Origin of the sequence: Serratia microhaemolytica (assembly GCF_004011885.1) — a bacterium.
GTDB classification, from domain to species: domain Bacteria; phylum Pseudomonadota; class Gammaproteobacteria; order Enterobacterales; family Enterobacteriaceae; genus Serratia_G; species Serratia_G microhaemolytica.
In genome coordinates, this window is the sequence record NZ_SBEF01000024.1 from 1 (window position 1) to 55108 (window position 55108).

The 55108-nt window shown below is 50.3% G+C and carries 35 protein-coding genes and 1 pseudogene; 12 read left to right on the forward strand and 24 right to left on the reverse strand.

Annotated features, from left to right (window positions below):
• Window positions 1-386 precede the first annotated feature (386 nt).
• Both EOJ37_RS09215 and EOJ37_RS09220 read left to right on the forward strand, forming a co-directional pair.
• Complete coding sequence (locus EOJ37_RS09215) at window positions 387-797, forward strand: HYD1 signature containing ADP-ribosyltransferase family protein (protein WP_240651690.1); 411 nt, start codon at window positions 387-389, stop codon at window positions 795-797.
• Window positions 798-802: 5 nt separating this feature from the next.
• Window positions 803-1234 carry a hypothetical protein gene (locus EOJ37_RS09220; protein ID WP_127959633.1) on the forward strand — a complete coding sequence of 144 codons (432 nt, stop codon included), beginning with the start codon at window positions 803-805 and terminating at the stop codon, window positions 1232-1234.
• 103 nt (window positions 1235-1337) lie between these two features.
• Here EOJ37_RS09220 and EOJ37_RS09225 read toward each other — a convergent pair whose 3' ends face one another.
• The 3 genes from EOJ37_RS09225 to metF all read right to left on the reverse strand — a co-directional run bounded on the left by EOJ37_RS09225 (window position 1338) and on the right by metF (window position 2934).
• The gene (locus tag EOJ37_RS09225) at window positions 1338-1679 is read right to left on the reverse strand and encodes a SymE family type I addiction module toxin (protein WP_127959634.1); all 342 of its coding nucleotides are present in this window, start codon (window positions 1677-1679) and stop codon (window positions 1338-1340) included.
• 35 nt (window positions 1680-1714) lie between these two features.
• The gene (locus EOJ37_RS14510) at window positions 1715-1867 is read right to left on the reverse strand and encodes a hypothetical protein (RefSeq protein WP_206194041.1); all 153 of its coding nucleotides are present in this window, start codon (window positions 1865-1867) and stop codon (window positions 1715-1717) included.
• 167 nt (window positions 1868-2034) lie between these two features.
• On the reverse strand, window positions 2035-2934 hold the full coding sequence (gene metF, locus EOJ37_RS09230) for a methylenetetrahydrofolate reductase (RefSeq protein ID WP_127959635.1): 900 nt from the start codon (window positions 2932-2934) through the stop codon (window positions 2035-2037).
• A gap of 423 nt (window positions 2935-3357) precedes the next feature.
• Between metF and uxaC the strand changes: the two genes are divergently transcribed.
• Window positions 3358-4770 (forward strand): glucuronate isomerase, encoded by a 1413-nt coding sequence (uxaC, locus tag EOJ37_RS09235; RefSeq protein ID WP_127959636.1) that lies wholly within the window; start codon window positions 3358-3360, stop codon window positions 4768-4770.
• 76 nt (window positions 4771-4846) lie between these two features.
• On the opposite strand, the pseudogene EOJ37_RS09240 reads toward uxaC, so the two are convergent.
• Window positions 4847-5812 (reverse strand): annotated as a pseudogene (locus tag EOJ37_RS09240) (autotransporter outer membrane beta-barrel domain-containing protein); the annotation flags it as partial.
• A 787-nt stretch (window positions 5813-6599) separates the two neighbouring features.
• Between EOJ37_RS09240 and EOJ37_RS09245 the strand changes: the two are divergent.
• Entirely contained in the window at window positions 6600-6989 is a 390-nt protein-coding gene (locus EOJ37_RS09245) for a YgiW/YdeI family stress tolerance OB fold protein (protein WP_127959638.1), read from the forward strand.
• A 315-nt stretch (window positions 6990-7304) separates the two neighbouring features.
• On the opposite strand, the gene EOJ37_RS09250 is transcribed toward EOJ37_RS09245, so the two are convergent.
• The 8 genes from EOJ37_RS09250 to EOJ37_RS09290 all read right to left on the reverse strand — a co-directional run bounded on the left by EOJ37_RS09250 (window position 7305) and on the right by EOJ37_RS09290 (window position 34549).
• Complete coding sequence (locus EOJ37_RS09250; protein ID WP_162473679.1) at window positions 7305-13658, reverse strand: invasin domain 3-containing protein; 6354 nt, start codon at window positions 13656-13658, stop codon at window positions 7305-7307.
• 586 nt (window positions 13659-14244) lie between these two features.
• Window positions 14245-19503 carry an invasin domain 3-containing protein gene (locus EOJ37_RS09255; protein ID WP_127959640.1) on the reverse strand — a complete coding sequence of 1753 codons (5259 nt, stop codon included), beginning with the start codon at window positions 19501-19503 and terminating at the stop codon, window positions 14245-14247.
• Window positions 19504-19947: 444 nt separating this feature from the next.
• The gene (gene maeB / locus EOJ37_RS09260) at window positions 19948-22227 is read right to left on the reverse strand and encodes an NADP-dependent oxaloacetate-decarboxylating malate dehydrogenase (protein ID WP_127959641.1); all 2280 of its coding nucleotides are present in this window, start codon (window positions 22225-22227) and stop codon (window positions 19948-19950) included.
• A gap of 268 nt (window positions 22228-22495) precedes the next feature.
• Window positions 22496-23914 (reverse strand): FAD-dependent oxidoreductase, encoded by a 1419-nt coding sequence (locus EOJ37_RS09265; RefSeq protein ID WP_127959642.1) that lies wholly within the window; start codon window positions 23912-23914, stop codon window positions 22496-22498.
• An 11-nt stretch (window positions 23915-23925) separates the two neighbouring features.
• On the reverse strand, window positions 23926-28383 hold the full coding sequence (gltB, locus tag EOJ37_RS09270) for a glutamate synthase large subunit (RefSeq protein ID WP_127959643.1): 4458 nt from the start codon (window positions 28381-28383) through the stop codon (window positions 23926-23928).
• A gap of 840 nt (window positions 28384-29223) precedes the next feature.
• Window positions 29224-30567: a sigma 54-interacting transcriptional regulator gene (locus tag EOJ37_RS09275; RefSeq protein WP_127959644.1), complete on the reverse strand. Its 1344-nt coding sequence runs from the start codon at window positions 30565-30567 to the stop codon at window positions 29224-29226.
• Between the two features lie 2 nt (window positions 30568-30569).
• The gene (locus tag EOJ37_RS09280; protein WP_127959666.1) at window positions 30570-32258 is read right to left on the reverse strand and encodes an ATP-binding protein; all 1689 of its coding nucleotides are present in this window, start codon (window positions 32256-32258) and stop codon (window positions 30570-30572) included.
• 947 nt (window positions 32259-33205) lie between these two features.
• Window positions 33206-34549: an alkyl/aryl-sulfatase gene (locus tag EOJ37_RS09290; protein WP_162473680.1), complete on the reverse strand. Its 1344-nt coding sequence runs from the start codon at window positions 34547-34549 to the stop codon at window positions 33206-33208.
• Between the two features lie 221 nt (window positions 34550-34770).
• Between EOJ37_RS09290 and EOJ37_RS09295 the strand changes: the two genes are divergently transcribed.
• The 4 genes from EOJ37_RS09295 (at window position 34771) to EOJ37_RS09310 (ending at window position 40062) form a co-directional block, all read left to right on the forward strand.
• Window positions 34771-36513 (forward strand): aryl-sulfate sulfotransferase, encoded by a 1743-nt coding sequence (locus EOJ37_RS09295; RefSeq protein WP_127959646.1) that lies wholly within the window; start codon window positions 34771-34773, stop codon window positions 36511-36513.
• A gap of 473 nt (window positions 36514-36986) precedes the next feature.
• Window positions 36987-37541: a periplasmic heavy metal sensor gene (locus tag EOJ37_RS09300; protein ID WP_127959647.1), complete on the forward strand. Its 555-nt coding sequence runs from the start codon at window positions 36987-36989 to the stop codon at window positions 37539-37541.
• A 493-nt stretch (window positions 37542-38034) separates the two neighbouring features.
• Entirely contained in the window at window positions 38035-38505 is a 471-nt protein-coding gene (locus EOJ37_RS09305) for an outer membrane lipoprotein (protein ID WP_127959648.1), read from the forward strand.
• 96 nt (window positions 38506-38601) lie between these two features.
• Window positions 38602-40062 carry an alpha/beta hydrolase gene (locus EOJ37_RS09310; RefSeq protein ID WP_127959649.1) on the forward strand — a complete coding sequence of 487 codons (1461 nt, stop codon included), beginning with the start codon at window positions 38602-38604 and terminating at the stop codon, window positions 40060-40062.
• Window positions 40063-40153: 91 nt separating this feature from the next.
• Here the strand turns inward: EOJ37_RS09310 and EOJ37_RS09315 are convergent, their stop codons facing one another.
• Window positions 40154-40480 (reverse strand): cupin domain-containing protein, encoded by a 327-nt coding sequence (locus EOJ37_RS09315; protein WP_127959650.1) that lies wholly within the window; start codon window positions 40478-40480, stop codon window positions 40154-40156.
• A gap of 18 nt (window positions 40481-40498) precedes the next feature.
• On the reverse strand, window positions 40499-41122 hold the full coding sequence (locus EOJ37_RS09320; protein WP_127959651.1) for a bifunctional 4-hydroxy-2-oxoglutarate aldolase/2-dehydro-3-deoxy-phosphogluconate aldolase: 624 nt from the start codon (window positions 41120-41122) through the stop codon (window positions 40499-40501).
• 246 nt (window positions 41123-41368) lie between these two features.
• Between EOJ37_RS09320 and hemC the strand changes: the two genes are divergently transcribed.
• From hemC to hemY, 4 genes are read left to right on the forward strand one after another with little or no spacing between them, the layout of a single operon-like run.
• Window positions 41369-42322: a hydroxymethylbilane synthase gene (hemC, locus tag EOJ37_RS09325; protein WP_127959652.1), complete on the forward strand. Its 954-nt coding sequence runs from the start codon at window positions 41369-41371 to the stop codon at window positions 42320-42322.
• On the forward strand, window positions 42322-43062 hold the full coding sequence (gene hemD, locus EOJ37_RS09330; protein WP_127959653.1) for a uroporphyrinogen-III synthase: 741 nt from the start codon (window positions 42322-42324) through the stop codon (window positions 43060-43062). Before hemC ends, hemD begins: the two co-directional genes overlap by 1 nt.
• Window positions 43063-43084: 22 nt before the next feature.
• On the forward strand, window positions 43085-44266 hold the full coding sequence (gene hemX, locus EOJ37_RS09335) for a uroporphyrinogen-III C-methyltransferase (protein WP_127959654.1): 1182 nt from the start codon (window positions 43085-43087) through the stop codon (window positions 44264-44266).
• Window positions 44267-44269: 3 nt separating this feature from the next.
• Window positions 44270-45451 carry a protoheme IX biogenesis protein HemY gene (gene hemY, locus EOJ37_RS09340; RefSeq protein WP_127959655.1) on the forward strand — a complete coding sequence of 394 codons (1182 nt, stop codon included), beginning with the start codon at window positions 44270-44272 and terminating at the stop codon, window positions 45449-45451.
• A gap of 204 nt (window positions 45452-45655) precedes the next feature.
• Here the strand turns inward: hemY and ilvA are convergent, their stop codons facing one another.
• The 10 genes from ilvA to EOJ37_RS09390 all read right to left on the reverse strand — a co-directional run.
• Window positions 45656-47200: a threonine ammonia-lyase, biosynthetic gene (ilvA, locus tag EOJ37_RS09345; RefSeq protein ID WP_127959656.1), complete on the reverse strand. Its 1545-nt coding sequence runs from the start codon at window positions 47198-47200 to the stop codon at window positions 45656-45658.
• 5 nt (window positions 47201-47205) lie between these two features.
• Complete coding sequence (ilvD, locus tag EOJ37_RS09350; RefSeq protein WP_127959657.1) at window positions 47206-49056, reverse strand: dihydroxy-acid dehydratase; 1851 nt, start codon at window positions 49054-49056, stop codon at window positions 47206-47208.
• A gap of 114 nt (window positions 49057-49170) precedes the next feature.
• Entirely contained in the window at window positions 49171-50097 is a 927-nt protein-coding gene (locus EOJ37_RS09355; protein ID WP_127959658.1) for a branched-chain amino acid transaminase, read from the reverse strand.
• Between the two features lie 23 nt (window positions 50098-50120).
• Window positions 50121-50375, reverse strand: coding sequence for an acetolactate synthase 2 small subunit (gene ilvM, locus EOJ37_RS09360; protein ID WP_127959659.1), 255 nt, complete (start codon window positions 50373-50375; stop codon window positions 50121-50123).
• Window positions 50372-52018 carry an acetolactate synthase 2 catalytic subunit gene (gene ilvG, locus EOJ37_RS09365; protein ID WP_127959660.1) on the reverse strand — a complete coding sequence of 549 codons (1647 nt, stop codon included), beginning with the start codon at window positions 52016-52018 and terminating at the stop codon, window positions 50372-50374. The genes ilvM and ilvG overlap by 4 nt, the downstream gene beginning before the upstream one ends.
• A gap of 143 nt (window positions 52019-52161) precedes the next feature.
• Window positions 52162-52260, reverse strand: a complete 99-nt coding sequence (gene ilvL / locus EOJ37_RS09370) for an ilv operon leader peptide (RefSeq protein ID WP_127959661.1) — start codon at window positions 52258-52260, stop codon at window positions 52162-52164.
• A 297-nt stretch (window positions 52261-52557) separates the two neighbouring features.
• Window positions 52558-52959 carry a hypothetical protein gene (locus EOJ37_RS09375; protein WP_127959662.1) on the reverse strand — a complete coding sequence of 134 codons (402 nt, stop codon included), beginning with the start codon at window positions 52957-52959 and terminating at the stop codon, window positions 52558-52560.
• Window positions 52943-53509 carry a LemA family protein gene (locus tag EOJ37_RS09380; RefSeq protein WP_127959663.1) on the reverse strand — a complete coding sequence of 189 codons (567 nt, stop codon included), beginning with the start codon at window positions 53507-53509 and terminating at the stop codon, window positions 52943-52945. Before EOJ37_RS09380 ends, EOJ37_RS09375 begins: the two co-directional genes overlap by 17 nt.
• Before the next feature lie 26 nt (window positions 53510-53535).
• Window positions 53536-54333, reverse strand: coding sequence for a hypothetical protein (locus EOJ37_RS09385; protein WP_127959664.1), 798 nt, complete (start codon window positions 54331-54333; stop codon window positions 53536-53538).
• A gap of 351 nt (window positions 54334-54684) precedes the next feature.
• On the reverse strand, window positions 54685-55108 hold a 424-nt coding region (locus EOJ37_RS09390; protein ID WP_127959665.1), incomplete at its 5' end, for an ISAs1 family transposase.

The following is a 55108-nucleotide window of genomic DNA, read 5'->3' on the forward strand; positions in this document are numbered from 1 at the left end:
CGTGCAGCCCCCCAAGGGGGGCTTCCCTTGAGGGGGTTAAGTTCGTGGGGCTGGCCGCCCCACACCCGGCCGACCCTTCGTCGGCCACAGTAAACTGTGGCCTCCTCAGCGTCCCGAATAAACGGCGGTTAACGGTGAGGTGGCGATCTGGCTCGCAAACTGACCAGCAGCGGCAAAGAGCGAAAGTTGTGATGTGCTTCGCAAAGTCACAATAAAAAGGTGGTGAGTCGGAGCGTGAGCGGGTAAAAACGCACATCGGGAAAAGTTGCGTGTCGGTTTTTCCCAAAATGGGGAAGTGTGTTCTTTAAAAGCATTGCTGTTCAGTGAGATGCGAGCGTCGGTGAGTACGATCGCCTTGGGATCACTCCTAAGACCCGATAGGATTATTGGGCGGAATTAATTTATATCAGTATGCGCCCAATGCGTTGGGATTTATTGATCCGCTTGGGTTGACTCCTGTTACCGTATATCACTATACGGATCTAGCGGGGTACAATGCTATCTCTTCACAAAGCCCATTTAAATTTAAAGCCTCTAGTCCTATCAAAGGTCATCCCAAAGGTATATATGTAACAACTAAGTCACCAGAAATGTTGGCTAAGACCCTGAATGGATATAAAAAGCTTGGTCTGACTTCTTCAAAGTCAACGCATTTCTTTGAATTTGAAATCGATAGTTCAAAATTAAAACCAATTCGTGGTGACCGTGGGGAATTTATCAAGTACATAGAAGGTGATGTAGAGATAAATAGAAAGAGTACACCTCGACACGGCAGAACGCCTAAGTGCGTAGGGTAGATTACATGATAACTGGAGTTGATTATATTTTTTACTCAAGCAAAAAACCATTTGATATAGAGTCTGATTTTATCTCTTTGCTAAAAGAGATATGGAAATCGATTGTTATTGATGAGTTTGAGCGCTCAGATGATAAGTTAGAGCTGTTTTTTTCACGAGATAGCTTGATGAACAGTGAGTTTGATAACAATGGCTACTCTTTGGACGAAAATGGCCAAGGTTGCTTTATGTTGATCTCAAAAAAAATAAATTTCTTTGAATGTGAAATGGAAGTTAAAAATATAACACGGCCATTGGAAAAAGTTGGTACTTTAAAGTATGAATCACACTTATTAATTGAAAATGTGTGGGAGTATAGTTTAGTGTTGCCAGGGGAAATCACTGAAAGCAATTTTTGCATGGATGTATATATAAAATTACTCTCTACTATAGAATAATGTTGCGTCCCACGCTCTCATCGTATTTTGTCCCAAATGATTCATCATAAAAAAGGCCGGAGCTTATAACAGTTCTGGCCTTTTCTTTTAGCTGCAATTTACGCTACAGCCTTTCTACTATCACCTTTCCTTGTGTAACAAAAATATCTAGCAGTTGGCCTGCCAGGCCAGTTTCTATCAGCCATTCCCCGGCTAAATAGAGTTCGCCACTTTCCGTTACACTATCTAAAGCAATATCTTGGTTATGATTATTCCGGCAATGGCAGATAACAGTTTTGATATCCTGTTCATCTTCCAGCAAAGTCAACATCAGCGCGGTATCTAGCTTGTCAATCACATATACTGCATTGGAAGTAAAACCGGCTTTGGCAATATCATCACCCTCAATAGACAGTACCGGAATACCATTTCCTAATTGGCCGTGGTTATATTTTAGTGTATTCATTTTATTCCCTCAAGTCGAATAATTAATTTAATTCATTACTCAATCATCAATCCGTTAGGATATTGCTTCAACCATTCTAACGTTAATTGCTGCTGTTCCGCTTCGAACGGTTCCACGCTCAACCCTTCCAGGCACTGCCACAGCTCGTTGATATCCTGCCCAGTGATCACCAAGCACTTTGGCATCACGCGGATTTTTACCTGCTAAAAAGGTCGCCATATCAAATGAGGCTATTTTTTATTGTGTTGCGGAATGTGTGATTATGCGTTTAAAAAATGGTGCGGATTGCGCTGGAACAGGCGAGTCTGGGGGAGCATTATCATCAGCCTCGCCAATTTCGGCAATATCAGTGTGGCTATTCTGCTACACGCACGGGACGGACACCCAAGGTGTGGCAGATGGCATAACTCATTTCAGCACGGTTTAAGGTGTAAAAATGAAAATCTTTTACCCCTTCACGACTGAGAATTTTCACCATATCCATTGCGATGTTGGCACCGACCATTTTCCGTGTTTCCGCGTCATCATCCAAGCCGTCAAACATGTTGTTCATCCAATGAGGCACACGCACGTTAGTCATGCTAGCAAAGCGCTGTAGCTGTTTGAAATTCGAGACGGGCAAGATCCCTGGCACAATTTCAACTTCGATGTTGGCTGCCACACAGCGATCACGAAAACGTAGGTAGCTCTCAACATCAAAGAAAAACTGGGTGATCGCTCGGTTGGCTCCTGCATCAATTTTGCGCTTTAAGTTGATCAAATCAGCTTGGGCACTTTTCGCTTCTGGGTGTACTTCCGGGTATGCGGCAACTGAGATATCAAAATCGGCAACGCTTTTTAACAGTGCAACCAAATCTGCCGCATACATTTCTGGCTTGCCACCACTGGCCGGTAGATCACCGCGTAGTGCAACAATGTGGCGAATGCCACTCTGCCAGTAGTCGGTAGCGATATCGCGTAATTCCGCTTCACTGGCATCAATACAGGTGAGGTGTGGAGCGGCTTCCAGTCCGGTACGGTTATTAATATCTTTGATGATGCTGTGAGTGCGATCACGTTCGCCTGAGTTTGCACCGTAGGTAACCGAGACAAATTTGGGTTGCAGGCTGCTCAGACGAGTGATCGATTGCCATAAAGTCTGCTCCATTTCAGCAGTCCGTGGCGGGAAAAATTCAAAGGATACGTTGATCTGCCCAGTGAGCTCTGCCAGACTCTGATTCAGCGCTTCCCGCTGGTTTGCATGAAAAAAACTCATACTTTGCCTCTTGTTTCAACTGCCAGCCAATAAAAACCGATCCGATGAGTTCAATGACCGTTGCTATGTTGCGGCAGCGCTGTGCATATCGTCTGGCGAGCGCAATGATAGCTGTTCGGATGGGCTATAAGCATCTATACGTTTAGACGTCCAAAGAGAAAATGCCGGATATTCGCTAAAGAGTCAACCGGAAACTCTGCCTAACAACATGATCGATTTTCATTAGTGATGAAAAAGTCTCATATACACCATCCAGAGGCAAATGACATCCATCTGGATTCACATTCAGAGCAATTGCTTACTTCAGTAACACCCGCCCAACTATTCACTTTAGCCTACTGCGTTAATTGGTATAATAGGTTTGAAAAGTTAGCCGTCAAGTTACCCTGGCAGAGCCACTACACCACCAAGGAGCCTAGCAATATGGCCACATTTTTGAGCGATGATTTTCTGTTAGATAGTGAATTTTCACGCCGTCTTTACCACGATTATGCTGCCAAACAACCGATTTTTGACTATCACTGCCACCTTCCACCACAGCAAATTGCAGAAGATTATCGCTTTAACAACCTGTATGACATTTGGTTAAAGGGCGATCACTACAAGTGGCGGGCTATGCGCACCAATGGCGTTGCCGAGCGCTTCTGTACCGGTAATGCTTCCGATCGTGAAAAATTTGATGCGTGGGCGGCTACGGTGCCGCATACCATCGGTAACCCACTCTATCACTGGACACATCTGGAACTGCGCCGTCCGTTTGGTATTAGCGACAAACTGTTCTCGCCAGCGACCGCAGATGAAATTTGGCATCGCGGTAACCAGTTGCTGGCTCAACCCGAATTCAGTGCGCGCGGTATTATGCAGCAGATGCAGGTTAAGATGGTTGGCACTACCGATGATCCGCTTGATGATTTACGTCATCATCAAACCATTGCTGATGATGACTCTTTTGATATCAAAGTATTACCCAGTTGGCGTCCAGATAGAGTCTGCAACATTGAAGCGGCGACTTTTGTGCAATACCTACGGCAGTTGGAAGCGGTAGCGGATACCCGTATCAGTCGCTTTAGTGAGTTACAGCAGGCATTAACAAAACGTTTGGACTATTTTGCCGCCCATGGCTGTAAAATTTCTGATCATGGGCTGGAGAGTGTGGTATATGCTCCAGCCGATGAAGCGACGCTAGATAATATTTTGGCACAACGTCTCAACGGCCAATTACCCAGTAGCGAACAGGTCGCACAATTTAAAACTGCGCTACTGCTGTTTCTAGCCGCTGAATATCAGCGCCGTGGCTGGGTGCAGCAGTATCATATTGGCGCATTGCGCAACAATAATAGCCGTATGTTTGAACAGGTGGGCGCTGATATTGGTTTTGACTCAATCAATGATCAGTTGATTGCTGTGCCACTGTCGCGTTTATTGGATGCGCAAGCACGTTCGGGAACGCTGCCAAAAACGATCCTTTACTGTCTGAACCCGCGTGACAATGAAGTGATTGCTACTATGGCCGGTAATTTTCAGGGAGAAGGTATCGCCGGTAAAATACAGTTTGGCTCTGGCTGGTGGTTCAATGATCAGAAAGATGGAATGCAGCGCCAAATGATGCAACTGGCGCAATTAGGGTTGCTGAGTCGTTTTGTCGGCATGTTAACCGATAGCCGTAGCTTTCTCTCTTATACGCGTCATGAATATTTCCGGCGCATTCTCTGCCAGATGATTGGGCGTTGGGTGAATGATGGCGAGGCACCGGCGGATCTTGATCTGTTAGGTGAAATGGTCACCAATATCTGTTTCGATAACGCCAAAAGCTATTTTGCGATTGAGTTGGCCTGACGCGATAAACACGAAAAACCCAAAGTGCGCTTGGCACTTTGGGTTTCAACATCCAGATTGAGATTTTGGGTAATGCTTAGAAGTTTACGCGCAGACCCAGCATCGCTGAAGTATCGCTGTAACCCTTGTTACCCACTTGCTGAGCAACGTTACCCCACAGGTTAACGTGCTGAGTTGCTTGACCTTCAACCCCGATCTTCAGTTCACCAATATTTCTTGCGCCATCCTGCTCTACGCTGGTAGTACCAATGTTAGCAGCAAAATCTTTGGTGTTGTGGATCCAGTTCGCTTCAATGAACGGTTGGAATACGCGGTTTTTGCCTTTATCCATTTCACTGTAACCATTTGCAAAGAAGCGCAGGCCAACACGAACCTGATCGCCATCACCTTCGCCAGTGACTTTGGTGCCATCAGCCAGGCGATGGTCATCCGCTTTTACGCCTTTCCAGATAACCTGAGCTTTTGGTTGAATAAAGTAAGCCACGTTGTTGTCAACGTTGGCACCCAGTTTGAACACGTAGCCCAGTTCAAAAGAGGCGGTCAGGCCTTTGGATTTGTACTCTTCATCTGCAACGCCTTGCCCCGCAGAGACCGTGTTATCAAACCAGCTATATTGTGCCCAAACATCAACATACATGGTTGGTTTGTCGTTAACTTCGTTCGCATACCAGCTACCGTACAGACCCGCGCTGTAGCCATCAACTGACGCACGGCCATTGTCATCGACGCTTGGCACAGTTTTGCTCTTGCTGTTACCGTAACCCCCCATCACTCCCATGTGGAAGCGATCGAGACCGGTGCTGCTCCACTGAACCAGATCCCCGCCCAGTTGGACAACGTAACTGTTGGCATGGGTTCTCAGATCACCACAGCTATTGCGAGAACGGTTATGCGCACCTTCACCACGTAACCACATGGTGGTGACGCGCTGTTCACCGGTGAGTACATCGATATATTGAGTTTCACCCGCACGATCATGTATCGTGTTGATAAACATATTGTTAGCAGCGGCCAAGTTGGCAACATAGCCCATGCTCTCTGGCGTGCTGCCTACCATGCAGTCGGCAGCACTGACGTTTTGACTAGCAAAAACCCCCATCAAGGCCAACAATCCGGTATGGATATTTATCAGACCTTTTGCGGTTGTTTTTACCGACTTATGGCAGGGATTTTTTACAGAAAAATTTTGTTGACCTCGGATCATGACGATATTCCTAGTGGCATTGGTACATAACAAGTTCATTGGTGACAGTTCATCTTACATCAGAAGCATGGCGGCAACCGAAAACAGAACCAATTAGCTTCATTGCAGGACAAACTGTTGCAAATTACCTTCATTTCGTTACTTTACGTCGCAACTACTTACATAAAAAAGGATTCTGAACGGAACTCTACCTTAGAAAAGAAATCATGTCTAGGGTAGGAACGTGAACGCTGGCCGCACTGTAGGTGCGTCACCCCGTTGGCAGCAACCCCGCAACAGCACAGCAAAATCTTAACAATCTCTTCAGCAGGTGACTTAACTTAAAGATAGTCGCCACCGTTGAAAACTCAAGTAATAAGCGAACATATTCTTCGCATGGTATTGTCTGTATGGTAGGCAGTGTGGATTTGGCGTGGTTACTTTAGGTAACTTAAATCGACACACAATGCTATATCATCCGCTGACGTAATCTAAATGCAGTTTATTATTCTGTCAAATGTCAATTTAACTAAGTTTATAGCTTTTATCATAACTTATTAAGAATTTTATGGTTTAACACGCCCTTCTCTTGGTAAAGTTCCGCCCGCATAGACGATTATTTAACACACTGACAAGGAATATTCAGATGAAAAAAACAGCGCTGATAGCTCTTATCGCTCTCACTAGCCCAGTTGTATTGGCTGCTCAGGGTGGATTTCTATCCTCTAATACCCCTTCTTCAGTCCATACTCAAGGTGGTTTCTCTGGCCCAGCAACCAAACTGACTACCGTTAATAAAGCCAAATTGCAGCGCGATGACTCTTGGGTCATATTGCAAGGCTATATTGAGCAGCGCGTCGGAGAAGAAACTTACACGTTTCGTGACAGTACTGGCACCATTCTGGTTGACATTGATGATAAGCGCTGGAATGGTCTCGTGATCACACCAAAAGATAAAGTGCAGATAGAGGGAAAACTGGATAAAGATTGGCATGAAGTCGAAGTCGACGTGAAGAACATTCAAAAGCTGCAATAGTGGCAATATTTAAGGAGGTGCATAACACCTCCTTAATATATCAATCTAGTTTTAACTCACTCCTTTGTTTAATCATTTTCGCTGTGATTCATTTTCGCTGTGATTGTTGTTACGCGTTGCCTGTTCGCGCACTGCGGTGGTTTTAATCGCCGTCAGTCAACAACCGAGATTAACTGATAATATTCACTCGCTACTTTACTCATCAATATCATCCATTCACCCTTCGGTTTGAACAGTGTGAAGAGTGGCATATCACTCACTCCCCACACGTTATCAACGTTGTTTCTCACTGATAAACATCAGGCTGGTACGTTGTTAGAGTGGTTTTGCCTCCTCATGCCATTTGCCAGTCGCGCTACGATAGACGAGCCTTATGGTATTACCGGTTTTAAGCACCAGTGGATTAGCGCGCGTAATATCGGTACGTGTGGTGTTGAGATTGCTATCAAAAATCGCTTGCGAGGTGATAATCAACACATCGCCATCTTTCATGCCGCTGGTGGGCGGATTGAGCGGTTCAGAAGACCAGTTACCATTGCCAAAGGTAAACTCGGTTAAATCATAACCTCCCGGCAGATTCATTGTTCCCAGTTTGGTATATGAAGTTCTCAGTATTTTAGTGAGCTTAACCTTGATCGGTTCTACCGCCAATACTGTGCCGTTTACCTTCACACCAATGCTGGTTGTACCCGAAACATCACCCATCCTGAAAGTAGCATGGTACGCTCCAACGGTCCTATCGGTGGTAGCACCAAAAGTAGCATCAGCGCCTGAGTGAGTAAAAATGACCTCCTGATTATCGACCGTATTCTGATTAATATCCCTCAAAAACAAGCTTACTGTCATTGAATCGTTGGTGCCGTCAATACCCCGCTCCGTGGTCGAAGCATCAACGCGAACCAACTCCTCTGCTGGTGAAGCCAAGCGAGAGTACTTGGTACTCAAATTATCCTTATCGCCGATCAGTTCAATCTCGATCCCCAGAAGGGCGCTGTAGGTACCCACTTTCACCTGAACAAGTGCAGTTCCCCTGCTAATCCCTGATAGTTGAGCACGATAGACGCCTAGTTCGGGCTCTTCAACCGTGCTAATCGTCACATTATGCAACTTGCTCTGAGTAAACTGTACATTCTGCCCACCGATCAAATTGCCATTCTCATCACGTAACGTCAGCACAATCGTTGATACATCACGACCATTCGCTACCAGCGTGGTAACGTCTGCCACTAACTCCGATTTACTTGGAGACAGCCTGCTACGATCTCCAGTCAGGGTCAGGGTGACGCCGTTGGAGTTCCACTCTCCGACACTCGCACGCAATGTTGCACTGCCGGCACGGGTGCCCATGAGCGTCGCGCTATAGACACCATTTACTGCCCTCATGTTAAAGAATCTGACGCCCTCTAGGGAACTGGTGAACTGCACATTCTGTCCCGATACTGGATTGCCGTATCGATCCTTCAAGGTAAATCTAATCTCTATCTGATCGTTGTCGTTTGCGACCAATATGTTACGCTCCAACACCAGCATAGACTTCTCAGCATCCAGCCTAGTGCTGTCTGCCGTCAAGCTCAGGCTAATGGCAGTGGACTTCCACTCACCAACTCTTGCCTGCAGTAATGCGGTGCCAGCACGAGTACCGGTCAAGGTAGCGCTATAGATACCCCCCTCTTCGGTCACCTCACTGAAACTGATATCATCTAGGTTGCTGATAAACTGCACCTCTTGGCCAGACACCAGATTGCTGTGTCCATCCCTCAAGCTGAGTGTGATCTTCACGTTGTCGCTACCATCTGCCACCAAACTCTCGTTACTCAGTTGGATGGTCGATTTTACCGCATCCAGATTACTGCTGTCTGCGGTCAATGTCAGGCTAACTGTTTTGGACTGCCAGTCATCGACATTCGCCCGCAACGCTGCACTGCCAGCACGGGTACCTGTGACAGTCGCGCTATAGACACCGTTCGCTGCGGCCTGTACGGCACCGAAGCTGACATCTGCCAAGGAGCTAGTGAACTGTACAGTTTGTCCGGACACGGTATTGCCATGTCGATCCTTCAAGATAAGTTTGATGGTTGCCGCATCCTGTCCAGTGGCTACCAAGCTGGTTTTATCCAGTTCCAGCGTCGATTTTGTCGCATCCAGATGATTGCTGTCAGAGTTCAGCATCAGTTTGACTGTGTTCGACTTCCACTCGCCAACAGTCGCCTGTAGCGTTGTCGTGCCAGCACGGGTGCCGGTTAAGGTCGCGCTATAGATACCATTCGCTGCCTGCACCTCACTGAAACTGACATCCGCCAAGCTACTGCTGAACTGTACCGATTGACCTGCGACTGGGTTACCATGTTTATCTTTCAAGGTCAGGGTGATGGTTGCTTGGTCACTGCCGCTTGCCACCAAATTGCTGTGATCCAGCTCCAATGTTGATTTCTCAACATCCAGATTACTGCTATCCGCATTCAGCGTCACACTGACACTATCAGACGACCAAGAACCAACAGTTGCCTTCAGCGTTGCACTACCAGCACGGGTACCGGTCAAGGTAGCACTATAGACACCATCCTTCGCTGAGACCTCACTGAAACTGACATCCGCCAAACTACTGCTGAACTGTACCTGTTGATCAGGCACCAAATTGCCGTGCCTATCCTTAAGTGTCAGTTTGATCGTCGCCTCATCACTGCCCGTTGCGATCAACGTGGTGCGATCCAGCTCCAGCGTCGATTTTGTCGCATCCAGATTCTTGCTGTCTGGGATCACTGTCAGGGTAACCGTGTTTGACTGCCACTCACCGACATTGGCCCACAGTGTTGCAACCCCTGCATGGGTACTGCTAATCGTTGCAACATAGATTCCTTGCGGTGAAATGGTTACCTGACTAAAGCGGATACCTGGCAAGCTACTGCTAAACGTCACCTGCTGATCCAGCACCTGATTGCCATATTTATCCTTCAACGTAAGCATGATCCCACTATGCTCCTCGCCGTGAGCGATCAGGATCTCTTTATGCAGTGCCAGCTCTGATTTATCCGCATCCAGATTGCTGCTATCAGCAACCAGCGTCAGGTTGACGGTTTTTGACTGCCAATCACCGACTCTCGCCTGCAACGTTGTACTGCCGGTAAGTGTTCCTGTTAAGGTCGTGCTGTAGACGCCATCCTCTTCTTTCACCTCACTGAAACTAATGCCTCCCAGACTACTACTGAACTGCACGTGCTGATCCGGCACCAGATTGCCGTATTGATCCCTCAAGGTGAAAATGATGCTTGCCACGTTGATACCATTCGCCACCAGCGTGCTGCGATCCAGTTCCAGTGTTGATTTATTGGCATTCAGATTGCTGCTATCAGCTCTCAGCGTCAGGCTAACAGCGTTAGACTGCCATTGGTCAACCCTTGCCTTCAGCGTTGTAATACCCGCGTAGGTACCGGTCAAGGTGGCACGATAGACACCGAGCTCTTCCTCTACTGCACCAAAAGTGACATCCTCCAGGCTACTGATGAACTGCACCGGCTGACCGGAAACCAAATTGCCATGCTTATCCTTCAGCGTCAGTTTGATCGTCGCCTCATCGCTGCCATTGGCGAGCAAATTGGTGCGATCCAGTTCCAGTGTCGATTGCTCTACATTCAGATTGCTGCTGTCTGCAGTCAGCGTCAGGCTAATTGTTTTGGACTGCCACTCACCGACATTGGCCCACAGCGTAGCAACCCCGGCACGAGTACCTCTGACCGTCAGCACATAGTCTCCATTCTGTGTCTGCACTGGGCTGAAGCTAACATCCGGCAGGCTACTGCTGAACTCCACCTGCTGATTCAGCACCGGATTACCATGCTTATCTCTCAACTTGAGAGTGAGTCCGGCCGCTTGATTGCCACTGGCGATGATACTGGTTTTATCCAGAGAGAGCGTTGATTGTTCGAGATCTAGGTTACTGTTATCTGCGTATAGTGTCAGGTTGACGGTTTTTGATTGCCATTCACCGATACTCGCACGCAGCGTTGCAGTGCCAGCACGGGTACCGCTCAAGCTGGCGCTATAGACACCATTTGCTGCCTGCACCACGTTGAATGTGACATGTTGCAGACTGCTACTGAACTGCACATCCTGCCCCGGCACCGGATTGCCGTATCTATCTTTCAAGTGCAGGGTGACTGTGACCATATTATGGCCATTTGCCACCAACGTGCTGCGATCCAGCTCCAGTGTCGATTGTTCAACATCCAGATTGCTGCTGTCTGCATTCAGTGTCACGCTGACTGCGCTTGAATGCCAAGTACCGACATTGGCGCGCAGCTCGGTATTCCCAGCACGCGTGCCACTGAAGGTTGCACTGTAGACACCATTATCCGACTGCACCGCACTAAAGCTGACATCGGCCAGGCTACTGCTGAACTGCACCGGCTGCCCCAGCACCGGATTGCCATTCTTATCTTTCAACGTCAAGGTGATAGTTGCTTTATCACTGCCGTTCGCCACCAGGGTGTTGTGTTCGACTACCAGTGTCGATTTCTCCGTATCCAAATTGCCGGAGTCTGGCAGCAGTTGCACTACGGGTTTCTCCACGTCAAGCGGTTGATCAGCGATCTTCGGCGTGATGGTTGCGTGCCCTGCGACTGTGCCGGTTAATGTTGCACTGTAGCTACCATTACCCAGATCGGTCACCTCACTCACCACGCTATTTTCCAGTGAACTGTGGAAAGTGACATCCTGCCCCGGGATCTCATTGCCATTAATATCTTTCAATACAAAATGGAGCCGAGCGGCAGTCTGACCATCCGCTACAATGATCTCTGGTTCAGCATGCAGTTTTGAATGGGTCGGGCAAGGATTATCGGCGTCTGGCAGGAAAGTGATCCCTATCGTCTCAGTGCTGCCGTCGACCGTGGCGCTCACGCGGCTGATACCTGCGCGTGTATTGCTAACCGCAACCGATGCCTTACCGTCGCTGTTGGTTGTCAGCGTCATCTGATTATCGGCGTCGGCACTCGGCAGCGAGGCAGCCGCAGTCAAATTCTGCTGCACGAACTCGCGCAACAATGCACCGTTATCAGCGCTAAAACTGACCACTTGATCGGGCAGCGGGTTGCCATCCACGCCCGTCACCATCACCTCCACTTTGTTAATATCGCTGCCATTACTGATCGCATTATCCTGTAGCGCGATCAGATGTTCTGGATTGATTGTTGCCTTATTCGGCAGCACATTCAGTTGTGTTGATGCGCGTGCAGAGGCATTGCCGCGCACATCATAAGCTATCGCGGTCAATAGATAGCTGTTGCTTGCACCCTCTTTCTGGTACGGCGGCAATGTCACCACCGCCGTTCCACCCGCGCTAGGCGTGAAACGTCCGCCAGCACTTTCCAGTGCCAAGCTATCCCATTCAATACGTTCCAGAGGGTACTGGCTAACCACCTGCGGCACGATGGTCATCACACTACCGGTGATGGCACTGTACTGCTTCTGCAGTGATAAGCGGATCAGTTCCTGCTGTCGGTAATCAAGTACGATTTGGTTATTACGCTCAACCAAACTGTGGCGACTCCCTGCCAACGTGCGGGTACTCGCCACGGCTGCGGGATCAATTTGCCTATGCCACGGTTCGCCCAGACGGTAGTTAAGCTGTAGGTTGATATTGTTATCTGACTTGCCCCCTTTACCGATGCGGTAATCATTAGCCAGGGTCAGCAGCGGGATCGGGGTGTAGTGGATACCGGCGGTGAGCGCATAAGGGTTTTGCTGACGGTTCTCTTTACCAAACAGCGCAACCTGATCACCACGGTATTGTTCATACATCAATTTACCGCCCAATTGGGCATAGAATGGCAAATAGCCTTCGACACGCAGATCGTAACCGCTGGCAGGACGCTCATCATAGCCAACAAAGTCACGTGAGGCGTGCCAATCACTCAACGCCCAGTAGCTATTGGCCGATAACTTAACGTAGTCGCGCCACAATTCAGCACCTATACCAAAACGGCGATTTTTGCCGGTGAGATCGTTATCAAAAAAGGTGTTGATGCCATACATCCAATCCTGCTGGAAGTGGCGGAAGCCAACACCAACGTTGAAGGTATTACGGTCATCTTTATTACGAGCACCCAGTTGGGTAAACAGTAGATTCTGCTGATTATCAAACAGCGGCAACAGCGTATCAATCTCGCTGCCATCCAGACGGAACTCATTATTGATACTGAATGCCACCCGTGCGCTACCAAACTGGTGTAACCACTGCTGTACCGCGTCGTTGAACTGCGTGGTGATCTGTGCGCCAAGCAACTGCTGTGCTGATTTCATCACATTGTCGCTCGACAGCAGGCTCGCACCACTAACCAGGTATTGAGCAGCCTGTTCTTTGCTGATCAGTTCCGTTGTCGTATCGCCCTGAAATGGAGAGGGGGTATCTGGAACGTCAATTTCATCCCCAACAGAGAGGGAACTAAACGGTTTGGCAAAGCTGCGATAGCGGTTGAGCCGCTGTAGCTCAGCAAGTGAGAGACCATATTGCTGTGCAATACTCTCAACACTCTCGCCTTCACCTAAAATGTAGGGTTTTGCCGCCACTGTCACCTGCTCGCGAGCAGCAGCACTGGCCATTGCGGGGGTAAATGAAACACTGATTGGAAATAACGACTGCGCTAACACATTAGCCCAAGCAATGATTCTCACTCGCCTACTCACTTTCTTAATAGCGCGAGATCCCGACCTTCGATTGGATTTCAGCATTTTTTCTCGCATTGCATCTCTCCTTTTTCCCATAGAAAATAAATATTCCGTTCATCAACTCAAACGAAAAAAGAATGTTATTGACATTTTTGTTACAACAACTTGACATACCTTACCTAGCTATGCATGTTTCTTGTACGTTTCGAGTGTAATGATAGGTAAATAAAAGTAATGCATTGCATGTGTCGAGTGGCAGCCAAGAAAATTTCTGCTAGCAGTAATTTGATCTGATTGACGACAGCGATCACCCGTAAAACGATGAACCAAAAAATAAGGAAAAACAGATAAAAATGAGGGGAAAACAACAACAGGTCGTAAAATCTGGCGGGAGTGGTCAGCAAATGGCGACCAGAATGGCAGATAGATTAACGCCCTGGCTATTGCCAAGGCGTTGATTTTTTATATTAATTAACTACTCACAGCACATTAGCACTATCAATTTAACCGATTTCGGTTCAACCGGTGGATCACAGCGCAATCCAATGCGCTGTGATCCCAATCCGAGTAAACGGACTGGTGCTGACTCAGACTATTGCTTTATCCACTTACCACTGACTGCACTGTAGACAAAACTCACTCTGCCACCTTGGCTGACTGACAAAGTCGAGCCTGAAACATCGGTATTTGCCGTGCTGATAACCGCAGCAAATGACGAATCAACGATGATATTAATCTTATTGCCATTGGCCACACCCGCTGCAGGCAATTCCAGTGGATCACCGATCCAGTTAGCGTTAGCAAATGTGTACTCGATCAAATCATAACCGGCCGGCAGTTGCACTTTACCCAACTGGTTCGGTGACGTTTTCAGCGTTTTGGTGATCGTCACTTTCGCTGCGGTAATATTGAACGCCAAGCTGTTGACTTTCGCTGTGATGCTGGCGATACCAGAGATGTCACCCATAGTAAAGGTGGCACTATACTGTCCCGCTGTCGCGCCACTGCCCGCCGAGACCGAACCGGTTGTTCCCGATGCCCCCGTTGCCGTAAAAGTGACTGCCGCGCCAGTCACCAAGTTACCGTTAACATCTTTCAGCGTCAGCGTAATTTTTGATGTCCCGTTGGTGCCCTTCACTGTGTCGGAACTATCGGTTCTTGATATATCCGTTGGTGATGCAACCAGTGTCGACAGCGCAACACTCAGGTTATCTTTGTCACCATTCAGTGAGATAACCACCGTTTTGCTCAGCGTACTGCCCACTTTGGCGGTGATAGTGGTACTACCAGCAACGGTGCCTGCCTGTAGCGTCACTTTGTAACTGCCGTCACCGACATCGGTCACTGTACCCAGGGTTGCACTTGGCAGTGAACTGCTGAAGGTAACCGTCTGACCAGATACGGGGTTACTGTTGCCATCCTTCAACGTGAAGGTCAGCACTGAAGTGGCACTGCCATTGGCCACCATGCTGGTTGAAGAAGCGCTCAAGGTTGACAGTGTACTGCTCAGATTATTGCTGTCTGCCAGCAAGGTGACCGTGGTTTCAATGCCAGCCAACAGCGTGCTATCAGCTTTCACCGTGATCTTCGCCTGCCCAGCAGTCTTGCCCACTAACGTGGTGGTATAACTGCCATCGCCGTTATCGACGACACTGCTGAATGTGGTATTAGCGACACTGCTGACAAAAGTAATGTTCTGCCCGCTGATCGGATTACCGTTACCGTCATGCAGTGTCAGCGTCAATGTCGCTGCACTGCTGTTGTCAGCAATAATAGTGGTCACATCAGCGTCAAGGCTTGACTTGTCACTGTCCAGGTTATTGATATCGGCGATTAAGGTCACTGTTTCACTGGCAAGCACATTACCTGCAACCTTCGCGCTCACGGTGGCAGTACCGATCTGAGTGCCACTCAGTTGCGCCGTGTAAACACCGTCGGCCTGTTCAGTCACACTGCCAATGGTGACCGCCAGATCACTGCTGAATGTCACGCTCTGCCCCGTCACTGGGTTGTCGTTACCATCACGCAGCGTAAAGCTCAGCGTCGAAGTTTCACTGCCATCGGCTACGATACGTGCGTCTGATACCGCCAATTTGGAGTAGCTGGCACTCAGGTTACTGCTATCGGCAGTAAAGGTCACACTCGGCCCGGTCATCTGCCAACTGGCAACATTGGCGCTGATTGGCGCACTGCCTGCTTTGGTTCCGGTTACCTTGCTGGTATAGACCCCCTCGCCTTTTTCAACCGTCGCCTCAAAATGGGTACCGGTCAACGTGCTGCTAAAGGTTACGCTCTGACCGGTGACCGGGTTGTCGTTGGCATCTTTTAACGTTAACGTGATCTCGGCAGCCGCTTGATCGTTAGCAACCAGCGTATCTTGCGACACAGTCAGTGTAGAGCTGGTTTTGCTCAAATTGTTGCTGTCTGCAATTAAGGTGACACTCTGCTCAGCAATACCCATCACGTTACCTGCCACTCGGACAGAGAGTGTTGCAAGACCGGCTTTAATACCCGTCAAAGTCGCAGTGTAAACCCCTTCACTGCTTTCTGTTACCGTACTGATGGTGGTTTCCAGATCAGTGTCAAAACTCACAGGCAGTTCACCAAGCGGGTTGTCATTACGATCTTTCAGTTTCAGGGTGATCAACACCGAGTCGCTGCCATTCGCCACAATCGATGATTTGGACACTTCTAAGCTGGAGAGATCGGTATCCAGGTTTTCAACGTCACCAATCAACCTGATATCAAGCGATGCAAAGCGGGTACCCGCTACACTGGCACTGACGGTGGTGCTACCGGTTTTGGTCGCCGTCAGTTGTGCGGTATAGACACCATTGCCTTGGTCAGTCACTGTGGTCAATTGGCTGTCGGCAAAACTGCTGTCAAAGCTGACATTCTGTCCACTCACCGGGTTGCTATAACCATCCAGCAAAGTGAAGGTGAGGGTTGCCGTCGCCGCACCGTTAGCGATCACAAACGCTGATGAAGACGTTAAGGTTGAGTTAGTGGTGCTGAGATTGCTGCTGTCTGCGCTAAATGTCACTTTCGGCTGACTGCCTTCCAACGCCACACCAGCAATCTTGGCCGTGATGATCGCTTCACCCGCTTTGGTTCCTTTCAACATCGCGGAGTAACTACCGTCACCGTGATCAGTCACAGTACCGACGCTGCTATTCAGCAGTGAGCTTTCAAAGCTGACGCTCTGGCCAACTATCGGGTTGTTATTAGCATCTTTCAGTTGAATGGTGAGGGTCGCCTCATCGCTACCATTTGCGATGAGCTGCGCGGGTTCGGCTGTGAGCACCGAATTTGCCGCGCTGGGGTTGTCACTGTCAGCAGTGAATGTGATGGTCAAGCCAGATAACTCAAAAGAACCACCGGCTACTTTAGCAACAATCTCTGCGCTACCCGCACGGGTGCCAGTTAGCGGTGCGCTATAGACACCAACACCCGTTTCAACCACTGCACCAAATTGCCCTAAGCTGCTGCTAAAGGTGATCGGCAACCCTGTAACCGCATTACCATTGGCATCTTTCAGCGTCAGGGTCACTGTCGCAGTACTCTTGCCATCAGCAACCAGCGTGTTGGTTGAGGTGGTCAATTCAGAATTGGTGCTGCTCAAATTAGCACTATCACCGGTGATGGTGATACTCAATGGCGCCACAGCAAACGCAGCCCCGCCAACCTGTACCGCAATCGGTGCTGAACCCGCTAATGTGCCGGTTAATTTTGCCGTGTAGCTACCATCGCCCTGATCAACCACTTCGCTCAATGTGGTTTGAGCCAATGTGGTGCTGAACACCACTTCCTGACCACTCACTGGGTTACGGTTAGCATCCATCAGGGTAAAGCTGATTGTTGCTGCCGCGTTACCGTCAGCAACAATCAGTGCGGGTTCGGCTTTCAGCGTTGAGTGCTCAGCACTCAGATTCTCGCTATCTGGCAGGAAGTTCACATCCACTGTCTGGCTAGAGCTGTTGACACTGGCGGTCACCTGGCTGATCCCGGCGGTGGTACTTCTAATTTCTACCCGTGCCTTACCTTCAGCATCACTGATCATCGTCAGTTGATTGTCATTAGCTGCCGCAGTGACAACACTAAAAGCACTGGCACTTGCCATCGCCGCCTGACCATCGCTGATTCGTGCGTTGTTGCTGGCGCTAAAGGTCACCTGCTCACCCGCCATCGGTAAACCTTCGCTATCAGTTACCGTGACTTCAACGATATTGGCATCAATGCCATTACTGATCGCATTGTCATGCATCATCACCATGTTATCAGCGGTGATTTCAGCCCGGCTTGGCAGGACATTTAACGCCAGTGCCGCACGCGGAGAGGCATTGCCTTGGCTGTCATAGGCAACCGCACTCAGTGTATAGCTGTTCGTGCCGCCCTCTTTCTGGTATGGCGGTAGTTTAATGCTGGCGCTGGTGAGGGTCAGTGGGGTGAAAACCGCTCCGGCTGCTTCCAGTTGTAGGCTGTCCCACTCAATGCGTTCTAGCGCATGTTGGCTGCTCACCTTGGCTTCAACGATCACCGTCTCACCGGCAGTTGCAGTCTGTTGTGCCGATTGCAGTGATAAACGGATAAATTCGCGGCGCTGGTAATCCAGCACAATGTTGTTGTTACGCTCAACCAGGCTATGGCGAGCACCCATGAGGGTTCGCCCTGCAGCAACTGCCGCAGGATCGAGCTGCGATTGCCAGCTTTGCCCAAGGCGATAATTAAATTGCAGATTGATACTGGTATCTGATTTACCGCCTTTACCAACCCGATAGTCAGTCCCCAAGGTAAGCAGTGGAATTGGCGTGTAGTTGATACCGGCGGTGAGCGCATATGGGTTCTGCTGGCGGCTCTCTTTACCAAATAGTGCAACCTGCTCACCACGGTACTGCTCATACATCAACTTGCCACCCAACTGGGCATAAAACGGCAGGTAACCCTCTAAGCGCAGATCGTAACCGTTAGCAGGCCGCTCATTGTAATCGATAAAATCACGCGACTGGTGCCAATCGGTCAAGGCAAAATAGCCATTCGCTGACAACTTGAGATAGTCAGTCCACAGCTCTGCACCCACGCCAAGACGACGGTTTTTACCTGTAATATCATTATCAAAAAAGCTGTTGATGCCATACATCCAATCCTGCTGGAAGTGGCGGAAGCCAACACCAACGTTGAAGGTATTACGGTCATCTTTATTACGAGCACCCAGTTGGGTAAACAGTAGATTCTGCTGATTATCAAACAGCGGCAACAGCAGATCGATCGCGCTGCCATCAACGTTGAAGTCATCATTAAGGTTCAGTTGAACACGCGCAGAACCAAACTGGTTCAACCACTGCTGCGCCTCATCATTAAATTTTTGTGTTGCGCTGGAGCGTGCCAGTTGTGCTGCCGACTGACCGGCATTGTCACCGGATAAAGCGGTTGCCGTACTGACAAGATAACCTGCCAGTTGCTTAGCACGCTGCTCATCAGATTGATTATCGGCGGAAAAAGGCGAACGCGATCTGGGAATGTCGATTTCATCACCAGCAGACAGCGATGTAAAGGGTTTAGAGAAAGTACGGTAGCTGTTCAGTTTACGCAGCGCTTCAACACTGATGCCGAATCTGCTGGCCACCTCATCAACACTCTCTCCAATATCAAGAATATAGTTCTGAGTAGCTAGCTGGCTAATGTGTTGCTCAGTAGCAGAAAGTGCGGCAATCGCCGGTGTGAACGAAACGCTCAGCGGAAACAGTGCTTGTGCCAAAATGTTAGCCCAAGCAACAACTTTGATCCGCCTCTGCTCCTTGCTGTTGGTGATAACACCACTATATCTTTTTGTTTTTAAAGTTTCTTTTTGCATTTTAGCTTAAATTCCCCGGAAACATAATATTTCACTTGGAAATTTAACTTAATTTTTGAGCAATGTCGACACACTTTTTAACTATTAAGTCCAGCTTTAGTAGTTAAAAATATCAAACAAATACCAAACAAATGCCAAAAAAGAATAAAAAATATTAACGTTATTTTGTATCGCTATACTTAAATTTACTTTATTTTCAATGGAAATAATGATTGCAGTGCATCATGATTGATTAGCAACCTTCATTATCCGTTGTTCGAAATGAACGTAATTGCATCAGGAAAAAAACTTAACAGATTGATACATTGGGAGTGGATTCTGAAAACCGAACTGTATGCCGCGATTGAACCGTGCTGATTGATAGCGATTGTTAACTAAATCGCGGGTAAAGAATGGTCAAGGCAAGCTCTCCACTTGCCCTGACCATGATAGATGAGTGAGTGATCACAATGGTGTGGTTTGTGCCTCGACCACCGCCAATGCCACCATGTTGACGATGCGCCGCACTGAAGCGATCGGCGTTAAGATATGTACCGGTTTGGCTACGCCCATCAGTACCGGCCCTACGGTCACCCCTTCTGAGGAGGAGACGCGCAGCAGGTTGTAACTGATTCGAGCAGACTCCATGTTCGGCATAATCAATATATTGGCTGCGCCCTTCAGCGGACTGTCTGGCATTAAGTCCTGACGAATACCCTCTACCAGTGCCGCATCTCCATGCATCTCACCATCAATTTCCAGTTCCGGTGCGATCTGCTTCACCAGTTGCAGTGTTTTACGCATCTTCTCTGCACTGGGCGAATCTGATGAACCAAAACTGGAGTGTGACAACAGTGCGACTTTCGGTTCAATACCAAACCGACGCACGGTTTGGGCCGCCATCAACGTGATCTCCGCCAACTGTTCCGGTGTTGGATCATCATTGACATAGGTATCGGCAATAAAGGTGTTGCCAGTCGGCAGCAGCAGTGCATTCATCGCGCCTGCAACATTGCTGCCTTCACGGAAGCCAAATACATTTTCAACCACTTGATAATGCTCGTGGTAACTGCCAATCGTGCCGCAAATCATCGCATCAGCTTCACCACGATGCAGCATGATGGCCGCAATCAGTGTGGGGTTACCAATCACTGCTCGACGTGCCTGCTCTTGCGACACGCCACGCCGTTTCATGATCTGGTAATACTCGCGCCAATATTCGTTAAAACGCGGGTCAGACTGGTTATTCACCACCTCAAAGTCTTTACCGGCAACCAGTTGCAGCCCCAATTTTTTCAGGCGCATTTCAATCACTTGTGGCCGACCGATCAACACTGGGTACGCCAGTTTTTGTGATACCAGTTCCTGAGTAGCATGTAATACCCGCTCCTCTTCGCCTTCAGCCAGCACCACTCGTTTAAGTTCTTTCTTCGCCTGGGAGAAGATCGGCTTCATGAATAGGTTGGTTTTGTAGACAAACTCGGTCAACTTCTCAATGTAGACGTCAAAATCTTTAATCGGTCGTTTGGCAACACCTGACTCCATAGCCGCTTTGGCAACGGCTGGTGCGATTTTGACAATCAGTCGTGGATCAAACGGTTTGGGGATAATGTAGTCAGGACCAAATGAGAGATCTTGATCGCCATAGGCAGAAGCAACCACATCACTCTGTTCTGCCAGCGCCAGATCCGCGATCGCATGGACACAGGCCAGTTTCATCTCTTCATTGATCGTGGTGGCACCAACATCAAGCGCACCTCGGAAAATGAATGGGAAGCAGAGCACGTTGTTAACCTGGTTAGGGTAGTCAGAACGCCCGGTACAGATAATTGCATCAGGCCGCACCGCTTTCGCCAGTGGTGGCAAGATCTCCGGCTCTGGGTTAGCCAGTGCCATAATCAGCGGATCCTTCGCCATCGTCTTCACCATCTGTTGCGTTAACACGCCAGGCCCTGAGCAGCCCAAGAAAATATCGGCATTAGGGATCACATCTGCCAATGTGCGTGCGCCGTTATCTTCAATGGCGTAAGCCGCTTTGGTGGCATCCATGTTGCTGTCACGGCCTTGGTAAATCACGCCTTTGGAATCACACACCACAATGTTCTGTTTATTCAGCCCCAAGGCAACCAGCAGATTTAAGCAAGCAATAGAAGCAGCACCGGCACCAGAAACCACCAGTTTCACACCACCAATATCTTTGTTAACGACACGCAGTCCATTCAGAACGGCGGCGGTGGTGATAATCGCGGTGCCATGTTGATCATCATGAAACACAGGGATCTTCATGCGCTCGCGCAGCTTCTGCTCAATATAAAAACACTCGGGCGCTTTGATATCCTCAAGGTTGATGCCACCAAAGGTTGGCTCCAGTGCGGCAATCACATCAATCAACTTGTCTGGGTTCAATTCATCAACTTCGATGTCGAACACATCAATGCCAGAAAATTTCTTAAACAACACACCTTTGCCTTCCATCACCGGCTTGCCGGCAAGCGCACCAATATTGCCCAATCCCAACACGGCTGTCCCGTTGGAGATCACTGCAACAAGGTTACCCTTTGCGGTGTATTTATAAGCAGCGAGCGGATCTTCAGCAATTTCTAAACAAGGTGCAGCCACACCTGGTGAATAAGCTAATGCCAAATCACGTTGTGTTGCTAGTGGCTTAGTCGGTGAAACCTGGATCTTTCCTGGCACAGGAAACTGATGGAAATTGAGAGCATTCTGTTTTAACTGTTCGTCCATTATGGCTTCCTTCACGGTTATGATCGTTGCTATGAGTTTTACGCTTGGCGCAGATAATACCTGCTATCCGTCGGCCAAATGATGATATCGGGCTAGTATAGTGATCTACTTCACATAAACTTTGAAGCACACCATAACTTGATTAAAAACTGTCGGAAAGGGGAAAATAAGCATAACGACTCACCGAACCCACTCTGCATCGCCACTTTTTTAGCTGAATTGACGCCATCCCCCTCTTTAATTGCCAAGAGGGGGCGACGCTAACAGGTTACAAGGCTAAATAGTGCAACATTCCCTCGGCGGCTTTGCGTCCTTCGGCAATCGCAGTCACCACCAGATCCGAACCACGCACCGCATCACCACCAGCAAAAATTTTCGGATTGCTGGTCTGGAAAGCGTAGTCACCGGTTGCTGACGCCAGAATGCGCCCCTGGCTATCCAGATCGACTTGATGTTCGCTCAACCAACTCATGGCATGTGGACGAAAACCAAATGCCATTACCACCGCATCTGCCGCTAATAACTGCTCTGAACCGGCAACCGGCTCCGCTACCTGACGCCCCTGTGGATCAGCCGCACCCAGTCTGGTGGTCACCATGTTCACACCCACTACCTGGCCTGCGCTGTTGACTTCAATGCTTACAGGTTGCAGGTTAAACTGAAACTCAGCGCCCTCTTCACGCGCATTCTTCACTTCACGCCGAGAACCCGGCATATTCGCTTCATCACGCCGATAGGCACAGGTTACTTGGCGCGCTCCCTGGCGCAATGCCGTGCGCACGCAGTCCATTGCGGTATCACCGCCGCCTAGCACCACCACCCGTTTGCCATTCAGATCGATGTAAGGCGAGTCAGCCTGCTCTGGATACCCCATCAACTGGCGTGTGTTGGCGATTAAAAATGGCAGCGCATCATATACGCCTTGTGCCTGCTCATTCTGTAGGCCGGCGCGCATCGATTGATAAGTACCTACCGCCAAAAATAGCGCGTCGTACTGCGCCACTAGCTCAGCGACCGCAATATCTTTGCCCACTTCACAGTTCAGTTGAAACTGAATGCCCATTTCGCTGAACAGTTCTCGCCGTTTCACCATCACTGACTTTTCCAGTTTGAAGGCGGGAATACCAAAGGTGAGCAAGCCGCCAATTTCTGGATGGCGATCGTAAACCACTGCGGCGACGCCATGACGTGCTAGCACGTCGGCACAGGCCAATCCGGCCGGCCCAGCACCGATGATCGCGACCCGTTTGCCGCTTGGCTGAACCTGAGACATATCTGGCCGCCAGCCCATTTCCAGCGCTTTGTCGGTGATATAACGTTCAATATTACCGATGGTGACGGCACCAAACTCTTCGTTTAAGGTACATGCCCCTTCACACAGCCGATCTTGCGGGCAGACGCGACCACACACTTCTGGCAGGCTGTTGGTCTGGTGCGCCAGATCGGCGGCTTCCATAATCCGCCCCTCGTTGGCCAGTTTCAGCCAGTTTGGGATGTAGTTGTGCACTGGGCATTTCCATTCACAGTAGGGATTGCCACAGGAGAGGCAGCGATCCGCCTGTGCTTTTGCCTGGGTGTCAGAAAACGGTTCGTAAATTTCAACAAACTCAACCTGGCGGATTTTTAGCGGCTTTTTCGGTGGATCAACGCGCTGTAGGTCAATAAATTGATAAACATTCTCACTCATACACTGTCCCCTTACTGCGCCTGAACCCGTAGTTCGGCGGCACTGCGGCTGCGGTGCCCCAACAACGCTTTAACATCACTCGACTTTGGCTTCACCAGCACAAATTTCGCCGACCATTGTGGCCACGTTGCCAACATCTCCTCTGCACGTGCCGAGCCGGTTGACTGCACATGTTCAGTGATCAAACCACGCAGGTGCTCTTGATGGATCGGCAGTTGGTCAAGTGCAAGCACTTCAACCAGTTCAGGATTAACCCGTTTACGGAACTCGCCATCTTCATCCAGTACGTAAGCAAAGCCACCGGTCATTCCGGCACCAAAGTTGATGCCGGTTTTACCCAGTACGCAGACAATACCGCCGGTCATGTATTCACAGCCGTTGTCGCCGATCCCTTCCACTACGCTAATCGCCCCAGAATTGCGCACCGCAAAACGTTCACCGGCACGGCCAGCGGCAAACAGTTTGCCGCCAGTCGCGCCATACAGGCAGGTGTTGCCAATAATGCTGGCTTCAAAACTGCGGAAAGCAGAGCCGACTGGCGGACGCACCACGATCAAGCCGCCAGCCATCCCTTTGCCGACATAGTCGTTGGCATCGCCGGTTAAGTTCAGTTCGACCCCACCGGCGTTCCATACGCCAAAACTCTGCCCGGCTGTACCTGAAAAATGCACTTTGATCGGATCAGCCGCCATGCCTTGCTCACCGTGCTGGCTGGCGATTGCACCAGAGAGGCTGGCTCCCACAGAACGGTCAGTGTTACGGATATCGAAATAGAAGGTTTTACTCTGTTTGCTCGCCAGGTAGGGTTCCGCCTGTGCCAACAGCGTTCGGTTCAGTTGCCCATGGTCAAACGGCGGGTTGCTGCTTTCTGTGCAGTAGAGCGCTTTACCTGGGTGCGGTGTTGCGGTGGCCAGTAACGGTTCCAGATCAAGCTGTCGCTGCTTCGCTGAGTTGCCATCAAGCGCGACGAGCAGATCAGTGCGGCCAATTAAATCAACCAGATTTTTTACCCCAAGCTGTGCCATCAGTTCCCGTGTTTCACGAGCGATAAACTGGAAGTAGTTCATTACGCGCTCAGGCAGACCACGATAGTGATCACGCCGCAATTTTTCATCCTGGGTCGCTACGCCGGTTGCGCAGTTGTTCAAGTGGCAGATCCGCAGATATTTGCAGCCCAGTGCCACCATTGGGCCGGTGCCGAAGCCGAAGCTTTCAGCTCCGAGGATCGCTGCTTTGACAATATCGAGTCCAGTTTTTAGCCCGCCATCCACCTGTAGCCGGACTTTATGACGCAGCCCATTCGCTACCAGTGCTTGCTGGGTTTCAGCCAACCCCAGTTCCCACGGACAACCGGCATATTTGACCGATGAGAGTGGGCTAGCGCCGGTTCCGCCGTCGTAGCCTGCAATGGTGATCATGTCGGCGTAGGCTTTGGCCACACCGGTGGCAATGGTGCCAACACCCGGTTCAGAAACCAGTTTCACTGAGATCAGTGCCCGTGGATTGACCTGCTTCAGGTCAAAAATCAGTTGCGCTAAATCCTCGATTGAGTAGATATCATGGTGCGGCGGCGGTGAAATCAGTGTCACGCCCGGTACCGAGTAACGCAGCCGAGCAATATAAGGGGTGACTTTATCACCTGGCAGTTGCCCACCCTCTCCCGGTTTAGCGCCTTGTGCGACTTTTATTTGGATCACATCCGCGTTGACCAGATAACCCGGGGTGACACCAAAACGGCCTGATGCAACCTGTTTGATACGCGATACTTTATTGGTGCCGTAGCGGGCGGGATCTTCCCCCCCTTCACCAGAGTTGGAACAGCCTCCCAGGGTGTTCATGGCAATCGCCAACGATTCGTGTGCTTCTGGGCTTAACGCGCCGATCGACATCGCCGCGCTGTCAAAGCGTTTGAACAGCGCGCTCGCTGGTTCCACTTGATCCAGTGGGATCGGTGTGCTGGCATTAATCGCCAACAGATCACGCAAGGTTGCTGCCGGGCGCTGGTTGACCAGCTCGGCGTAACGCTGGTAGTGCTGATAGTCGCCGCTGTGTACCGCGTGTTGTAACGCCTGTACCACATCGGGGTTGTAGGCGTGATATTCGCTGTCGTGTACATATTTCAGTAACCCGCCCTGCTCAAGTGGCAGGCGGCGTGACCAGGCGCGCTGTGCCAGATTTTGCAGATCCTGCTGGAAGTCGCTAAAGCTGGCCCCCCCAATCCGGCTGACTACCCCCTGAAAGCAGAGCGCTGACAGTTCGCGCCCCAGGCCAACCGCTTCAAACAGTTTTGAGCAGCGGTAGGAGGCGATGGTTGAGATGCCCATTTTGGACATGATTTTGTACAACCCTTTATTGATGCCGTTGCGGTAGTTCAGCAGCACATCCCGATAGGTTTTGTTGATCGCTTGGCTTGCTACCAGTTTTGCCAGGCTCTCATATGCCAGGTAGGGGTAAATGGCGGTCGCACCAAAACCGAGCAGCACGGCAAAATGGTGCGGATCACGCGCGCTGGCGGTTTCAACGATGATGTTGGCATCGCAGCGCAAGCTTTTATCCACCAGCCGACTCTGGATCGCTCCTACCGCCATCACTGCGGGTACCGGTAACCGCTGTGGGCTGATCGCTCGGTCGGATAACACTAACAACACCGCGCCATCACGCACTTTCTGCTCAGCTTGATCGCACAAGGCTCGCAGGGTCTGTTCCAGATTTTGCTCGCTGGCATCGAAGCTGAGGTCGAGCCATTCGGCACGGTAGTGTTCGCCTGCCAATGAAGTGAGCTGTTTGAAGTCTGAGTAAAGCAGTACCGGTGATTTAAAGCTGACTCGATGCGCCTGCCCTTCTGCTTCGCAGAAGACGTTCATTTCACGGCCTATGCTGGTCGCCAGTGACATGACATGCGCTTCACGCAGTGGATCAATCGGTGGGTTGGTGACTTGGGCAAACTGCTGGCGGAAGTAGTCGTAAATCAGACGTGGCCGCATCGAGAGTACCGCCATCGGGGTGTCATCACCCATTGAGCCGGTCGCTTCCTGACCCATTTCCCCCAGAACCCGGATCACTTGGTCTAGCTCTTCGTTGCTGTAACCAAACTGTTTTTGGTAGCTTGCCAGTGTGGCGTCATCCAGTTCGCGGCCACCTGCCTGCTCATCCGGTAACTGCTCAAACGGGATCAGACGTTTGACGTTTTTTTCCATCCATTCACGGTAGGGGTGGCGGCTTTTTAGATCGTTGTCGGTCTCTGCCGAGTGGAGAATTTTGCCGCGCCGGGTGTCGATCACCATCAATTCGCCCGGTCCCACTCGCCCTTTTTCTAGCACTTCATCTGGCTGGTAGTCCCAAATGCCAACTTCAGAGGCGCAGGTGATCAATTTGTCTTTGGTGATCACATAACGCGCTGGACGCAAGCCGTTACGGTCAAGATTGCAGGCAGCGTAACGGCCATCCGACATCACGATCCCCGCTGGGCCGTCCCACGGCTCCATGTGCATTGAGTTGAAGTCAAAGAAAGCGCGTAAGTCGGCATCCATATCTGGGTTGTTTTGCCACGCTGGCGGCACCAGTAAACGCATCGCGCGGATCAGATCCATGCCGCCACTTAGAAACAGTTCCAGCATGTTATCGAGCGAGCTGGAGTCTGAACCGGTTTCGTTAACAAAGGGGGCAGCGGTTTGCAGATCAGGGATCAGCGGTGTCTTGAATTTATAAGCACGGGCACGTGCCCACTGGCGGTTACCGGTGATGGTGTTGATTTCACCATTGTGGGCCAGATAACGGAACGGTTGTGCCAGCGGCCAACGCGGTACGGTGTTAGTCGAGAAACGTTGGTGAAACAGACAGATGGCGCTCTCCAAACGCAAATCGGCCAAGTCGAGATAAAAACGAGGCAGATCCGCTGGCATACAGAGACCTTTGTAGATGGTGACCAGGTTGGAGAAACTGCAAACATAAAAGTCTTCATCCTGAATGCGCTTTTCAATACGGCGGCGCGCCACAAACAGGCGGCGTTCCATGTCGCGCGCTCGCCAACCGGCTGGCGCATTAACAAAAAGCTGTTCGATGCGCGGTAGTGAAGAGCGTGCAATGTCTCCCAACACTTCCGGGTTGGTTGGCACTTCACGCCAGCCGACAATCGACAAGGTTTCGTTCTGTAGCTCTTCTTCAATGATGCGTCGGCTAATTGCTGCCTGTTGGTGATCCTGGCTCAGGAACAGCATTCCGACCGCATAGTTTTTCGCTAACCGCCAGCCCTGCTCCATCGCTACCATGCGGAAGAAACGATCTGGTTTTTGTAGCAGCAGGCCGCAACCATCGCCGGTTTTACCGTCCGATAGGATCGCCCCCCGGTGCTGCATTCTCGCTAACGCGTGGATCGCGGTTCTCACTACTTTGTGGCTAGGTTCACCTTCGATATGGGCAATCAGGCCGAAGCCACAGTTGTCCCTCTGTTGGGATTTATCGTACAACATAACCAATGAACCTCCCTGGGTTCTATGTGACTGTTACGGCGGTAACCAAGGCGCCTAAGCAGAGACTGACAGCACGATTACCACTTAATCACTTGCCGTGACATCAGTGCTGTCGCTGTGTCGTTTCGCCCCCGATGCTTCTCCCTCCCACAACCGACAGACTGTTAATTCATCATCTGTTTTAATAGGTTATTATCAACTGTGTTGTGACGGCGGGTGCTTTTCCCACTCGGAAAATTTCAGTGGCGTTCCAACTTAGCGAGAAAGAATAACTAGGTCAAATGGCAAGTCATACGGCGCGATGTAGCGTAAAAAAAGTTTTCATTGAAAAACAACTGGTTTTATTACAGCACAGTGTCTGAAGCGGACTGAGCTTAAGGATAAAATGTGAGCCATATCACTATATAATGCCATCTCACAACAAGATAAAAACTGGATTATTTTTAATAAATAGTTTTTTATTCTATTTTTAATTTAATTTTCGATATTTATTATTGTTTTAATTTGCCAGCATAGTGGCATTATCGCCCAGGGCAGACATATGAATACTTGTTGATTGACCAGCATTAACTGCGCGGACTGTTTTTTTCCAGCCAGCGCGGGTTTCACTCGCCACACGCAGGTGTTTTTTGCCCTAGGTTGCTGTCGAGTGGCTCAGTGAGCGTGTGGGTGCCGTGGTTTGAATGGCGCGTTTACCGTTGTTCGGTACAAAAAACAGTGATGCGTTTGCCCTGAGTCATCGCCGAAGTGACTGTTTGCGTACTTCCGCTATGCCGTTCTGTGCCTGCTGCATCAAGACGCCGTGTCGGTTTTTAGCCAAAACACAACTTCTAGCGCAGATTAGCGCTGTAACTTGGCCAATAATGTTTTGCGCGTGATGCCCAACTGCTTTGCTGCTTCGCTTTTATTGCCCGCAGTCTTCTCCAGTGCCGCCAGAATGGCCTGTTTTTCTACCTGTTCCAGCGGTTGGATCTGCTGTTCACGGCGATTGAAGCGTGCGGCTTCACTGTGTTGGCTGATGCTCAGTGGTAACTCTTTTTCACTGATGAATTCACCGCTCAGTAAGATCACTCCGCGCTCTACGCTGTTTTCCAGTTCGCGCACATTGCCCGGCCAACTGTATTTGAGCAGTAAATCCATCGCTTGTGGGGTAAATCCTTTGACCAGTTTGCGGTTACGGGCAGCAAACTTTTCCAGGAAGTGGTTGGCAAGCAGTGGGATGTCTTCACGTCGCGCCCTTAGCGGCGGGCTTTCTACAGTGACCACATTCAGGCGGTAATAGAGATCTTGCCGGAAGCGCCCCGCTTCGACTTCGGCCAGTAGATCGCGGTTGGTGGCGGCAATCAGGCGTACATCAACCGCGAGTGTCTGGTTGCTGCCTACCCGCTGGATCTCACGCTGTTGGATCGCTCGTAGCAGTTTTACCTGCATTAATGGCGAGATTTCACCAATCTCGTCCAGAAACAGTGTGCCGCCATCTGCTGCCATAAAGCGTCCTTCACGCCGTTTGTCAGCCCCTGTGAATGCCCCTTTTTCATGACCAAACAACTCCGATTCCAACAGTGTTTCACTTAATGCGGCGCAATTTACCGTCACTAATGGGCGATCTTTGCGCAGGCTGTTGGCATGAACTACGTTGGCGATCAGCTCTTTGCCAGTACCCGACTCACCACTGATCAATACCGTCGCTTCTGAGGGGGCGATCATGGCGATCATCTCCATCAGTTGGCGCATCGGCGCACTGCGGCCAATCATGTTCTGTTCGTCAAACTGTAACCGCTGTTTCAGGTGGTGGTTCTCTACTTTCAGCGCGGTGTGTTCTAGCGCGCGTTCTAATGTCAGTTGTAGCATGTCAAAATCGAGTGGTTTGGTCAGGTAGTCGTAAGCCCCTGCCTTGATCGCTGCTACCGCAGATTCGACGGTGGAGTAACCCGTCATGATCAGGATCGGTATCGCTGGGTTGTAGGCTTTAATCGCTTTTAACGCTTCAATACCGCTCATTTCTGCCATGCGCACGTCCGAGAGGATCAGATCAAACGGTTGGCTTTTTACCTGTTCGATCGCAGCGATGCCGTTGTCTGCCATACTGACCTGATAGCCCCAGCCAGCCAGTAGCATCTGCAACACTTTGCCGTGGCTGCTATCGTCTTCAACCACCAGGATCTGTGGATTGGATCGTGTCATGTTCAGTCTCCTTTGGCTTTTTTCTGTTGCAGGGGTAGCGTCATCTCAAAACGTGTGCCAGCCTGTGCTGAGCTGCTGACCACGATGTGACCTTGATGCTCTTCGATCACTTTCTGCACGATCACTAATCCCAATCCGGTGCCATTCGCTTTGGTGGTGAAGTAGGGGTTAAAAATTTTATTCAGATCGTCGGCGTTAATGCTGCCAGCCGAGTCGTGCACCACAATCTGTAATTTATCCCCCGCTAATACGGCGCAGTTCACCGCTAACCAGCCGTGACGACCAATCGCCTGAAGCGCGTTCAGGTAGAGGTTTAATAATGCCTGGGTGAGGTGATCCGGGTCGATCTCTACCATCGGTAACTGCGGATTTCGCTGGTAACGTAGACTGATCTGCTGTTGTGCTGCATCTTGCTGGATCAGGTAGAGTGAATGTTCAATCAGTGGGTTGATGTCGGTCAGTTGTAGCCGTAATTCGGGCGGGCGCACTACCGATAACAGTTCACTGACTACCCGGTTCAGGCGATCAACTTCTTTTGCCATCACTTGTGCCAGTTCGTGCTCTTCGCTGCCTTGCGCAGCGCGATCAGCAAAATATTTGGCAAAGCCTTTGATTGAAGAGAGCGGGTTGCGGATCTCGTGCGCGACGCCAGCAGCCAGATCGCCAATTGCGGCCAGTTTTTCTTTGCGGCGAATGTCTGCCTGTAACTGGCGCACTTCGCGCATGTCGCGAAAAATAAACAAGTTACCCAATAAGTAGCCCTGATGGTTCACAATGTTGGCGATACTGACGCTTAATGGCAGCCGTTCGCCATTAGCAAGTGGATACTCGGTCTCTTGTTCAATCACCGCTTGATCGCGGGTGGTTTTATCGTTCCAGCTTGGTGGAAGGAGTTGATCGCTTTTCTGGCCGATCCACGCCTGTGCATCGCAGCCGAGCATCGCTTCCGCTGCTGGGTTTACGACGGTGATGTTCTGCTGTTCGTTGGTGGTGATCAAGCCAATCGGTAAGTTGCGGATGATTTCACTGGCAACGGTTTTTGAATCGGCCAACTGCCGGTTGGAGCGTTGATAGCGTTGCGCCCAGAACAGCGCCAATAGGCTGGCAAGCGCCAGTAGTAGCAGGGTTGAGAATAGGATCGCGCTGTTGCGTAGATCTTTCGCTTGTGCCGCATCCAGCGCCAGGGTGTCGAAGCCGACAAAGATGATTGTGGGCGGTTCATCTGCCGCCAATGCAGGTGGACGATGATGATTGGTACGATGCTCACTGTAATTTGCCTGACGCTTCAATGGTTTGAAAAAACGATAGACTTCAAATGCCTGCTGCTTATTTTGTTGTTGGTCAATAAAGTAGGTCATCTGCCACTGCTCTTCGTCACTCACCCGGAGTGCGCGTATCTGTTCTGGTGAGTAGAATGGCTGGCCGACACGACTACGATCACTGTGCGCCATGATGGTGCCATAACGGTCGGTAATGGCGATATATAACACACTCGGCTGGTTCGCCATCTCCTCCAGTAGGCGTTGGCGCTGCTCCTGTTGCCAGCGCATCCCCATGCCAGTGCGCGTGCCGGATTCAAAAGAGCGGATTAATACCGCGCTCTTTTCACGCAGTGTTTGTATCTCGATCTGCTGTCCTCGCTGTAGATCGTTAAATGCCAGTGTGCCCATAATGACAAACAGCATCAGCATTGAGATGGCGACAATCCAGATCGGCAACCAGTTCAATAATCGTGACTTTTCTTTAACCACCGTGCTGCTCCTCTGGCAACTAAGCTGCATGATCGCCTGAATCAATCCGTTCGCTCTCAGCCATAATATGGAGTAATTTATTGAAAATCATGTTTATGATCTCAGGTTTTGACCAACGACTAAAACGGTTGTCAATCGTTTTCCAGTTGCCGTAGCGTTCAGGAACATCTCGCTAGCTAGCCACGCTGCAAAGCACCCAAAAGGTCGCGCCCATTCTAGGTCTGTGCTCAAGACCGGGGCAACCCCTGTGAATGCGATGGCGCTCAGGCGGCAGCAGGACAGCAATAAGCGTTCCAGCCTCATCAGAGATGATGATAATCAGCCAAATTCAACCCACCTTTGTCGGCTAAACATCGCTAAATTTTACCAAGACAGTGACGGCACACAGCCTAGCAGAAAAATAATTGCAATGTGCATTCGCCACACTATCACTGTATTTGGGCTGGGTGCTGGATTTAGCTTGCTGTGGTCGCTGAGATCAGACCGGGCAGAGACGACATTTGTCTTTCGGGCACTCGATATGGCTGAGCAACAACAATCAAGTCACCGGTTGGGTGTGATGTTTTATTCCGATCCGGGTTGCCAATATACGGTGTCTGGCGTTTGGCAAAGATTAGGGGGTTATCAGATCAGCTAGAGCCTGCGTCATTGAGGCAATTGTTGGGGTAATTTGCCGACGGAACGGCGGTTTCGTCACTTAACGACTGAACGGATACCCGAGGCGAAAACGGATATCCGCAGGCATTGACTGGATTATGACAATCACATTCGACATTACAATCACATTCGACCAGGCAGTTTTAGTGCAGGATCGCCCCTTGTTGTGGCTGAAAAACGTCAATCTGTGTGCGGTTTTTCTTGACCACTGCACCATACCAACAACCGGTTTAATTTTTATCCGCTCGCTGATTTAGTTCCTGAGCAACTGTATATAAATAATTACGCCCGGTTGTGGTGACCATCTGCTCAGCCAACTGCTCAAGTGCGGTGGCCTGTAGTCGCATTGCCTCGCTGTTGGCTGGATCTAACACCAACAAGTAATGCGCGAGCTTGGCAGCCCAACGCGTATCATTTTTAGCTAACGCCTGTTCGGCCTTCACCTGTAGTGCCTTTTCTCCCCCCGCTAATTCTGCCATACGTGCCGCTTCTTCCTGTGGCACTAGTGGCACCAGATTGATCGGATTACCATCAAACCACCCCATGTAGGCATCAAATACAGCGCGTACTGACCAAGCGACACTGCCGTAATACTGTTGCAAATACTCTGAGTTGGCTAAATCTTCCGGTAAAACCACATACGCAACCAGTTGATCAGGCGTCATCCCCTTGTTTATACCTTCCAATGACTTTTCCAACACAAAAGTAATCGCTTCTGCATACGTTCGTAGCGCGTTGACAGCGTTCTCAGTGCCGAATACTGGCCGTGTGTGCCCAGGTATCAGGTATTGCGGTTGTAATGCCGCCAGCATTTCTAACGTTTGTGCCCAAACGGCAATATCGCGATAACCTGCACCTCGAATTGCATATAAATTGGGAAAAGAACGATAGAAATTGTCACCGGAAAATAGGATCCGCTGCTGAGGAAGCCACACTGCAAGTTGATCTTCCGTTTCTCCGGGGGCTTTAATCAACTCCAAAGTAATCCCTGCGATCTGCAAAATATGCCGTGGGTGTGTCAGCTTGTTGTAAGAGGGGGCAATCCACTGTTTAGGGTTAAATCCGCCTCCTGCTTGAGGAGAAAATGCTGGTGCTATGCCATTTGATATGCGTTTTTCTGGCGGTAGTAAAAAACCACCCTGTCGTGCGCCCCGTAGACGGTAAATTTCTTTTAACGCAGAAAAACGCCGGGCTTCTGCATTAAACTGTTCATGAACCCACACGACAGGATTTTCTCCCTGCTGCTGAAACAGTGCCACGCCCCCTGTGTGGTCTCCGTGACTGTGTGTCAGGATGATCGCTTTTACCGGCTTATGAGTAATATGCCGAAATTGTGTTATAACCTCGCTGACACGAGCCACATCACGACCACTATCGATAATGATGATGCCGTCATCGCCAACAATCATCGAAATATTAGCGACATCATATCCTTTGGCGGTATATACGTTATTACCCACCTGAATGATCTCTGGCTGAAGTGATTGCCGATTCTCCTCCAGCAGACGCGTTGCCAGGGACTTTGCTTGCAGTTGTGCTGGCAGACACCCTTGTGCTGCCGTTAAAAAAACCACGAGCCATTTGCTTATAGTACGCATTTTCCACCAGACAATTGATAAATGAAACTGTTGTTTGGCATACTATATGCGCGTTTATTGTTACGACAAACGAGATTGTTATTATTAAATGTTATATGAAATCATGTTTTCATCACAAAGAGCATATTCACCGCTTATTGTATGGAAGTAAATACTAAAAGCACAGCATCACTATACATGCAAATAGGTTTATTAACATGAAGTTACTACCGAGCTTGCTACAGTCATTCCGCTTTGCAGTGCTGGTTTTGTTACTGATATTAATTTACCCACAACAAACCAGAGCAACCATTTTTATTCAACCACCCCAGGTGGTACAAAATCCCAATCCGGCTGCTCCATTGGTAGCATTGGTAAAGTTTGTTACTGATACAGACGTTGAAACGACTATCGATATTCTTTCACAAGGATCTCAGCAGCATTCGAAATTGATATTCGATAATAATCATGATCCCGCACGAGGCCTGCCAATACTTGGTCTTCGCCAGGGTGAGACTTATACCCTAAAAGTCACTGTTCTCGATGCAACAGGCAAACTCGAGGTTGCCGAGCCATTACAATACACCGTACCGGTATTACCACATGATATTCGCAATTATCCCCCTTTGAGGATAGAAATAAATCAATCAGATAAACTCGAACCTGGCTTTACCATTGTTTCTGCCCGACGTGAGATCCCCTTGCGCGATAACGGGCTTTCTGCAACGCAATGGAAGTTCAATCGAGGCTTCGGGATGTTACTGGCTTTTGATAATGAAGGAGATGTTGTCTGGTCCTACACTACCCATGTCCGTATAGCCGGTATAACGCAACGACCCAATGGCAATATTGTCTATACCACGACAGATGCGCGTATTGTAGAAATTGACATGTTGGGCAATGTGATAAACCAGTGGCACGCTATCCGGTATCCTGCTCGCGCCAAATCCCCCGCACCGGTAGGCTCTATTGCTGTCGATACGGTAACACTTCATCATCAACCGACGCTGTTACCGAATGGTAATATTCTGGTAATGAGTGCTTATCCCAAGCTGATTGCAAACTACTACAGCAGTGAAACAGATCCCAATGCACCACGTGCCGATAAAATGGTCATGGGTGATGTTATTGTCGAATTTGCTCCTGATGGTCGTATTGTCTGGCAATGGAATAGTTTTGAAAATCTGGATCCTTTTTTCATCGGTCACGATAGCTTCAGCCCCTACTGGAGTTATCGTGATTTCCCCGATTATGTCGACTGGTCACACGGCAACAGTCTCTCTTTTGATGAAAAAACCAATAGTGTAGTCGCCTCATTCCGCAATCTTAATGCGGTTGTGAATATTGATCGTTCTACAGGAAAAATACGTTGGGTGCTCACCGATCCCATCGGTGTTCCAGAAAGTATGCGTCACTTGCTACTTAAAGCCAAAGGAGAGGTAACATGGCCATACGCGATGCACAATCCTCGGGTGACTGAACAGGGCACTCTGCTCATGTGGGTAAATGGTAACTCGGGTACCCGCCCTTTTGATGGACGTGAACGCAAACCGGTACGTGACTTTATCAGCAGGATCCTAGAATACAAAGTTGATGCCAGCGATATGACCGTGCAGCAGGTCTGGAGCAGTGACGGGATTATCACTAAAGATAATTGCCTTTCTGCAGCAATGGGGGAAACATACCGGCTGCCCCAAACCGGCAATACCCTGCTGACTATGGGGCTGTGCCTTCCACAAGATCGATTGGATGTCAATTTCACTGAAGATGCTGGTAGCAAAGATTACATGTTCTATTTTTATGCTTGGACTGGCTTACGTGAGTTTGACAACCAAACACCCCCGAACGTGTTGCGCGATATTATTATTGATGACCCGCAACAGGTGATCACTTGGCAACTTTATGGTGGTTTTAAAACAGCCGAGTTGTACCCTAATGGCATTGTTCAGTCTGCAAAGTAGCCACATGAAGTGTGGCGTGTTTTCGAATGCAGTGATAGACATAAAACAGCCCGTGCTGATGGCCTTGATTGCGGGCATATGAGCATGTTCGTCGGCTTGACCGCAGATAACGACTGCTGCGCCTGACTCAACGTTTCATGGCTTGGTTGCCACGCTTTTGTTGCGCTGGCAACCACGGATGAGTAATTATTACTCACGCCATAGCTCTGGCGGGTAAAAACAACCCAGCTTAGCGCCGTTGTCCCGCAGCACACTACCGCCGTTACGTTAGCCCTGATTTTTTGATTGCGCGATGAAAAAAAATATAACTCGCTTATTTTTATGAAAAAAAGTTGTTCAATGCCATTTTATCACACCAAGCATGGCGCACTCTCACCACAAAATTAGCAGGAAAATAAAAGTTGGCACATGAATTGCTTTATTCAACTGGAAGCCAATTTTACCTGTTAATCATAACCAGAAGGAACACTATCATGAACCTGAAAAAAACCTCGCTCATCGCTCTCATCTCTGCCGCAATGCTGGCAGGTCTAAGTAACGGTGCTATCGCTGAAACCGTGCTCGTGCAAGGCCAAACGGCAACCCCGAATGTGGTAGAAATACAGCCGATGCCGCGCACACATCATTGGGAGATCGGCAGTACAGAGCGCGGTCATCGTATGGGGCAGACCGGACACCAGCAACCTATGGCTGTGATCTCCTCTCTGACACCAGAGCAACGAGCCGCCAGTAAGCAGGCTTTTGAGACCTTTCACCAGAAAAGCGCCGATATCCGTCAGCAGTTGCTGTCGAAAAAATATGAGTACAAGGCAGTTCTGACCTACAAACCATTTAACGAGCAAAAATTACTCGCGGTGAGCAAAGAGATCAGCGCACTGCGTAACGAGTTGTATCAGCAACGAGTTGCGCTGGATATTCAGTTAACCAAAGCGGGTGTGCCTACCTTCGCTCATCATAGCGGTATGCATCACCAGCGCAAGATGCCTGGTCACGGTATGGGAATGCGTCAACCACGCGCCTGTCCGTAACTGCCCGGTGTCACTGTTGGCGGTGCAATACCCGCTTTGACGACAATATCGTCGCTGGCGAGGCAATATCATCGTTGGTGAGATCATTAGGCGAATAGTGCAGTTCACAGCTATTCGCCAAACTACCCAGTCAGCAATAGTCCCCCTGTATTGGCACGCCAAACATCTCGCGATCAGCCGCTGCCGGTTATCGCTGTAACTGACTGTATTGTCTATAGGCAGCAGGCTAACACGTTACTGACTGGCTGTGCGCTGCCCTGTCGATATGCTGTTGCGGCTCGAACTGGCCCGAGCAGTGACGTCGACTCTGCCAGGCCATTGCGGCCTGCTCCCGCAGTCAATGACCAAAATAATCTACCTTTACAATATGAAGCAGGATAAAAAATCACTGATATATTTTTTTACAGTGAATCCTGAATAAAATTAACTTCCTGCCATACTTTCTACAACAGGACACGTTGTCCCTGCTGATCTCAACATGTTAGGAGCTTATATGACCAAGACAATTTTTATCGTTGCTATTGCCGCCGCCGCAGCTCTTAGCGGATGCGCCGCCAATAACACCGCCTCTGGCGATACCTTCACTGCTTCACAAGCTCGACAAGTACAGACTGTCACTTACGGTACACTGGTCTCTGTGCGCCCCGTCACCATTCAAGGTGGTGATGGCAACAACGCCGTTGGGGCGATTGGCGGTGCCGTAGTGGGTGGTTTCCTGGGTAACACAGTCGGTGGTGGCAGCGGTCGTAATCTGGCTACCGCAGCAGGTGCAGTCGGTGGTGCCGCTGTCGGCTCCAGTATCCAGAACTCAATGAACCGCAGTGCCGGCGTTGAACTGGAAATCCGCCGTGATGATGGCGTCAATATTATTGTTGTCCAAGCTCAAGGGCCAACACAGTTCCAAGTCGGACAGCGCGTTGCCATTGCCACTAGCGGCGGCACAACCACGGTATCTCCTCGTTAAGCTACCACCATGACTCCGAGCAGCCAGCGCAGTTGGGCTGCTCTGTTTTACCCGTGATCACAGCGTTAGTTCACCGCCAAAATGGAGTGGAATTAAATGATTATCAAATGGATGAAGCGTATTGTCTTCATGCTGGTTTTTCTGTTTATCGGTGCGCTTGGCCTGCGTGTCTATGAGACTCAGCGTGGGCCATCACTCCAGCTCTGGCATACCTTCATACCGCATGAGATGCATGCTGATCAGATCGATAACGCCAGTTGGGCCGACTATATGAAAGCCGAAGACAAGGTTTTCAATGAGGTACAACTCAACGTTACCAATCAGTTACCTGCTAATCAGCAGATAGCACTTAATCGCTACTACCCTGGCAGTGCCTTCTACCCAGAAAAGTTACCCACCAACTGGAACCGCTCTTACATTATGATGCCGGAGGGTGAGATTAAGGGTGCTGTTGTGCTGCTACACGGCCTCACCGATACCCCATACAGCTTGCGGCATATTGCCGATCACTATCGTCAGCACGGCTATGTCGCGGTTGGCATCCGAATGCCGGCGCACGGCACCGTACCCGCTGCATTGACCCGTGTTGACTGGCAGGATTGGCTGGCGGCAACCCGTTTAGCCGTACGTCACGCCAAAAACCTCGCAGGTAACAATGTGCCTCTGCACATTGTCGGTTTCTCTAACGGTGGCGCGCTGGCGATGAAATATACCCTGGATACGCTGGAAAATCCGCAGTTAGCCAAACCTCAGCAAGTGATCCTAATCTCGCCAATGATTGGGGTAACCAGTTTTGCCCGTTTTGCCGGTGTCGCCGGTTGGCCCGCGTTCTTTCCTGCGTTCGCCAAAGCCGCTTGGTTAGGCATCGTGCCTGAGTTTAATCCTTTTAAATACAATTCGTTTCCAGTAAACGGTGCGCGCCAATCGTTCCAACTGACACAAGTACTGCAAAACCAGATCACCGCAGATGCCCGCAACAATCGTCTCGCTGAATTACCACCGATACTGACTTTCCAGTCAGTGATGGACTCCACCGTTAGCACCCGCGCAGTGATCACCGCGCTCTATAACCAGTTGCCGAATAATGGCAGTGAAGTGGTGTTGTTTGATTTAAATCAAGCAGTCTCGTTTGGCCCGCTGCTGCGCAGCTCTTCCTATACTGCGCTGCCACGCCTGCTGCCAAGAGCACCACGCAACTACAGTGCCACCATTGTTACCAATGTCACCCCGGAGACCACGGATACCCTGGCTCGCACGGTTACTGCCGGGCAGATCTCAGAGAACACCGAACTACTCGATATCACCTACCTGCCGGATATCTTTTCGCTATCACATGTCGCACTGCCGTTCCCACTGAGTGATCCGCTCTACGGTCGTTACCCAGAACCGCGCGATCAATATGGCATCAGCTTGGGGACATTTGCCGCACGCGGTGAACGTGCGGTACTGGTGGTTGGGCTGGATTCCCTGATGCGTCTCTCTTCCAATCCGTTCTTTCCCTACATGATCAAGCGGATTGAGCAGAAGATAACTTTAACCGCGCCGCTACAGCAGTAGTGTTTAACAGCGCATTAATGTTGCCAAAATGGCCAGTTTTTACTGGCCATTTATCACTGAGCTGACGGGGGATGGATGATGTCGAAATTAACTAGTTGGCGAGAAAATCCTGCCGTTGTGGCGTGAACAGATCCAGCAGTACCCCTGGCTGAAGACAGACACAGCCGTGGATCACATTCGGTTGTTTGTAAAGTGTATCCCCCGCTTTCACGAGGCGCGTTTCATCACCAATGGTAAATTCGAACTCGCCGGACAATACATAAGTCAGTTGTTCATGTGGGTGGCTATGCAGCGGCCCGACGGCACCTTTGGCAAAATGGACTTCCACTGACATCAGGTTACCGCCGTGGGCCAGGATCTTACGGCTCACTCCGTTGCCAAGATCTTCCAACCGGCACTGCTGGTTAAAAACAAACATTTTTATCACCTCGCTGAATTAACTGACCACTGCCATCGCCTGTTGAGCCAATTCAGTCACTCGCTGCCATTGGCGCTGTTCGAGTAGATCCGCTGGCACCATCCAGGTTCCACCACAAGCAAACACTGCTTTCTGTGCCAGATACTCTTTGACGTTATGCGGTGTGATGCCGCCGGTTGGCATAAATTTGACTGGGTAGACCGCGCTCATCGCCTTCAGCATCGGTAAACCGCCAGAGGGTTCTGCTGGGAAAAATTTCAGTGCGCTAAGCCCCAGTTCCATCGCCTGCTCAACCAAGCTCGGGTTATTGACACCAGGAATAATCGCGATACCGCGTGCCTGGCAGTAACGCACGGTGGTTGGGTTGAGGCCCGGGCTGACGATGAAATCCGCACCCGCTTCAATCGCCTGATCGACTTGCTGAGTCGTTAACACTGTCCCAGCACCAATCACCATCTGTGGAAACTGTTGGCGCAGATTCGCGATCGCTTGCGCCGCTGCCGGAGTCCGGAAAGTGATCTCAGCACTCGGCATTCCTCCCTCAATCAAGGCTTGCCCCAGTGCAACCGCATCGTCAGCATTATTGATCGCAATGACAGGAATGATTTTCAAGGCAGACAATTTTTCAAGCAAAACAGACATGGTTGACCTCGTTACCGGTAATAGGGAATAAGCAGTAGTGTGAATGGCAAAAACGTTGCGCGCCGTGCCTGCACTTTACAATATTGTGCGTTATTGACCAACCAAAACAAAACGCTGTTTTATCTTGTTGGCAATAACGCCCAGCTTCACCATCAGGAAGCAGCGGACAATCAGCGCGTTTCTAACGCTGACAGCACTCCAGCTCGGTGGTAGGATGAGGCGCGCGTTATAAAAACGGAAATTATCATGTCAGACAAAATTGTTCGTATTGCCACTCGCCAAAGCCCACTTGCCCTTTGGCAAGCACACTATGTGCAGCAGCAGTTGCAGCTATTTCACCCCAACTTACAGGTTGAACTGGTGCCGATGGTGACGCGTGGCGATGTCATTTTAGATACGCCACTGGCAAAAGTGGGTGGCAAAGGGCTGTTTGTCAAAGAGCTTGAAGTGGCACTGCTCGAAGGGCGCGCAGATATTGCTGTTCACTCGATGAAAGATGTGCCCGTTGCCTTTCCTGACGGGCTGGGGCTGAGCACCATTTGCCAACGTGAAGATCCTCGTGACGCTTTTGTCTGCCACCACTTTGCCAGCATTGAACAGTTGCCTGCCGGTAGCCGTGTTGGCACATCCAGCCTGCGTCGTCAGTGCCAACTGCGCCAACAACGCCCAGATCTGCTGGTTACCGATCTGCGTGGCAACGTTGGTACTCGCCTGAGCAAACTCGATCAAGGCGAGTACGATGCGATTATCCTGGCTGCTGCCGGGTTAAAACGGCTCGGGTTAGCGCAGCGTATCCGCAGTACCCTCAGCCCGGAGCAGTCGCTGCCTGCGGTTGGCCAAGGTGCTGTGGGTATCGAGTGCCGCCTGGATGATGATGTCACGCGCGCGCTGCTGGCACCGCTCAACCATCACCAGACTGCGATCTGTGTTAGCGCTGAACGCGCGATGAATGGTCGGTTGCAGGGTGGCTGTCAGGTGCCGATTGGCAGCTACGCCGAGCTGGCAGGCGATCAACTCTGGCTGCGTGCGCTGGTGGGTGCGCCCGATGGCAGCCGGGTGATACGTGCTGAGCAGCGCGGTGACGCCAGCCAAGCAGAGCAGATCGGCATTGCACTGGCAGAACAGCTACTGGCTGCGGGTGCCGATCAGATTCTACAGGCGCTCTACTGCCCCTCTGACACACAAGGCAAGCAGGCATAATGGCCATCTTGGTCACTCGCCCCGCTCCCGCTGGGGAGCAGTTAGTGAACCGTCTGCGGGCATCGGGGCGCAGCGCCTATCATGCCCCCTTGATCACCCTCGCTGCCGGCCGTGATCTGGTGCATCTGCCGGCGGCCTTAACCGCGCTAAATGCCGGTGATTTACTGTTTGTTTTATCGCAACATGCAGTGCATTATGCCAATGATGTGATTGATGGTCTGGGGCTTCAATGGCCAGCCAGTTTGTCCTATTATGCGATCGGTCGACGCAGCGCATCTGCGCTTTATCAGGTAGCGCACCTGCCAGTTGCTGCACCTGCTGGGCGTGAAAATAGCGAGAACTTGCTGCAACTTGCCGGATTGCAACAGGTAGCCGGGAAGCAGGCGTTGATCCTGCGCGGTAACGGTGGTCGAGCACTGTTGGGCGAAACTCTCGCCGCCCGTGGCGCTTCAGTCACCTATTGTGAATGTTACCAACGCACTGTGGTGCCCTATCAGGGTGAACAGCAGAGCGCCTACTGGCAACAGGTAGGGATCGATACGCTGGTTGTGACCAGCGGCGAAATGTTGCAGCAACTTTATCAGTTAGTTCCTTACGACTATCGTTGTGGTTGGCTATTGCACTGCCAGTTGATAGTGGTCAGTGAACGCTTGGCTACTCTTGCTCAACAATTGGGCTGGCGCTCAATTCGGGTAGCTGATAACGCAGACAATGACGCGCTATTACGCGCGATACCATGACTTTATTGTGAGATATGCCACTATGACGACGGAACAAAATACGCCTTCCACGCCGGTTGATGAAGCCACTACGGTGGTTGAGCCATCACCTGCGGTTGAGAGCCAGCAACAGCCGGAAGCTAAGCATCAGAAAGTCAAAAACAGCGGTGCGGTATTAGGCAGCATCGCACTGGTGCTGGTTATCGCGCTGGGTGGTTTCAGTTATTACCACAGCCACCAGCAGAGCCAGGCGCTCAGTAGCGCCAATCAGCTACTCCAACAGCAGGTAACCAAGCTGATACAGGATCGCCAACAAGGGATCGGGACGCTGCAACAGCAATTACAAGAGCAGTTCAAACAGTTGCAACAGCAACTGGAGCAGCAGAGCCAAGCGCTGGCGAACAGTAAAAATGCTGAAAACGAGTTGAACGCAAGAATCGAAGATCTGCAACGCCAACTTGCCGCGACCAGCGGTAGCCAGAGTGATAAGAGTTGGCTGCTGGCTCAAGCCAATTTTCTACTCAATACCGCAGGGCGTAAGTTATGGAGCGATCAAGATCTCGCTACGGCAATTGCGCTGCTAAAGAGCGCAGATGCCAGCTTGGTTGAAATGCATGATCCCAGCCTGCGCACGCTACGCTTGGCGATCCAGCAGGATATCGGCACACTGCAAGCGGTGACACAGACCGACTTCGATGGTCTGACGCTGCAACTCAACCAACTTGCCAACCAAGTCGACAACCTGCGTCTGATCGACAACAACAAGGATGAGCGGCCAATGGAACCACAAGAGGGCGAGTTATCCACCTCACTTGGCGAATGGCGCCAGAACTTAACCAAAAGCTGGCACAGCTTTATGGCCGATTTTATCACCATCCGCCGCCGTGATAGCATCACAGAGCCGCTACTGGCACCCAATCAGGATATCTATTTGCGGGAAAATATCCGCGCACGGCTGTTAATTGCCATGCAGGCGGTCGAACGCCATCAGAACGAACTTTACAGCCAATCACTGGCTACAGTCTCTACCTGGTCACGCAGCTACTTTGAACCGAGTGATCCGGCGACTCAGGCATTTCTGACGCAATTAGAGCAGTTGCAGCAGCAGAGTGTAGCGCTGGATCTGCCACAGCAGTTAACCAGCCCTGCACTGCTGGAAAAACTGCTAAAGAGCCGTGGGCAATCCACCTCACCACGCGCTATCACCAGCCATAGAGAGGAATAGACCATGTTACGTGTGTTATTCCTGTTTCTGATCCTGATCGCCAGTATCATCCTGGGGCCGATGCTGGCAGGGCACCAAGGTTATGTGTTGATCCAGACCAACAACTACAATATTGAGACCAGTATTACCGCATTAGTGATTGCGATGGTTCTGCTGTTCGTACTGTTGCTGGCGATCGGATCTATCCTACGCCGTATTTTTCATACGGGCAGCCGTACACAGAGCTGGTTCTCCGGGCGTAAACGCCAACGCGCCAATCAGCAGACCAAGGCTGCACTGCTTAAATTAGCCGAAGGCGACTACCAGCAGGTTGAAGCGCTGCTAACGCGCAGTGCCAAACATGCCGAGCAGCCCGTCGTTAACTACTTGCTGGCAGCAGAAGCAGCACAACAGCGCGGCGACCAGATCCGCACGCTGCAATATCTGGAACTGGCGGCACAACTGGCGGAAAACAATCAGTTGCCGGTTGACATCACCCGGGTGCGTCTGCAACTGGCGCAAGGGCAAATGCACGCCGCCCGTCATGGTGTTGATCAACTGCTCAATCAGGTTCCTCGTCATCCAGAAGTGTTGCGGCTGGCCCAGCAGGCTTATCTGGCAACCGGTGCTTATGGCTCGCTACTGGAAATTCTACCTTCGATGTACAAGATCGACCTCTATCCGGAAGATCAAATCCTGGCGCTGCAACAACAGGCTTATATTGGCTTGATGGATCAGGCGATGGCCGATGAGGGCAGCGAAGGACTGTTGCGCTGGTGGAAAGACCAGAGCCGCAAAGTACGCCATGAAATTCCGTTACAGGTGGCGCTGGCGGAACACCTTCTCACCTGTGACGATCATGCCGCTGCACAGGAAATTATCCTAGAGGGGTTAAAACGCCAGTATGATCAACGTCTGGTGCTGCTGATGCCACGCCTTGATTCAGACAAACCGGAGCAACTGCTGAAAATGTTGCGCCAGCAGATCAAGCAGCATGGCAAGCAACCGTTGTTAAGCAGTGTCCTGGGGCAGTTGCTGTTCAAGCAGGGTGAGTGGCAAGCGGCCAGTGAAGCGTTGCAAGAGGCGCTGCAACAGCGGCCAGATGCGCACGATTATGCCTATCTGGCCGATACTCTTGATCATCTGCAACAACCCGAGCTGGCAACACAGATGCGCCAGGCCGGTTTTAAACTCAGTTTGAAGTAACTTAGAACGTTAGCTTGAACAATCGCCTCACCGCTCACGGTGAGGCGTAACAACCGGTAGCGGCGAATAACGCATAGCGAGCAAATCGAACACCTGCTTTGCTACTGTGATCCCTGTCAATCAGTTGATATCACGCTGGCAGTTGGCATTAACCTTGCCTTTGGCATCAACGTTGCAGTTTGCTGTCGACGTCACAACTTGCTATCAACCTTGCAAAAAGAAGCGGAACGCTGCGCTGTTGCTCTCGTCATGGCACTCATAGCCCAGTGCCATCAAGTGGCGTTCGAATGCTGGATCATGCTCAGTTAATTCAAACCCCGCCAACACACGGCCAAAGTCGGTGCCGTGGCTACGGTAGTGAAACAGTGAAATGTTCCAATGTGTGCCCAAGGTTTGTAGAAACTTTAACAACGCACCAGGTGATTCGGGAAACACGAAACTGTAAACCCGCTCTGGCAACGCACGTGTCGGTTTGCCGCCGACCATGTAGCGCACATGCAGTTTGGCCATTTCATCATCAGAGAGATCAACCACCTGATAGCCGCCGCTTTGTAACTGATCAATAATTTCCATCCGTTCGTGATACCCCCGGGTGAGGCGTACACCGACGAAGATACAGGCCAACTCGGCATCGGCATGGCGGTAGTTGAATTCGGTCACTGAACGGCCACCGAGCAACTGGCAAAACTTAAGGAAGCTGCCTTTCTGTTCCGGAATAGTGACAGCAAATAACGCTTCGCGCTGTTCACCCAGTTCACAGCGCTCCGAGACGTAGCGCAGGCCATGAAAGTTGACGTTTGCACCAGAGAGAATATGTGCCAGGCGTTCGCCCTGGATCTGGTGCTGCTGGACATACTTTTTCAACCCAGCCAGTGCCAACGCTCCCGACGGTTCCGCAATCGCCCGACTGTCTTCAAACAGATCTTTCACCGCAGCACAGATCGCATCACTGTCTACCGTGATCACATCATCCAGATATTCGCGGCAGAGGCGGAAAGTCTCATCTCCAATGCGCTTTACCGCCACCCCTTCAGCAAACAGGCCAACACGGCTGAGATCAACCGGCTGCCCGGCATCCAGCGCAGCACGCAAGCAGGCAGAGTCCTCTGCTTCGACGCCGATCACCTGGATCTGAGGCATCAGTTGTTTGATCAGCACCGCGACACCGGCCGCCAAGCCACCACCACCCACCGGCACAAAGATCCGATCCAGATGTGCGTCCTGTTGCAGCAGTTCGAGTGCCAAGGTGCCCTGGCCAGCGATCACGGCTGGGTGATCAAATGGCGGCACAAAGGTCATGCCCTGTTGCTGTGCCAGTGCGATCGCTTTTGCTTTCGCTTCATCAAAGTTGGCACCATGCAGCAGCACTTCTCCGCCAAAATCGCGCACAGCATCCACTTTAATGTCTGCCGTCGCCACCGGCATCACGATCAGCGTTTTCACGCCAATCCTGCGTCCAGAAAGCGCCACACCTTGTGCGTGGTTGCCGGCTGATGCGGTGATCACCCCTCGAGCACGCTGTTGTTGATCCAAGCTGGCGATCATCGCATAGGCTCCACGCAGCTTGAAACTGTGTACTGGCTGACGGTCTTCACGCTTGACCAGAATGGTGTTACCTAAGCGTGAGGAGATTTTCTCCATTTTCTCTAACGGCGTGACTTGTGCCACTTCGTAAACCGGCGAGCGCAAAATTGCACGCAGATATTCAGCACCACCCGGGGCAGTGGCTAGAGTGTGCGATGATGCCATATTGATCAACCTCCTAGTTTGCTTTTGTCACGTACCGCACCTTTATCGGCACTGGTTGCCAGGCTGGCATAAGCACGTAGGGCGTAAGAGACCTGACGCTGACGCGCTTTCGGTGTCCAAGCTTCTGCACCGCGCGCCAGTTGCGCTTCACGCCGTGCGGCCAACACGCTTTCGGTGACATCAAGTACCATGCTGCGGTTAGGGATATTGATGTCGATAATGTCGCCATCTTCGATCAGCGCAATCAATCCGCCATTAGCCGCTTCTGGCGAAACGTGGCCAATCGACAGTCCGGAAGTACCACCAGAGAAACGACCATCGGTCACCAATGCGCAAGCTTTACCCAAACCCATCGACTTCAAGTAGGTGGTCGGATAGAGCATCTCCTGCATTCCTGGGCCACCTTTCGGCCCTTCGTAGCGGATCACCACCACATCACCTGCAACCACTAAACCACCGAGGATCGCCTCTACCGCACACTCCTGGCTCTCATACACTTTGGCCGGGCCACGGAAGGTGAGGTTATCCTGATCGACCCCGGCTGTTTTTACAATGCTGCCATCCTGTGCCATGTTGCCGTACAGCACCGCCAAGCCACCATCTTGGCTGAACGCGTGCTCTTTGGCACGAATACAGCCATTCACGCGATCGTCATCCAACGTTTCCCAGCGGCACTGCTGCGAGAACGCTTGTGTGGTGCGGATACCCGCAGGCCCCGCGCGGAACATGGTCTTTACAGCCTCATCTTGCGTCAGCATGATGTCGTACTGCTGCAACGTTTCCGGCAGTGTCATCCCCAACACATTGTGTACGTTACGGTTAAGCAAGCCGGCACGATCTAGCTCACCCAGAATAGCCAATACGCCACCGGCGCGGTGTACATCTTCCATGTGATATTTCTGCGTACTCGGCGCCACTTTACACAGGTGCGGCACCTGGCGTGATAAGCGGTCAATGTCGGCCATGCTGAAATCAACTTCCCCCTCTTGGGCTGCCGCCAATAGGTGCAGCACGGTGTTGGTTGATCCCCCCATCGCGATATCAAGCGTCATGGCATTTTCAAACGCCGCTTTGCTGGCAATGCTGCGTGGTAACACGCGGCTGTCATCCTGTTCATAGTAACGCTTAGCCAGCGAGACAATGCGTTTGCCTGCATTGAGGAACAGCTCTTTACGGTCGGCATGGGTCGCCAATAACGAGCCGTTGCCTGGTTGTGACAGACCAAGCGCTTCAGTCAGACAGTTCATCGAGTTGGCGGTAAACATGCCAGAACAGGAGCCGCAGGTTGGGCAGGCCGAACGCTCGATCTGTTCGCTGTCAGCATCGCTGACATTCGGGTTTGCACCCTGGATCATCGCGTCGATCAGATCCAGCTTGATGATCTGATCGGACAGTTTGGTTTTGCCCGCTTCCATTGGACCACCAGATACAAAGATCACTGGGATATTCAGGCGCAGTGCCGCCATCAACATGCCGGGGGTGATTTTGTCGCAGTTTGAGATGCAGACCATCGCATCCGCACAGTGCGCATTGACCATGTACTCAACCGAGTCGGCAATCAGTTCGCGTGATGGCAGCGAATAGAGCATTCCACCATGCCCCATCGCAATACCGTCATCGACAGCAATGGTATTGAACTCTTTCGCAACACCACCGGCAGCTTCAATCTGTTCAGCAACCAACTTACCCAGATCGCGCAGATGGACATGGCCCGGCACAAACTGGGTAAACGAGTTGACCACAGCGATAATCGGTTTGCCGAAATCAGCATCAGTCATTCCGGTTGCGCGCCATAATGCACGGGCGCCGGCCATATTGCGGCCATGTGTGGTGGTGGCAGAACGGTACTTAGGCATGTCGTATTACTCCAAATCGGGTTCGTTGGCGCTTATCAGGCTGCCAGTTTATTGCTATCGCCGCTGTTTTGCGAGGGGCGCTTCAAGCAATACCCCTCTAAATAGCGAACGATATTATTGATTAACGGGATCTAACCAACCATATCTGTCTTCTGTCGCACCCGTGAACAAACCAAAGAATGCCTGCTGGATCTGTTGAGTAACGGCACCCCGTTTGCCAATACCCACCTGGATACCGTCAACACTGCGCACTGGCGTGATCTCGGCGGCAGTGCCGGTCATAAACACCTCGTCTGCCAGATAGAGCGACTCGCGCGACAGCACCTGCTCGCGCACTTCAAAACCGAGATCTTTCGCCAGCCGGATAATCGCATCCCGCGTGATGCCCGGCAGCGCTGAAGAGGTGAACGGCGGTGTGAAGATCACCCCATCTTTCACTTCAAACAGGTTCTCCCCAGCACCTTCCGAGATATAGCCATGAACATCCAGTGCGATCCCTTCCTGGTAGCCGTGACGACGCGCTTCACTGCCCACTAGCAATGATGACAGGTAGTTACCGCCTGCTTTGGCCGCCGTGGGGATGGTATTGGGCGCTGCGCGCTGCCAAGAGGAGACCATGGCATCGATGCCCTGCTCCAGTGCCTCTTCTCCCAGGTACGCCCCCCAAGGGAAAGCAGCAATAATCACATCGGTTTGATAACCTGGTGGCGGGTTAACGCCCATGCCAACATCACCAACAAACACCAGCGGACGAATATAAGCACTGACCAGATTGTTCTTGCGCAAGGTCTCCCGGCAGGCCGCCATCAACTCGTCAACCGTCAGGCTGACCGGCATACGATAAATCTTTGCCGAGTCATGCAGGCGTTGCATGTGTTCACGATGACGGAACACCACCGGCCCCTGATGAGAGTGGTAGCAGCGAATACCCTCAAAGACGGAAGTACCGTAATGCAGAGCATGTGACATCACATGCACCTTAGCCTCTGCCCAAGGCACCATGTCACCATTGAACCAAATGAAATCAGCTTTTTTCGTCATTTACGCTCTTCCTTATTACGCCATTAGGCGCGTATTTGTTGTGATATTGCTTGTTGTAGTTCCACCTGGCAGACATCAACCAATTTGGTTAATTGTGCCGAGAGCAGATCGACCGAGCGCGCACTGGCAACAGTCAATTTAATCGTGGCTTCATTGCCTTCTCCCAAGACCATATCCATCGCACAGACCTGAAAACCACGATGACGAACCACACGCAGAATGCGCTCTAGCATCTCAGGACGGGAACGCGCGCTGATCAACAGTTGATGCTGCATCATGATACTTTCTCCAACATAGTTTCGTTAGCCGCACCCGGGGGGACTAGCGGCCAGACATTTTCCAGTGCGTCAATCGATACTTGTAACAGATAAGGCCCATCACTGTTCAGTAACGTGTCGAGCGCTGCTGCAACCTGATCCTTACTGCTGATGCGTTGGCCTGGAATACCAAACGCGCTCGCCAGCAGCAGGAAATCCGGATTATCAGAGAGGTTGGTTTCACTGTAACGCGCATCAAAAAACAGTTGCTGCCACTGACGCACCATTCCCAGACGCTGGTTATCAATTAATACTATCTTGATCGGTAACTGTTTACGCTTAATGGTGGCTAACTCTTGCACATTCATCATAAATGAGCCGTCGCCCGAGACACAAATGACCGTATCGCCAGGGCGTGCCATCTGGGCACCAATTGCGGTTGGAATACCAAAACCCATCGTCCCCAAACCACAAGACGTGAGCAGGTCCTCTGGCCGCTCAAACACCATATGCTGGGCAACCCACATCTGATGCTGACCAACATCCGTGGTGACCACGCTATTAACAGGTTTACGATCTGAAAGCTGCTTGAGCAACAGTGGCGCATAAATCGCCTGACCGGGGTGATCATAACGCCACGGATGTGCCGCCTTAAGCTCAGCAACCCGCTGTAACCAGGGCGCAATATCGAGCGGTTGTTGCAAGGCGGGTAGCAATTTCTTCAGATCCCCCTGCAGTGCCACATGCGCCTGCCGCAGTTTGCTGATCTCGGCCAGATCGATATCCAAATGGATCACTTTCGCCTCGGGCGCAAATGCATTCAATTTACCCGTGACACGATCATCAAACCGAGCACCAACGGCAATCAACAGATCACACTGCTGCACGGCAAAATTGGCTGCCTTAGTGCCATGCATCCCGAGCATACCGAGGTAATAAGGGTGGTTAGCATCGGCAGCACCTAAGCCTTTCAGCGTCACCACGGTAGGAATGTCTGTTGCCGCGACCAGTTCACGCAGTGCTGGCACTGCCTGTGCCATACCAACACCACCACCGATATACAGCATCGGTTTCTTTGCTTGACTGAGTAGCTGCCGAGCAGTCGCGATCTGCTGTTCGGGATAGGGCAGTTGATCGGCGACTGGGCTTAAATAGGGGGGTAAATCAGCTTCGGCTAATTGGATGTCTTTCGGGATATCAATCAAAACTGGGCCAGGGCGACCACTGGTGGCAATTGCGAAAGCTTCTGCCATGATGGCGGGGAGTGCCTCTACCGATTCAACCAGAAAACTGTGTTTGGTACAGGCCAGTGACAGCCCCAATACATCGACTTCCTGAAAAGCATCAGTACCGATTAACGGTGAAGCAACCTGACCGGTGATAGCGACTATCGGCACCGAATCAAGCAGCGCATCAGCCAGACCGGTAATTAAATTGGTTGCACCAGGGCCAGAGGTGGCGATGCAAACGCCGACCTTTCCACTGGCTCGGGCATAACCAATTGCTGCCATTGCCGCGCCCTGTTCGTGGCGACATAACAGGTGATCTATACCGCCGTCATACAGTGCATCGTAAATTGGCATAATCGCGCCACCCGGATAACCAAATACAGTCTCAATCCCCTGAGAACGTAGTGCCTGAACGACCCAATGAGCACCATTCATAGCTATTTCTCCGCTTCACTGTGGGAAGTGTGGGGTTTTCTGCTGTCACTCATACTCTGCTCCTCGTTTCACTTTCCTTGCTGACATAAAAAACCCCCCGAACCTTAAGGTGCGGGGGGTGTCTGGTGATTCTGGCTTATCTGCTAAGCCGTTGCTCTGCCCAGTGCAGCCCCGCACGGTGGGATAATAATCACCACTATGCTAATCACAATCAGGCTAATCACTTTGGCTAGAGTCTTCATAATCTCGGTTGCTTACTGCGGTTGCTTCTCACTTAATGCTTACAGAGTTATCACAGCTATTGGTAAAATGACAACACTTTTTTACCTTGTTACGTACCATGCATCACTACTTAACAGCAAAGACAATTAACTTCAAAAAGTTAGTGAACAAAATATTTTACTCGAATCATAAGCCACTGTGGACGTTCTCTTGCCACCCGCCTACAGAGTCACATCAGTGATGCCAACGACAAGACACCAAACTGATGCTCTCAGATGTTTTTAGACAGAGAAAATATAAAATCAGCCAACCATTTTTTACCTCTCTCTTTTAGCTGCAATCCTCTGATTAATGGTCTCGATCCCATCTCTCATCCAATTGCTCAGCAGCGTCATATTCAACAGGCAAAACATAAAAACGCATAGATAGATAGTGCAAATCATCAAAAAAATCCTGATCCCGTCCACTTCTGAAAATGGCTGAACTAACATGGGTACGCTTAATGCAAAACCAGCAAACCAGGTAATAATCAGAGGAACGTAAAGTAAAATATTAACAGTATACTGCACTTTTGATGAGGCTCTACTGGTAAGCGGTTTAGCAAACAGAGCAATCGCTATCATCAGAAGCGGAATGCCAAATATACAAGCAGTGACTATATAAACAGGCTCTTGGTAAATTTTATCAAGCCAGTTGTAAAGCTCAAAACTGAATTCCATGATATGATTTCTCTTGCTCACTGATTACCAATAAATTTAATTGATGATAGCCCACCCATTTAGCCAAAAGCACTGGGGGAAATTCTTTAATACCGGTATTATAGATAGTGACACTTTCGTTATATAGTTCACGCCGATCAGCAATCTGACTTTCGAACTCAGAGACACGCTGCTGCAATAACATAAAATTTTTATCGGCTTTAATCTCAGGATAGTTCTCTGAAACAGCAAAAATACTCTTGATGGTTTTATCCATCTCATTGCTCAAACCGACCTTTTCATCAATATTACTCGCAGTTAAATAACGTGTTCGCTGTGCGGTCAACTCCTCTAACAATGAACTCTCATAACTCGTCAATTGTTTGACAACTTTAATCAGGTTTGGAATTTCATCTGCTCGCTGTTTGAGTAACACATCGATATTAGCAAAGGATTTGTCAACATTATTTCGCATCATCACCATTTGGTTATAGACACGGATAAAGTAACTCACGGTTCCCAAACCGATTAGCAGCATCACCACAATTAGGACCAAATAAAAGATAGGCATACCCGATATCCCTCCAATCATTGTGTTCAAAACAGATGCTTTCCGAACAGCATATCCAGCGAAAAGCTAATGAATACCCTGCCGTGCTCGATATGGAGCGGCGCAGCTAGAACCAACGCAACTAAAAATGCAGTAATACTAAGATAGATCCACATCCGAATAACCAGCGGCCTATGTTTATTCGACATTTCAACGTTTGAAAATGGGGTAAGCACCAGCATATCCTGTGTATCATCTTTTTCGATCACTTTCTTGCCATTTTCGACACTGGCTTTACCAATTAACAGCACATCATCGCCTGGTTGCAAAAGATACTGCAAATAAGATTTGTTGCCCTCCCGACTTTCCATATTCAATGGTAAGTCGGCCAAAATAATACCTGCGGTTTTGATTTCTACACTTCCCGTGTCATCTTTCAGTATGAAATTGGGGCAGACAGTTTCATCTTTAATCGTGGAGAAAATCTCTTTCCCCTCTGAATCTTTGCTAATCTGATGAATGGTGTAGCGATAAGCGACACATTTAACCCCATCGATTGGCGATTTTAACGGCTGCAATGTTTCTACTGTGCCACGCAATTCGACCAAGCCGTTGGCCATTGAACGTATTTTTGACGTTGCCAACACTCGCTGCAGATCAAAAAATTTTTTGGTAGTCGTCGGGCGGATTAATGAATATGTAATGACAGCGGCAATCATCAAAATAAAACCGACAAAGGGCGACCAGTAGAAACAGAGATTAACCGCACCAATAAAAAGCAGTGCTATGATACTTCGTTTTCCGGTGTCAGCAGATCGAAAATTCAATTTGTGATAAAGAGACATTGTTATTAAATTAGAATAAAAAAGTGTATCACGACATTAAATCATCCCGCAAACCATGTCAAGGCCTGAGTGATTACATAACCAATTGTTAATAAATAATTGTTGATTGTAATGGAACAGCAAATGCATTCACACGTTGCCTAATAGTCGGATCCGGAGCTAACTTCGTCGGTGCCGTAGCTTTAGCCAAACTCCCCAACCCCACCCCAGCCATTTTCGCCCCATACACCATACCGACAGTATCCTGGTCTTTTTTTATACGACCATTGGTCAATAAACATTCGTGATCTTGCCCTGCCCTAATATCCTAACGGATTGATGATCAGGGCGGGATTCCACTTTGCATATAATTTAACCAAACATCAATTCGCTACGAAAATCAGCAGACCAGGCGGCCCGTCTACGCTTTGAGGCGATACTGTCTTTCAGTCCGGTATGTTGTTTGATAACGCTGAGTGCAACGCGATTAAAGAGGGCCATATGGGCCGCTCCATCAAGGTCATGCAGCGATAACGCATCTTCGCGAAAAACGACATCCAGCACCCAATGAAGCTGATTTTCTATACCCCAATGTTGACGGATGGCCCGTGCTGCCACTTCTGCATTCAAAGGTAACGAGCTGACATACCAGCGGGAGTCTCGGTGAACATCACCCGGTTTTCCTCGCTCACTGACCACTTCAATCAGGCTGCGTATTGACGGCCAACGCTGTTTCAAATCATCAGGTAAATCAGCGGGTAGCTGCATGACAATACGCTGTTCAAGACGACCATGA

Coding starts and splice junctions, on each gene's coding strand:
- ilvA (WP_127959656.1), bottom strand. CDS start 47,200: ATGGCATCATCGCACACTCTAGCCACTGCCCCGGGTGGTGCTGAATAT.
- gltB (WP_127959643.1), bottom strand. CDS start 28,383: ATGTTGTACGATAAATCCCAACAGAGGGACAACTGTGGCTTCGGCCTG.
- EOJ37_RS09280 (WP_127959666.1), bottom strand. CDS start 32,258: ATGCTGATGCTGTTTGTCATTATGGGCACACTGGCATTTAACGATCTA.
- ilvM (WP_127959659.1), bottom strand. CDS start 50,375: ATGATGCAGCATCAACTGTTGATCAGCGCGCGTTCCCGTCCTGAGATG.
- EOJ37_RS09295 (WP_127959646.1), top strand. CDS start 34,771: ATGAAGTTACTACCGAGCTTGCTACAGTCATTCCGCTTTGCAGTGCTG.
- metF (WP_127959635.1), bottom strand. CDS start 2,934: ATGAGTTTTTTTCATGCAAACCAGCGGGAAGCGCTGAATCAGAGTCTG.
- EOJ37_RS09265 (WP_127959642.1), bottom strand. CDS start 23,914: ATGAGTGAGAATGTTTATCAATTTATTGACCTACAGCGCGTTGATCCA.
- EOJ37_RS09245 (WP_127959638.1), top strand. CDS start 6,600: ATGAAAAAAACAGCGCTGATAGCTCTTATCGCTCTCACTAGCCCAGTT.
- hemD (WP_127959653.1), top strand. CDS start 42,322: ATGGCCATCTTGGTCACTCGCCCCGCTCCCGCTGGGGAGCAGTTAGTG.
- EOJ37_RS09275 (WP_127959644.1), bottom strand. CDS start 30,567: ATGACACGATCCAATCCACAGATCCTGGTGGTTGAAGACGATAGCAGC.
- EOJ37_RS09305 (WP_127959648.1), top strand. CDS start 38,035: ATGACCAAGACAATTTTTATCGTTGCTATTGCCGCCGCCGCAGCTCTT.
- EOJ37_RS09355 (WP_127959658.1), bottom strand. CDS start 50,097: ATGACGAAAAAAGCTGATTTCATTTGGTTCAATGGTGACATGGTGCCT.
- hemC (WP_127959652.1), top strand. CDS start 41,369: ATGTCAGACAAAATTGTTCGTATTGCCACTCGCCAAAGCCCACTTGCC.
- EOJ37_RS09320 (WP_127959651.1), bottom strand. CDS start 41,122: ATGTCTGTTTTGCTTGAAAAATTGTCTGCCTTGAAAATCATTCCTGTC.
- ilvG (WP_127959660.1), bottom strand. CDS start 52,018: ATGAATGGTGCTCATTGGGTCGTTCAGGCACTACGTTCTCAGGGGATT.
- EOJ37_RS09255 (WP_127959640.1), bottom strand. CDS start 19,503: ATGCAAAAAGAAACTTTAAAAACAAAAAGATATAGTGGTGTTATCACC.
- ilvD (WP_127959657.1), bottom strand. CDS start 49,056: ATGCCTAAGTACCGTTCTGCCACCACCACACATGGCCGCAATATGGCC.
- EOJ37_RS09220 (WP_127959633.1), top strand. CDS start 803: ATGATAACTGGAGTTGATTATATTTTTTACTCAAGCAAAAAACCATTT.
- ilvL (WP_127959661.1), bottom strand. CDS start 52,260: ATGAAGACTCTAGCCAAAGTGATTAGCCTGATTGTGATTAGCATAGTG.
- hemY (WP_127959655.1), top strand. CDS start 44,270: ATGTTACGTGTGTTATTCCTGTTTCTGATCCTGATCGCCAGTATCATC.
- EOJ37_RS09375 (WP_127959662.1), bottom strand. CDS start 52,959: ATGGAATTCAGTTTTGAGCTTTACAACTGGCTTGATAAAATTTACCAA.
- EOJ37_RS09300 (WP_127959647.1), top strand. CDS start 36,987: ATGAACCTGAAAAAAACCTCGCTCATCGCTCTCATCTCTGCCGCAATG.
- EOJ37_RS09380 (WP_127959663.1), bottom strand. CDS start 53,509: ATGCCTATCTTTTATTTGGTCCTAATTGTGGTGATGCTGCTAATCGGT.
- EOJ37_RS09315 (WP_127959650.1), bottom strand. CDS start 40,480: ATGTTTGTTTTTAACCAGCAGTGCCGGTTGGAAGATCTTGGCAACGGA.
- uxaC (WP_127959636.1), top strand. CDS start 3,358: ATGGCCACATTTTTGAGCGATGATTTTCTGTTAGATAGTGAATTTTCA.
- maeB (WP_127959641.1), bottom strand. CDS start 22,227: ATGGACGAACAGTTAAAACAGAATGCTCTCAATTTCCATCAGTTTCCT.
- EOJ37_RS09225 (WP_127959634.1), bottom strand. CDS start 1,679: ATGAATACACTAAAATATAACCACGGCCAATTAGGAAATGGTATTCCG.
- EOJ37_RS09385 (WP_127959664.1), bottom strand. CDS start 54,333: ATGTCTCTTTATCACAAATTGAATTTTCGATCTGCTGACACCGGAAAA.
- EOJ37_RS09310 (WP_127959649.1), top strand. CDS start 38,602: ATGATTATCAAATGGATGAAGCGTATTGTCTTCATGCTGGTTTTTCTG.
- hemX (WP_127959654.1), top strand. CDS start 43,085: ATGACGACGGAACAAAATACGCCTTCCACGCCGGTTGATGAAGCCACT.